The organism is Nocardia sp. NPDC050697, assembly GCF_040654395.1.
In the GTDB taxonomy this organism is placed as follows: Bacteria; Actinomycetota; Actinomycetes; order Mycobacteriales; family Mycobacteriaceae; genus Nocardia.
This window is the reverse complement of record NZ_JBFAHY010000001.1, coordinates 112,431-169,699: the sequence shown is the minus strand read 5'-3', so window position 1 is coordinate 169,699 and position 57,269 is coordinate 112,431. Positions and strand designations below refer to the sequence as shown.

54 protein-coding genes and 1 tRNA gene (1 of these 55 only partly in view) are annotated in these 57,269 nt (G+C 70.9%); 26 read left to right on the top strand and 29 right to left on the bottom strand.

Going from position 1 to position 57,269, the window contains the following annotated elements; translation table 11 throughout:
- Positions 1-594 precede the first annotated feature (594 nt).
- From AB0H71_RS00825 to AB0H71_RS00805, 5 genes are all read left to right on the top strand, one after another.
- Positions 595-1,221, top strand: coding sequence for a TetR/AcrR family transcriptional regulator (locus tag AB0H71_RS00825; RefSeq protein WP_357013387.1), 627 nt, complete (start codon positions 595-597; stop codon positions 1,219-1,221).
- Positions 1,222-1,312: 91 nt separating this feature from the next.
- Positions 1,313-1,708 carry a cold shock domain-containing protein gene (locus tag AB0H71_RS00820; RefSeq protein ID WP_357013384.1) on the top strand — a complete coding sequence of 132 codons (396 nt, stop codon included), beginning with the start codon at positions 1,313-1,315 and terminating at the stop codon, positions 1,706-1,708.
- A 108-nt stretch (positions 1,709-1,816) separates the two neighbouring features.
- Complete coding sequence (locus AB0H71_RS00815; protein ID WP_357013381.1) at positions 1,817-2,899, top strand: ATP-dependent DNA ligase; 1,083 nt, start codon at positions 1,817-1,819, stop codon at positions 2,897-2,899.
- The gene (gene ligD / locus AB0H71_RS00810; RefSeq protein WP_357013379.1) at positions 2,896-3,900 is read left to right on the top strand and encodes a non-homologous end-joining DNA ligase; all 1,005 of its coding nucleotides are present in this window, start codon (positions 2,896-2,898) and stop codon (positions 3,898-3,900) included. Before AB0H71_RS00815 ends, ligD begins: the two co-directional genes overlap by 4 nt.
- 74 nt (positions 3,901-3,974) lie before the next feature.
- Positions 3,975-4,496 (top strand): hypothetical protein, encoded by a 522-nt coding sequence (locus AB0H71_RS00805; RefSeq protein WP_357013377.1) that lies wholly within the window; start codon positions 3,975-3,977, stop codon positions 4,494-4,496.
- On the opposite strand, the gene AB0H71_RS00800 is transcribed toward AB0H71_RS00805, so the two are convergent.
- From AB0H71_RS00800 to AB0H71_RS00790, 3 genes are all read right to left on the bottom strand, one after another.
- Positions 4,497-5,246 (bottom strand): hypothetical protein, encoded by a 750-nt coding sequence (locus AB0H71_RS00800; RefSeq protein WP_357013375.1) that lies wholly within the window; start codon positions 5,244-5,246, stop codon positions 4,497-4,499. It abuts the gene before it with no gap.
- A 120-nt stretch (positions 5,247-5,366) separates the two neighbouring features.
- Positions 5,367-6,008, bottom strand: a complete 642-nt coding sequence (locus AB0H71_RS00795) for a helix-turn-helix domain-containing protein (protein ID WP_357013373.1) — start codon at positions 6,006-6,008, stop codon at positions 5,367-5,369.
- Positions 5,992-7,137 (bottom strand): acyl-CoA dehydrogenase family protein, encoded by a 1,146-nt coding sequence (locus tag AB0H71_RS00790; RefSeq protein WP_357013371.1) that lies wholly within the window; start codon positions 7,135-7,137, stop codon positions 5,992-5,994. The genes AB0H71_RS00795 and AB0H71_RS00790 overlap by 17 nt, the downstream gene beginning before the upstream one ends.
- Before the next feature lie 144 nt (positions 7,138-7,281).
- Between AB0H71_RS00790 and AB0H71_RS00785 the strand changes: the two genes are divergently transcribed.
- Entirely contained in the window at positions 7,282-8,712 is a 1,431-nt protein-coding gene (locus tag AB0H71_RS00785; protein WP_357013369.1) for an SDR family NAD(P)-dependent oxidoreductase, read from the top strand.
- 135 nt (positions 8,713-8,847) lie between these two features.
- Here AB0H71_RS00785 and AB0H71_RS00780 read toward each other — a convergent pair whose 3' ends face one another.
- Positions 8,848-10,218, bottom strand: a complete 1,371-nt coding sequence (locus AB0H71_RS00780) for a hypothetical protein (protein WP_357013367.1) — start codon at positions 10,216-10,218, stop codon at positions 8,848-8,850.
- A gap of 980 nt (positions 10,219-11,198) precedes the next feature.
- On the opposite strand from AB0H71_RS00780, the gene AB0H71_RS00775 reads away from it, so the two are divergent.
- Positions 11,199-11,642 (top strand): NUDIX domain-containing protein, encoded by a 444-nt coding sequence (locus tag AB0H71_RS00775; RefSeq protein WP_357013365.1) that lies wholly within the window; start codon positions 11,199-11,201, stop codon positions 11,640-11,642.
- Positions 11,643-11,692: 50 nt separating this feature from the next.
- Here the strand turns inward: AB0H71_RS00775 and AB0H71_RS00770 are convergent, their stop codons facing one another.
- From AB0H71_RS00770 to AB0H71_RS00760, 3 genes are all read right to left on the bottom strand, one after another.
- A complete protein-coding gene (locus AB0H71_RS00770) occupies positions 11,693-12,346 on the bottom strand; it encodes a hypothetical protein (RefSeq protein WP_357013362.1) in 654 nt (217 codons plus the stop codon).
- Positions 12,347-12,355: 9 nt separating this feature from the next.
- On the bottom strand, positions 12,356-13,318 hold the full coding sequence (locus tag AB0H71_RS00765) for a radical SAM protein (protein ID WP_357013360.1): 963 nt from the start codon (positions 13,316-13,318) through the stop codon (positions 12,356-12,358).
- A gap of 177 nt (positions 13,319-13,495) precedes the next feature.
- Entirely contained in the window at positions 13,496-14,179 is a 684-nt protein-coding gene (locus AB0H71_RS00760; protein ID WP_357013358.1) for a hypothetical protein, read from the bottom strand.
- A 179-nt stretch (positions 14,180-14,358) separates the two neighbouring features.
- Here AB0H71_RS00760 and AB0H71_RS00755 point away from each other — a divergent pair, with 179 nt between their 5' ends.
- The 5 genes from AB0H71_RS00755 to AB0H71_RS00735 all read left to right on the top strand — a co-directional run bounded on the left by AB0H71_RS00755 (position 14,359) and on the right by AB0H71_RS00735 (position 19,370).
- Positions 14,359-15,744 carry a helix-turn-helix transcriptional regulator gene (locus AB0H71_RS00755; RefSeq protein ID WP_357013355.1) on the top strand — a complete coding sequence of 462 codons (1,386 nt, stop codon included), beginning with the start codon at positions 14,359-14,361 and terminating at the stop codon, positions 15,742-15,744.
- On the top strand, positions 15,741-16,625 hold the full coding sequence (locus AB0H71_RS00750) for an aminoglycoside phosphotransferase family protein (RefSeq protein WP_357013354.1): 885 nt from the start codon (positions 15,741-15,743) through the stop codon (positions 16,623-16,625). The genes AB0H71_RS00755 and AB0H71_RS00750 overlap by 4 nt, the downstream gene beginning before the upstream one ends.
- Before the next feature lie 65 nt (positions 16,626-16,690).
- The gene (locus AB0H71_RS00745; RefSeq protein ID WP_357013352.1) at positions 16,691-17,062 is read left to right on the top strand and encodes a DUF2784 domain-containing protein; all 372 of its coding nucleotides are present in this window, start codon (positions 16,691-16,693) and stop codon (positions 17,060-17,062) included.
- Between the two features lie 88 nt (positions 17,063-17,150).
- Entirely contained in the window at positions 17,151-17,888 is a 738-nt protein-coding gene (locus tag AB0H71_RS00740) for a sulfite exporter TauE/SafE family protein (RefSeq protein ID WP_357013350.1), read from the top strand.
- Between the two features lie 57 nt (positions 17,889-17,945).
- On the top strand, positions 17,946-19,370 hold the full coding sequence (locus AB0H71_RS00735; protein WP_357013348.1) for an MFS transporter: 1,425 nt from the start codon (positions 17,946-17,948) through the stop codon (positions 19,368-19,370).
- On the opposite strand, the gene AB0H71_RS00730 is transcribed toward AB0H71_RS00735, so the two are convergent.
- Positions 19,313-20,062, bottom strand: coding sequence for an alpha/beta fold hydrolase (locus AB0H71_RS00730; protein ID WP_357013346.1), 750 nt, complete (start codon positions 20,060-20,062; stop codon positions 19,313-19,315). The two genes, AB0H71_RS00735 and AB0H71_RS00730, sit on opposite strands and share 58 nt — an antisense overlap.
- A 97-nt stretch (positions 20,063-20,159) precedes the next feature.
- Between AB0H71_RS00730 and AB0H71_RS00725 the strand changes: the two genes are divergently transcribed.
- The 7 genes from AB0H71_RS00725 to AB0H71_RS00695 all read left to right on the top strand — a co-directional run bounded on the left by AB0H71_RS00725 (position 20,160) and on the right by AB0H71_RS00695 (position 27,445).
- Positions 20,160-20,927, top strand: coding sequence for an SDR family oxidoreductase (locus AB0H71_RS00725; RefSeq protein ID WP_357013344.1), 768 nt, complete (start codon positions 20,160-20,162; stop codon positions 20,925-20,927).
- Between the two features lie 141 nt (positions 20,928-21,068).
- Entirely contained in the window at positions 21,069-22,415 is a 1,347-nt protein-coding gene (locus AB0H71_RS00720) for a CoA transferase (RefSeq protein WP_357016072.1), read from the top strand.
- Positions 22,416-22,465: 50 nt separating this feature from the next.
- Positions 22,466-23,494 (top strand): nucleoside hydrolase, encoded by a 1,029-nt coding sequence (locus AB0H71_RS00715; RefSeq protein WP_357013341.1) that lies wholly within the window; start codon positions 22,466-22,468, stop codon positions 23,492-23,494.
- Positions 23,491-24,375 (top strand): amidohydrolase family protein, encoded by an 885-nt coding sequence (locus AB0H71_RS00710; protein ID WP_357013338.1) that lies wholly within the window; start codon positions 23,491-23,493, stop codon positions 24,373-24,375. The genes AB0H71_RS00715 and AB0H71_RS00710 overlap by 4 nt, the downstream gene beginning before the upstream one ends.
- Positions 24,376-24,559: 184 nt before the next feature.
- A complete protein-coding gene (locus AB0H71_RS00705) occupies positions 24,560-24,970 on the top strand; it encodes a helix-turn-helix domain-containing protein (protein ID WP_357013336.1) in 411 nt (136 codons plus the stop codon).
- Positions 24,971-26,096: 1,126 nt separating this feature from the next.
- The gene (locus AB0H71_RS00700; RefSeq protein ID WP_357013334.1) at positions 26,097-26,330 is read left to right on the top strand and encodes a hypothetical protein; all 234 of its coding nucleotides are present in this window, start codon (positions 26,097-26,099) and stop codon (positions 26,328-26,330) included.
- A 149-nt stretch (positions 26,331-26,479) separates the two neighbouring features.
- Positions 26,480-27,445: a DUF1152 domain-containing protein gene (locus AB0H71_RS00695; protein WP_357013332.1), complete on the top strand. Its 966-nt coding sequence runs from the start codon at positions 26,480-26,482 to the stop codon at positions 27,443-27,445.
- On the opposite strand, the gene meaB is transcribed toward AB0H71_RS00695, so the two are convergent.
- Genes meaB through AB0H71_RS00680 form a run of 3 tightly spaced genes read right to left on the bottom strand, consistent with a single transcriptional unit; the run spans position 27,442 to position 32,548 of the window.
- Positions 27,442-28,437, bottom strand: a complete 996-nt coding sequence (meaB, locus tag AB0H71_RS00690) for a methylmalonyl Co-A mutase-associated GTPase MeaB (protein WP_357013330.1) — start codon at positions 28,435-28,437, stop codon at positions 27,442-27,444. The two genes, AB0H71_RS00695 and meaB, sit on opposite strands and share 4 nt — an antisense overlap.
- Complete coding sequence (scpA, locus tag AB0H71_RS00685; protein ID WP_357013327.1) at positions 28,434-30,698, bottom strand: methylmalonyl-CoA mutase; 2,265 nt, start codon at positions 30,696-30,698, stop codon at positions 28,434-28,436. Before scpA ends, meaB begins: the two co-directional genes overlap by 4 nt.
- Complete coding sequence (locus AB0H71_RS00680) at positions 30,695-32,548, bottom strand: methylmalonyl-CoA mutase family protein (protein WP_357013324.1); 1,854 nt, start codon at positions 32,546-32,548, stop codon at positions 30,695-30,697. Before AB0H71_RS00680 ends, scpA begins: the two co-directional genes overlap by 4 nt.
- A gap of 182 nt (positions 32,549-32,730) precedes the next feature.
- On the opposite strand from AB0H71_RS00680, the gene AB0H71_RS00675 reads away from it, so the two are divergent.
- Entirely contained in the window at positions 32,731-33,447 is a 717-nt protein-coding gene (locus AB0H71_RS00675) for a TVP38/TMEM64 family protein (protein ID WP_357013322.1), read from the top strand.
- Here the strand turns inward: AB0H71_RS00675 and AB0H71_RS00670 are convergent.
- A complete protein-coding gene (locus tag AB0H71_RS00670; RefSeq protein ID WP_357013320.1) occupies positions 33,392-34,201 on the bottom strand; it encodes an ABC transporter permease in 810 nt (269 codons plus the stop codon). The genes AB0H71_RS00675 and AB0H71_RS00670 overlap by 56 nt on opposite strands.
- Positions 34,198-35,118 carry an ATP-binding cassette domain-containing protein gene (locus tag AB0H71_RS00665; protein WP_357013318.1) on the bottom strand — a complete coding sequence of 307 codons (921 nt, stop codon included), beginning with the start codon at positions 35,116-35,118 and terminating at the stop codon, positions 34,198-34,200. Before AB0H71_RS00665 ends, AB0H71_RS00670 begins: the two co-directional genes overlap by 4 nt.
- A 91-nt stretch (positions 35,119-35,209) precedes the next feature.
- On the opposite strand from AB0H71_RS00665, the gene AB0H71_RS00660 reads away from it, so the two are divergent.
- A complete protein-coding gene (locus AB0H71_RS00660; protein WP_357013316.1) occupies positions 35,210-35,878 on the top strand; it encodes a TetR/AcrR family transcriptional regulator in 669 nt (222 codons plus the stop codon).
- 65 nt (positions 35,879-35,943) lie between these two features.
- Here AB0H71_RS00660 and AB0H71_RS00655 read toward each other — a convergent pair whose 3' ends face one another.
- The 5 genes from AB0H71_RS00655 to AB0H71_RS00635 form a co-directional block, all read right to left on the bottom strand.
- Positions 35,944-37,329 carry a pyridoxal-phosphate dependent enzyme gene (locus tag AB0H71_RS00655; protein WP_357013314.1) on the bottom strand — a complete coding sequence of 462 codons (1,386 nt, stop codon included), beginning with the start codon at positions 37,327-37,329 and terminating at the stop codon, positions 35,944-35,946.
- Positions 37,330-37,451: 122 nt separating this feature from the next.
- Complete coding sequence (locus AB0H71_RS00650; protein ID WP_357013311.1) at positions 37,452-38,411, bottom strand: S1C family serine protease; 960 nt, start codon at positions 38,409-38,411, stop codon at positions 37,452-37,454.
- Positions 38,412-38,591: 180 nt separating this feature from the next.
- Positions 38,592-39,518, bottom strand: coding sequence for a CorA family divalent cation transporter (locus tag AB0H71_RS00645; RefSeq protein ID WP_357013309.1), 927 nt, complete (start codon positions 39,516-39,518; stop codon positions 38,592-38,594).
- 298 nt (positions 39,519-39,816) lie between these two features.
- Complete coding sequence (locus AB0H71_RS00640) at positions 39,817-41,100, bottom strand: SPFH domain-containing protein (protein WP_357013307.1); 1,284 nt, start codon at positions 41,098-41,100, stop codon at positions 39,817-39,819.
- A complete protein-coding gene (locus AB0H71_RS00635) occupies positions 41,100-41,531 on the bottom strand; it encodes an NfeD family protein (protein WP_357013304.1) in 432 nt (143 codons plus the stop codon). The genes AB0H71_RS00640 and AB0H71_RS00635 overlap by 1 nt, the downstream gene beginning before the upstream one ends.
- An 89-nt stretch (positions 41,532-41,620) precedes the next feature.
- On the opposite strand from AB0H71_RS00635, the gene AB0H71_RS00630 reads away from it, so the two are divergent.
- Positions 41,621-42,445 (top strand): DUF3097 domain-containing protein, encoded by an 825-nt coding sequence (locus AB0H71_RS00630; RefSeq protein WP_357013301.1) that lies wholly within the window; start codon positions 41,621-41,623, stop codon positions 42,443-42,445.
- 79 nt (positions 42,446-42,524) lie between these two features.
- Positions 42,525-43,334, top strand: coding sequence for a hypothetical protein (locus AB0H71_RS00625; RefSeq protein ID WP_357013298.1), 810 nt, complete (start codon positions 42,525-42,527; stop codon positions 43,332-43,334).
- Between the two features lie 4 nt (positions 43,335-43,338).
- Here the strand turns inward: AB0H71_RS00625 and AB0H71_RS00620 are convergent, their stop codons facing one another.
- On the bottom strand, positions 43,339-43,962 hold the full coding sequence (locus AB0H71_RS00620; protein WP_357013295.1) for a TRIC cation channel family protein: 624 nt from the start codon (positions 43,960-43,962) through the stop codon (positions 43,339-43,341).
- 36 nt (positions 43,963-43,998) lie between these two features.
- Entirely contained in the window at positions 43,999-44,694 is a 696-nt protein-coding gene (locus tag AB0H71_RS00615; protein ID WP_357013291.1) for a hypothetical protein, read from the bottom strand.
- 64 nt (positions 44,695-44,758) lie between these two features.
- Between AB0H71_RS00615 and AB0H71_RS00610 the strand changes: the two genes are divergently transcribed.
- Positions 44,759-44,835: transfer RNA gene (locus AB0H71_RS00610), tRNA-Met, on the top strand.
- A gap of 80 nt (positions 44,836-44,915) precedes the next feature.
- Here AB0H71_RS00610 and AB0H71_RS00605 read toward each other — a convergent pair.
- The 8 genes from AB0H71_RS00605 to AB0H71_RS00570 all read right to left on the bottom strand — a co-directional run bounded on the left by AB0H71_RS00605 (position 44,916) and on the right by AB0H71_RS00570 (position 53,223).
- Complete coding sequence (locus AB0H71_RS00605; RefSeq protein WP_357013289.1) at positions 44,916-45,968, bottom strand: ferrochelatase; 1,053 nt, start codon at positions 45,966-45,968, stop codon at positions 44,916-44,918.
- A gap of 20 nt (positions 45,969-45,988) precedes the next feature.
- Complete coding sequence (gene inhA, locus AB0H71_RS00600) at positions 45,989-46,819, bottom strand: NADH-dependent enoyl-ACP reductase InhA (protein ID WP_357013286.1); 831 nt, start codon at positions 46,817-46,819, stop codon at positions 45,989-45,991.
- Positions 46,820-46,867: 48 nt separating this feature from the next.
- A complete protein-coding gene (gene fabG1 / locus AB0H71_RS00595; protein WP_357013283.1) occupies positions 46,868-47,584 on the bottom strand; it encodes a 3-oxoacyl-ACP reductase FabG1 in 717 nt (238 codons plus the stop codon).
- A 113-nt stretch (positions 47,585-47,697) separates the two neighbouring features.
- Positions 47,698-48,699, bottom strand: coding sequence for a VWA domain-containing protein (locus AB0H71_RS00590; RefSeq protein WP_357013281.1), 1,002 nt, complete (start codon positions 48,697-48,699; stop codon positions 47,698-47,700).
- Positions 48,696-49,652 (bottom strand): DUF58 domain-containing protein, encoded by a 957-nt coding sequence (locus tag AB0H71_RS00585; protein ID WP_357013278.1) that lies wholly within the window; start codon positions 49,650-49,652, stop codon positions 48,696-48,698. The genes AB0H71_RS00590 and AB0H71_RS00585 overlap by 4 nt, the downstream gene beginning before the upstream one ends.
- Before the next feature lie 26 nt (positions 49,653-49,678).
- A complete protein-coding gene (locus AB0H71_RS00580) occupies positions 49,679-50,872 on the bottom strand; it encodes a MoxR family ATPase (RefSeq protein WP_357013275.1) in 1,194 nt (397 codons plus the stop codon).
- Positions 50,873-50,970: 98 nt separating this feature from the next.
- Positions 50,971-52,344: an NlpC/P60 family protein gene (locus tag AB0H71_RS00575; RefSeq protein ID WP_357013273.1), complete on the bottom strand. Its 1,374-nt coding sequence runs from the start codon at positions 52,342-52,344 to the stop codon at positions 50,971-50,973.
- 366 nt (positions 52,345-52,710) lie between these two features.
- A complete protein-coding gene (locus tag AB0H71_RS00570) occupies positions 52,711-53,223 on the bottom strand; it encodes a DUF6676 family protein (RefSeq protein WP_357013271.1) in 513 nt (170 codons plus the stop codon).
- 306 nt (positions 53,224-53,529) lie between these two features.
- On the opposite strand from AB0H71_RS00570, the gene AB0H71_RS00565 reads away from it, so the two are divergent.
- On the top strand, positions 53,530-56,352 hold the full coding sequence (locus AB0H71_RS00565) for an aconitate hydratase (protein WP_357013268.1): 2,823 nt from the start codon (positions 53,530-53,532) through the stop codon (positions 56,350-56,352).
- 80 nt (positions 56,353-56,432) lie between these two features.
- Positions 56,433-56,999: a TetR/AcrR family transcriptional regulator gene (locus AB0H71_RS00560; protein WP_067649715.1), complete on the top strand. Its 567-nt coding sequence runs from the start codon at positions 56,433-56,435 to the stop codon at positions 56,997-56,999.
- A gap of 7 nt (positions 57,000-57,006) precedes the next feature.
- Here the strand turns inward: AB0H71_RS00560 and AB0H71_RS00555 are convergent, their stop codons facing one another.
- On the bottom strand, positions 57,007-57,269 hold the 3' portion of the coding sequence (locus AB0H71_RS00555) for a MarR family transcriptional regulator (protein WP_357013265.1). 238 nt of this gene lie beyond the right edge of the window; the window shows 263 of its 501 coding nt (coding positions 239-501); its start codon lies beyond the right edge, outside the window; the stop codon is at positions 57,007-57,009.

Sequence of the window (57,269 nt, the reverse complement as noted above, 5' to 3'; positions counted from 1 at the left end):
GATGTACTTGCATTTGTAAGCGATGGATGCAAAACTCGACCTCGAAAGTCGGGGAGGCACGCGGTATCTCCATCTCGGCCCGGCGGGCCGTTTCCGCTGGTGTCGACGCCTCCCGCAGCCAGACGTGAGGGGCGGTCCAGATGAGCCAGCCATTCCGAACCTCCCACCGGACAGCGATCGCCGGAGCGACCGCGTTCAGCGCGCAGGGACCGCGCCCGGTGCCGGATTCGACTGTGCCGGATTGCAATTCGGAGCCGCGCGGGCTCACCTACCGACAGGCGAGGGAGATGCTGCGGACGCACGACGCGCACGGCCCCAGCTGCCGTCAGTGGCTCGCGGCGGCGGCCTATCTCTCGGCCGGTCTGGACGACGAGTAACCGTTCCGAGATTCGGCACGCGCGCCGGTTTTCTCGAATTCCGATGTTCACCCGGCTAGAAGAATTCCAGTCGGTCGGTTCTATTTCTCAGCCGAGTCGCGCGGCAATTCTCGGGAAATAATAGAAAACCTTCCGTTCGGTATGTCGACTACCGTTTGCCAGGTGCCTGCGGAGCCGCAGGGCCGGGGCCGCGACCACCACCGACTAGGGTGAGGCCGTGCAGACCGACAGACCAGCCGACGACACGGGAGCCCGGATCTGGGGTGGGACCACGCTCACCGAGCGCCGCGAGGCGCGCCGCGCCGGTCTGCTGGACGCGGCGCTCGACCTGATCGGCGAGTCCGGCGCGGCCGGGGTCACGATGCGGGCCGTCTGTCGCAGGGCCGGGCTCACCGATCGCTACTTCTACGAGAGCTTCGCCGGCCGCGACGAGCTGCTCGACGTGCTGTACCGCCAGGTCGCCGAGGAGTTCCTGGGGCCGATGACGGCCTTCGCCGTCGCCGACGACCCGTCCAGGGACCGGGCGCTCTCCGAGCTGCTGGTGGACAAGGTGCTCGACGACCCGCGCAAGTCCCGGCTCTTCCTGGTCGAGCCGTACTCCAGCACCGGGCTCGGGCAGACCACCATCGCGGTCATGCCCGCCTTCACCCGGCTGCTGCAGGACCACCTCTTCGCGCACATCGCGGATCCGGTGCGGCGCAGGCTCGCCGCGGTCGCCATGGCCAGCGGCAATGCCGGGGTCTTCTCGGCCTGGCTGAACGGGTCGCTGCGGGCCACCAGGGACCAGATGACCGATCACCTCGTCGCCACCATCACCGCCTACCGCGCGCTGTATCGCCCCTGAGCCGCGGCGCCCGCCGACAGAAGGAGGCTTTCCCCCGGCCCGCCCCCGCGCTCCGGGCTACAGTGGCCGCACGGCGACGGCGAGGAGCGAGTTGGTGGCCATCGGGAAATTGGTGTCGTTCGACGCCTCACGTGGATTCGGGTTCATCCGCCCCGAGGACGGCGGCCCCGACGTCTTCGTCCATGTGAACGACATCGGCCTGGACGAGGACGAGCTGCGCCAGGGCCGGGTCTTCGAATTCGACATGACCGAGGGTGACCGCGGGCCCAAGGCGATCAACCTCACCACCGCCGGGCCCGCCCCCGCGCCCGCGCCGCGGCAGCACCGCCGCGATCGCGCCACCGGGCCGCTCGGGGCCGAGGAGCACAAACGTCTCGTGACGGAACTACTGCTGGAGGCGAGTCCCGCGCTCACCGCCGGCGAGATCCTCACGATCCGCGACCGGCTGACGGAGTTCGCCGAGCAGCAGGGCTGGATAGAGAACTAGCGCTCGCGGCGCACCTCCCCCGGTCTGTCGGTCCCCCGACCTAGGATCGACCCGCACCGATGATTTTCCCGGCACCGGGCCGTCTTGTCGTAGGACCGAGGAGGTTGCGTGGATCTGCCTGTGATGCCACCGGTACGGCCGATGCTGGCGAAGACGGCTCCCGCCGTGCCGCGGGAGGCGGGGCTCGCGTTCGAGCCCAAGTGGGACGGGTTCCGCTGCGTGGTGTTCCGCGACGGGGACGAGGTCGAACTGGGCTCGCGCAACGACCGCCCGCTCACCCGGTACTTCCCCGAGGTCGCCGAGCTGCTCGCCGAGGCACTGCCGCCGCGCTGCGTGGTGGACGGCGAGATCGTGGTCGTCACCGACGACGGCCTCGACTTCGACACCCTGCAGAACCGGCTGCACCCCGCCGCCTCCCGGGTCGCCAAGCTGGCGAAGGAGACCCCGGCCAGCTTCGTCGCCTTCGACCTGCTCGCCCTCGGCGACGAGGACCTCACCGAGCAGCCCTTCGCCGAGCGCCGCCGCCGGCTGGAGGGCATCCTCGACACCACCCTGGCCCGGGTGCACCTGACCCCGATCACTCGCGATCCCGAGGTCGCCGAGGACTGGTTCACCCGGTTCGAGGGCGCCGGCTTCGACGGCGTCATGGTGAAGCGCGATGCCGAGCCGTACCAGCAGGACAAGCGGGTGATGCTCAAGGTCAAGCACGAGCGCACCGCGGACTGCGCGGTCGCCGGGTTCCGCTGGCACAAGGACGGCCAGGGCGTCGGCTCGCTGCTGCTCGGGCTCTTCGACGACGCAGGGAAGCTGCACCACGTCGGCGTGGCCAGCAGCTTCACCGCGGCCCGGCGCCGCGAACTCGTCGACGAGCTGGCCCCGCTCCGAGAGAACGCGCTGGCCGAGCATCCGTGGAAGGAATGGGCCGACGCCGCCGCGCAGGCCGCCGCCGAGGGCAAGATGCCCGGCGGGGTGAGCCGCTGGACCGGCGGCAAGGACCTCTCCTGGGAGGCGCTGCGCGTCGAGCTGGTCGCCGAGGTGCGCTACGAGCACGTGCAGTCCGGGCGGCTGCGGCACGGGGGCAGGCTGGTGCGCTTCCGCACCGACCGCACCCCGGAATCCTGCACCTACGCCCAGCTCGACGAGGTGGCCCCGGCCGAGCTGCACGCCCTCTTCCGCGAGGAGAAGCGGTGAGCGGCAAGGGAATCGAGATCGAGGCGGGCGACCGCACGGTCACCATCAGCAACCCCGACAAGGTCTACTTCACCAAGCGCGGTGAGACCAAGCTCGACCTGGTGCACTATTACCAGGCCGTCGCCGAGCCGCTGCTGCGCGCCATCGGCGACCGCCCGCTCATGCTGGAGCGCTACCCCGACGGCGCCTCCGGCAAGTCGTGGTTCCAGAAGCGGGTCCCGGCCAACGCCCCCGGGTGGCTGCACACCGTCCAGGTCTCCACCCCCAACGGCACCACCGGCGACGCCCTGGTCGCGCACGACCTCGCGCACGTGCTCTGGGCGGTGAACCTGGGCTGCCTCGGCTTCCACGTCTGGCCGCACCACGTCCCCGAGCTGGAGATCGCCGACGAACTCCGGATCGACCTCGACCCCTCCCCCGGCATCGGCTTCGCCGAGCTGCGCGCCGCCGCGCTCCGCGTCCGCGAGCTCTGCGCCGAACTCGGCATGCGCACCTGGGTCAAGACCTCCGGCTCCCGCGGCCTGCACCTCTACATCGACCTCGAACCCCGCTGGGACGCCTACCAGGTGCGCGCCGCCGCCGTCGCGCTCGCCCGCGAACTCGAGCGCAGGCATCCGGAGACCATCACCGCCGCCTGGTGGAAGGAGGAGCGCGGCAGCCGCGTCTTCGTCGACTTCAACCAGAACGCCCCGCACAAAACGGTTTTCGGCGCGTGGTGCGTGCGGCCGAAGGTCGGCGCCCAGGTCTCCACCCCGGTCACCTGGGAGGCGCTGGAAACCGTGGTCCCCGAGGAGCTCACCATCGCCACCGTCCCCGCCCTCCTCGCCGAGCACGGCGACCCCTGGGCCGACCGCGCCCCGCAGTCCATCGAGACCCTGCTGGAGTGGTCCGAGCGCGACCTGGCCGACGGCCTCATGGACGCGCCCTGGCCACCGAACTATCCGAAGATGCCGAACGAGCCGCCGCGGGTGCAGCCGAGCAAGGCCCGCAAGGAAGGCTGACCGGTCGGCGTCCCGCGGCGATAGGGTGCAGTCGGACCGGAGTGGATCCGGCGAACGACGAAGGGACGCAGACGATGCCGGAGACCACCGAGGTGCTCCTCGACGACTTCGAGAACACCGCGCGCTGGGCGCTGTCCGGCGCGGGCGCGGCCCGCACGCATCTCACCACCTTCGCCGAGGGCGCCCCGGACAAGCGCCCGGTCGACTACGCGGACGGCAGGCGCGGCGCGGACCGGCGGGCCCTGGTGCTGCTGGTGCGGGACGCGGAGAACGAGCTGGAGATCGAGTTGGAGGCGCAGCCGGATCCGGCGTTCGCGCCGAGCGGCGCGGTGTCGGCGGTGGGCGTCTACGTGCGCTCCCCGCACGCGGAGCTCCGGGTCTCGGCCGACCTGGTCACCGCGGACGGCGCGCGCTGCGAGGTGCCGCTGGGCCGGGTACTCGCCTCCGGGGAGTGGCAGCGGATCGGCCACGAACCGGTGCAGCCGCTGGCGGGCGCCGAGATCAGAGCGCTGCGGGTGCGGCTGGTCGAGGTGGTGCCGCGCGCGGGCGAGGTGATGATCCTGCTGGACGACCTGACCGCGCGCACCACGCGCTGACTACTCGCTGGTCCAGAGCCCCCACACCGTTCCGCGCGAACCGCTCTCGCAGATCAGGGCGCGATTGTCGCCGGTGCGGGCGGATTTGCCCTTGCTCGGGTCGCAGCTGCCGCCGGGCTGCTGCACGGTGGTGTTGATGGTGAAGGGGCCGATCCAGGTCTGCGCGCCGCCGGAGCCGGCGAGGCAGAGCATGGTGTCACCGTCGGCGGTGGTGCCGATGGCGCCGACCGGCACCTCGGTGCAGGCGGCGCCCTTGCGCGCGACCGTCGCGACCGGCTCCGGCGCGCCGGGGCCCGCGTCGCCCACGGTGGGGACGGCGGCGGTGGCGGGCAGCGTGGGGGCGGGCGCCTGCGGCAGGCTCACCACGGTGGTCTGGCTGGTGTCGCGGACGGTGTTCTGCGCCCGGTCGAGCACGTCGTCCCAGGCCGAGCCGCCGAGCACGAAGAGCCCGGCCACCACCGCGGCCTCGGCGCTGCCGAGCAGCAGCGCGAAGACCGCCATGGTCTTGCCGCGCGGGTGCGCGAAGGCGATCAGCCCGAAGACCAGCGCGATCGGGAAGAGCAGCAGCAGCGCGCCGACCAGCGCGATGACGGCGTACGGGTTGACCAGCGGGCCGCGGTCCCCATCGTCGTCGTCCTCGACCCGGGGCCACTGGCCGGAGGGGCGTTCGTCGCGGTCCTCCTCGCTCCAGCGGTCGCCGTAGCGGTACTCCGCGCGGCGGTCCTCGGCCCATCGATCGGTCCGTGCCATCTGGTCCCTCTCACCTCGTCTCGCGGCGAAAGTTCCCCGATAACGCCCCGATAACGGAGAAGAATAGGGGTAATGGCCCGGGAGCTGGCGGGGAAACCGGCAAGCGGTCGGGAACGGTCGCTATTTCCGCGGCCGATCGATCTCCGGCATCGTCGTCGTCACCAGCGTGAGCAGCACGTCCGTGAGCAGAATGTGGACTTGGTCACGTTCCAGCGAGCCCCGCGTTATCCACTCCCGGCCGGCCACTTTCACCAGCCCGCCGAAGGCGCGGACCACCGCGCGGAGTTCCTCGCCGCGCGGCGATTCGCCGAGCCCGACCATGGAGAGCAGCCGGTCCGCGGCGGCGTCGTCGGCCTGGTCCAGGATCTGCTGCACCTCGGGGTCCTCGCCGACGCCCTCGTGGCTGGTGACCTTGACCCAGGTGCTGCCGTGCTCGGCGATGGTGTCGAGCAGCCAGGTGACGCTGGCGCCGACCCGGTCCCGCGGCGAACCGGTCGGCACCACCATCTCGTCCTGGTGCGGCAACGTCACCATCCGGCGCACAACCGCGAGGTAGAGGTCGCGCTTGTTGCCGAAGTAGTGGTTGATCAGGCCGCGCGCGACCCCGGCGCGCTGCGCCAGCTCGGCGGTGGAGACGGCCGCGTACGGCCGCTCCCCGAACATGTCGATCGCGCACGCCAGGATCTGCGCGCGCCGCTCGTCCGGCTCCAGCCGGCGGCGGCGCGGCGCCTCCCCGGTGCCGGTCTCAGAGCGAGCGGGCAACGAGATCCTTCATCACCTCGTTGCTGCCCGCGAGAATGCGCAGCACGCGGGCGCCGGTGTAGAGCTGAGAAATCGGATACTCCGTCATGTAGCCGTAGCCGCCGAACAATTGCAGGCAGCGATCGACCACGATACCGAGCTGATCGGTGAGCCAGTACTTCGACATGGCAGCGGTCGGGATATCCAGCTCGCCGTCCAGGTGCTTGGCGATGCAGTCGTCCAGGAAGATCCGGCTCACGTTGGCCAGCGTCGCGCACTCGGCGAGCTCGAATTTGGTGTTCTGCAGCGCGAAGAGCGGCTTGCCGAAGGCCTCGCGGCCCTTGGTGTATTCGACGGTGAGCTTCACCGCCTGCTCCATCATGGCGACCGCGATGATGGCGGTGACCAGCCGCTCCTGCGCCAGCAGCTGCATCATCTGGTAGAAGCCCTGGCCCTCGGCCTCGCCGAGCAGGTTGGCGGCGGGCACCCGCAGGCCGTCGAAGAAGAGCTCCGCGGTGTCCTGCGACTTGCCGCCCATCTTGTCCAGGATGCGGCCGCGCTTGAAGCCGGGGGTGTCGTCGCTCACCTCGGCGAAGATCAGCGAGACACCGGCCGCGCCCTTGGTCGGGTCGGTCTTGGCGGCGATGATGATGCCGTCGCAGAGCCAGCCGTTGGTGATGAAGATCTTCGAGCCACTGATCACGTACTCGTCGCCCTCGCGGACCGCGCGGGTCTTGATGTTCTGCAGGTCGGAGCCGGTGCCCGGCTCGGTCATGCCGATCGAGAGCACCATCTCGCCGCTGGCCGCCTTCGGCAGCACCCGCCGCTTCAGCTCCTCGGAGCCGAAGTGGTGCAGATAGGGCGCGATGATCGAGGTGTGCACCGGCATGCCGAGCGAGCCGTCGCCCGCCAGCGTCTGCTCCTCGATGATGGCGGCCTCGTGCGCGAAGGTGCCACCGCCGCCGCCGTACTCCGTGGGGATGCCGGTGCAGAGCAGCCCCAGCTCACCGGCGCGGTTGTACAGCGCGCGGTCCGGGTGGCCCTGCTGCACGAACTTCTCCGCGTGCGGCACGACCTCCTTCTCGAAGAACGTCCGGGACAGCTCCCGGACCGCCTCGACCTCGTCGTCACTCCACACGGCGCGTGCCATCTCTTCTCCTCGCTCGGGTTGCTCCAGATTCAAGCACTATTGGCGTTCTGTCAACAAGGGGGGCGGGGTGGGGTGGGCCACTGCGCGGCGTTTGGGAGAATGGGCAGGTCGTTGTCCCGCTCTCGAAAGATGCCGCACGCCGCGATGGCCGAAACCACGATCGATCCCACCGACCTCGCGACCTGTCTTCGCGTTCTGGAGCAGGCCGGGCGGCTGGACAAGAACCACCCCGATTCGCTCGCTGTGCAGCGGGCCGTGGGGCATATGTTCAAGAAGCTCAAGCAGGCGCGGCGGGATGCTGTTCGCGAGGCCGTTGCCTCTGCGGACAAGGCCGTTGTGGCCGCTACCGCTACCGGGTCGCCCAATCGGATCGACGACGAGACGGCGGGTATTCGGCTGAGTTCCACCGCTGCCGGGGCGAGTGCGGGGACTCTGCTGCGGGCGCGGCCGTGCTACATCTGCAAGCAGCGGTATACGCGGGTGGATGCTTTCTACCACCAGCTTTGTCCGGAGTGCGCGGCTCGGAGTCATGCCAAGCGGGATGCCGGTACCGATCTGAGTGGGCGGCGGGCGCTGCTCACCGGTGGGCGGGCCAAAATCGGGATGTATATCGCGCTGCGGTTGCTCCGGGACGGTGCGCATACGACCATCACCACTCGATTCCCCAATGATGCTGTGCGCCGATTCAGCGCAATGGAGGACAGTGCCGACTGGCTGCACCGGCTGCGGATCGTCGGGATCGACCTGCGCGATCCCGGGCAGGTGATTGCTCTGGCCGACGACGTCGCCGCGCAGGGGCCGCTGGATATTCTGATCAACAATGCGGCGCAGACCGTGCGGCGGACCGCCGGGGCGTACAGCGCGCTGGTCGAGGCCGAATCGGCACCACTGCCCTCCGGCCCGCGCCCCGACGTGATGACGCTGAGTTCCGGAGTGCAGAGGCACCCGACGGCGCTCACCACCGCGCTCGTACCCGAGTTGACTGCCGATGATGTCGCCGAGCTGGCGTTGGTGGCGGGGTCGGCTACTCCCGATCGGATCGCGCGGGGGGTCGCCATCGACGCGGGTGGGCTGGTTCCCGATATCACGCACACCAATAGCTGGGTGCAGACGGTTGCCGAGGTGGAGACGACCGAGCTGCTCGAGGTTCAGCTCTGCAATTCGGTTGCGCCGTTCATTCTGGTTTCCCGGTTACGTCCGGCCATGGCGGCTGCGGCTGCTCGGCGTAAGTACGTGGTGAATGTGTCGGCTATGGAGGGGCAGTTCGGGCGGGGGTACAAGGGGCCCGGGCATCCGCATACGAATATGGCCAAGGCGGCGTTGAATATGTTGACGCGCACCAGCGCCAAGGAGATGTTCGAGACGGATCGGATTCTGATGACCGCCGTCGATACCGGGTGGATTACCGATGAGCGGCCGCATCACACGAAGATTCGGCTTGCGGAGGAGGGGTTTCATGCGCCGCTCGATCTCGTGGATGGGGCGGCTCGGGTTTACGATCCGATCGTTCGGGGCGAGTCAGGAGACGACCTCTACGGCTGCTTCCTCAAGGACTACGAGCCGTCTCCCTGGTAGGGGCCGCAAGGTGTTGGATCTGGTGGCCGCGCGCAATCCAGAGCAAGGACACCAGCCGTCAGCTGACCCATAGTCTCCACGGGGCCGGATGCTCATCTAAGAATCTCCCCGCGGGAGTCTCGGCCTATGGCGTACTCAGTACAGGGCTGAGGTCGGATTCGGATCGTCTCGGTACCGGTCGAAGCGATCGTGCCACGAACTGGGAGTGTAGTCTCCGATTCCCAACAACAAGTTCGCGTTTACGCTCGGATTCTCGATCCCATTCAGATCGGAGCGCCAGAGAAGCGCAATGTCCTCATCTCCGGCGAGCGCCGCTGGCACCTCATCCCACTCGAAGTCAGGTCCATCGTCGGATTCTTCAGCATCGTCATTCCAATCGGCACCTTCAGCGAGATTCCGGAACTGTCGCCGCAGAACCCCACGTTCTTTTATCAGGTCATGTCCGGCATCAATCCAGCCACCGGTGCAGCACAGATAGATGAGCGCCTCTTCGGCGGGAGTGCGAGGATTCCACGACTCGCCGGTGCGCAGCGCTTCGATGAGCCGCTGACCAGCCTGAAGCACGTCCACCCACCAAGCGCGCGGTTGAGATTGCACCGATCGCGGAAAGTCTCCGATCAGCTCCGGAACATCGGGCGCTGCTTCGTCCTCGTCCCATCCGGACAGTTCCAGCTCAAGCAGTGAAGTCAGGCAGATCATCGACTGCCACAGCACGAACCGCGTCCTCGAAGTCAGCGGCCACGGGTTCCACTCACCGACAACAAAGCTGTCGTACTCATCAGGGATGTCTGGCTCCGGATCGTCCGGTACAGGCTCATCGAAGAACTCTACGACCCAGATCGCCTCGCCCGTATCCACTTCCCCGTCGTCGTCACATTCGACACTCCAAAACCAATGTGCGCGAGCACGATGGGTCTGCCACCGTTCATCGGTCAGAACCTCGTTGAGTTCGTTCAGACCGATCATCCGGCGTTCAGCGGGCTCCTGGCCCCCTGCCGGCCAGACCGAGCTGCCTGCTCCCGCCGGGAGCTCGATTTCGCCACTCAAACGGCGCAAGCGATAACCGACATCGAGCCCATCGTCCGCGCGATAATTGTCGATGAGAGTCATGACGCTCAGGTCGTACGAAGCAGCAGCTTGTCGCTGCAGATCCTCACTCATCGCGGAAAAGTACGACGTCGCTACGACCGATAGGGGCCATCCGTCACTTCCAATGGCGAGTAAGGCATGTTGGGGCAGCGTCGACAGCACCTGATTGCACGCCAAGACCACGGCGCTGGGGAGCGCCGCTGCGAGAGTGTCCCAGGCAGCCCGATCCCCGTGCCAGGCTGCATATTCCAATGCGGCGACCAACCGATCGGCTTCTTCGTCACTGCCGATACTTACAGTTGTGATCGGCGTGAGACGTCTGGATCGAAGGCCGAAATTACCGATGAGCAGCCTGGCCTTGCCAGGGGTGGTATGAACGTAAAACGCCGGCGCCGTGGCCGGGAAATCGAATGTCACGAGGACTCCTGAAGCTCGCAGGCTCGAATGAAGGAAAGACCTCACGCACGTCGCTACCAACGACCCACCACGGTCATGAAGAGAATCGCGGCTGCTGGCCTCGTTACCGACGAGGCTGCTCGACCAAGTGAGAGCTTAACTTCTAAACTTCCGGAAGTCACGCCCGAACTGTCCACAAGTTCGCAACTGAGTTCGCGTGCCATGCGACTCAAACCCGGCCGAACGGTGCGCCAGCTGTCGCCACCCCGCCCGAGACCTGCGGGTTCATCTCGGCAGCGTGGGGTCCGGGTGCACATGCGCCGCGCGGTCCGCCGGCCATCGGCTCACCGCGCGGTCCGGGTGGCGGGCTTGCCACTCCGGACCAGTGGCAGCCCGGGTCCAGAACTTGGTGGGGAAGGCGCGTAGCACGTGGGTCGATGCGCAGTCGCCGGTCGAACGACTCAATGTAGCCGCCTGACCGCCCCCCGAACCGATCAAGGTTCAAGGAAGAGGCTCTCGTTGGGCAGACGGTCCACAGGGTGAGTGCCGTGCTCACTCACTCGAACTGTGTCGGCGAGGCGGTGATGTTGCAGGTCGCAGATGAACACCAGTGCCGCGGTGAGACAGGCGACGAATCGGAATTCGAGGCCGCCGATGGTGACTGTTAGCCATACATCCGGCTCGTCAGGGCGAGGGGTGGATCTGCTGACGTGCATTTACCAGGCGACCGGGGTGGTGGTGTCGACCAACTCCGGCCATGCTTCGCGCATCGCCACCGCCGTGCGCAGCAGCAATTCTCTGGGAGCCTTCTGGATGGGAGGCACTGGCGGCGGGTAGCAGGGTTTGGACGCGATGGAGCGACAGGGCAGATCCTTCACGGTTTCTCCGAAATAGGGATGGTCCGGGCGGTATGCGCCGGACGTATGAGAGTGCGAGGGCGAACGGCTTAGGGTGTGCTCGCTCGCCCAGAGTGGGCGGGAATACGGCGAACAGGGGCTGATATGACGGTGGCCGGTATGGAGCGGCACAGGGTGATCGGGGATGTGCATCTCCTGCTCACCGACGACGAGGGGCGCGTGCTGTTCGGTCGGCGTGCGAACACCGGGTACGAGGACGGCGCGTACCACGTGCCGTCCGGTCACCTCGAGGCCGGGGAATCGGTGGACGCGCTGGTGCGGGAGGCGAAGGAGGAGATCGGGGTGACCTTCGATGTGTCAGCCGCCGAGTTCGCTCATGTCATGCACAACTCGTCGTCGGGTGGTCGGGTGGCGTTTTTCTTCCGTGTGGTGCTGGGTGAGCAGCAGCCGTCGAATCGAGAGCCGGACAAGTGCGATGAGCTGGCGTGGTTCGCGCTCGACGCGCTGCCGGAGCGAATGATCCCGTACTGCCGGGAAGCGTTGCAGCACATCGCTGCCGAGCGCCGCTTCTCGGTCTACGGCTGGTAGCAGACCCGACGGGCGCCACCGCTGTTGACGGCGCCCGCGGATCGTCTCGCTCAGATGACTTTCCACTCGGTGAGGGAGTCGACCAGCTCGCGGAACCGCTCACCGGACATGCGCTTGGAGCGAGCGATCTCGGGCGTCTCCTTGGCCGAGCCATACTGCCACCAGGCCTGCCCGGTCTTGTTGTCCATGACCAGGAATCGTTCCGTCATGGCCGGCCCGCGCACGACGAGCGAGACGGTGCCCGGTTCGGCGACGACAGCGTGAATGGCGCTGTGGTGCAGGGTGTAGCTTACTCCGGGCTGTTCCTGGCGGACCATCACGGCGTCGAGGCCGGCCGGGTCGAGGGCGTCGTGCAGGTCGATGGGCTGGTAGATGCGGTGGCGGTATTCCCCGCGCAGGATGTGGCTGGAGTAGGTCCAGCGGTGATTGTGCGGGCGGTCGTGGTAGCCGGGGCCGAAGATGTGGAGCCGGACGCGGATGCCGGTGTCGGGGTCGTCGAAGAGGACGAGCTTGTCGAGGATGTCGTAGTGCTCGCAGAGCGCCATCAGGCGCGGGGTCTCGCGGATCGCGGTCAGTCCGCGTCGTACGAGGTAGGTGCCGGTGGTGAAGTGGGCGAAGATCTTGCGGGTGGCGGCGTCGATGGCTTCGACATCGTTCCAGTCGAGGTGGCGCAGCGGGTCGAGCAGGTTGTCGTAGGTGATCACGAAGGTCTCCTATTCGGGTTTGGCGCTGGATTTCCAGAGGCGGCAGACAGGGACGATGTCGGGGTACTGCGAGCAGGAGCTGGCGCCCATGACGATTTCCTCGGCGGGGCAGCCGCCGAAGCAGGCCGCGGACTTGCAGCCACCGCACGCGCTGTCGACCAGCGGCAGGGTGAACAGGTCGAACTCGTTGGTTCCGGTTTCGCGATTGAGGACGACCTGGTTGCCGTTCATGCGGGCGAAGTAGCTGTCGGTGTCGAACAGGTAGGAACAGACGTAGGCGCGGCCGTCGGGGAAGATGCTGATCCGGTCGAGGGTGCGGCCGATGCAGCCCTGGTAGCCCGCGGCGGCGTAGCGGTTCATGTCGTCGCGGTGGGCGTAGGTCGGCTGGAACCACACCCGGGTGCGGTGTTCGAGGGCGACGGCTTCGAGGCGGTTGCAGAAGCTGACCCACTCCGGCGGGGTCATGGCCATGGCGGGGTTGCCGTGGCCCGTGCCGATCGTGCTGAAGACATGAAACTTGACCAGCGAGGCGCCGATGTCGTCGGCGATGGTGAGCAGGTTCAGGACATCGGGTTCGTTGGCCTTGTTGACCGTGCAGATGATGCGGGTGTCGAAGCCTCGGGCGCAGAGCTCGGCGGTGGTGTCCATCGCGATGTCGAAGGTGCCGGGCCCGCGCACGGCGTCGTGGGTGGCCGGGCCTCCGCCGTCGAGGCTGACCTGGATGTAGGCGAAGTCCGAGGGTGCGAGTTTCGCGAACTTCTTGCGGGCGGGCTGCTGGGCGTTGGTCGTGGTGATGACGTGGCCGTAACCGATCGCTGCCGCGGCCTTGATGGAGTCGACGTAGAAGGGGTGCAGGGTGGGTTCGCCGCCCAGGATGGTCAGCTTGTCCCCGCCCCTCCTGCGCCACACGGTGAGGGTGTCGATGATCTGCTGGGGCGTCATCTTCAGCGCCCGGTCGAGGCGTTCGCCCATGTAGCAGTGCTCGCAGCGCAGCTGACACGCCTCGGTGATGTAGAGGTAGACGTTGCGGAACCGGCCGTAGGCGACGCGGTCGACGCGCCCGGGTTCGGGTTAGAGCGGCGCCGCGCGGCATGCGTGCGTGACCGTAGCTGTCGGGTTTCGTGGTCGGGGCGGGCAGCGGCACGGTGGTCATACGGCTTCGCTCCTGCTGATCAGCATCGGCTCGACGCGCGCAGCCAGAAGGGCTGGCTCTTGGTCGGCGTCGAGGGTGGTGACGGGGTGTCCGAGGCAGCGGAATGCCGCCCGGATCTCGGCGGTGGCATCGCGGTGTCGACGGGTGCGGGCGGCGAACAGTGACGGTGCGTCGCCGCGTCGGGGGTGCAGCAGTCCACCGCAGCGCGCGCAGCTCCACGTCCGGGAGGCGACTCGAGCCGCCGGCATGCGCGGATCTGCGATCGGGTCCTGCTCGCAGTGGTGGCAGACGCGGCGCTGTCCGGCCCGGCGGGCCCGCGCGCGTTCGCCCAGTTCCAGCTCTACCGGCTCGAGCGCACACTGCGGTGCGATATCGGCGAGGACGGTGACCAGCATCCGCACCTGCTCCGACGTGCCCGGGAAATTGTCCAGCAGGACGGTGTCGAGCAGGGCGAGGTCCGCGGTGCGTTCCAGGAAACCGCGCAGCGCCGCTTCGACGATGCTGTCGTGGAGCCAGCCGAGCCGGTCAGCGGCGGAGGCCGTGGCTGCGAGGTCTTCGACCGGCACGTGCTCGCGCAGGCGAAAGACTCGGCGCCGAGGATCAGCTCCGAGGTGGAGGGTGAGAGTGGTCTTGCCGACGGCCGGCGGCCCGAGTATTGGCACCACGATTGCTAAAGCCATTTCGCCCCTTACGGATTCGCTTCTACAACACCGAAGACCATCGGCGCTCGAGCGAGCTGTCGACGAACAGCGCGACGTATTCGGGGTATGCGCGAGACACATAACGGGGTGTCCTCTGCGGTGCTAGCGTCGAACGAATCGGAGGGGCTCACGTCGTTGGAGCGGGGAAGATGACGCGGATGAGCGGGGAGCGGTGTTGCGTCGAATGTGGTGCCAGGCTGAGCCGCTACAACGCGGCACAGTGGTGCGCGACCTGTGCGCCGGCCGCGGTCGATGAGCCGATGGAGATGTCCGCACAGTTCTGGTGGAGCGAACACATGCTCGCCGCGCTGTCGACGTGGCATCTGGGCCGCGTCATCTACGCCTACCGCACCCACCCGTTCCACGGCCCGCAGCCACTGTCGCAGAAGCGGGTCGCGGCCTGGCTCGACGTCACCCAGGCCCAGCTGAGCCGGATCGAGACCGGCCCCGCCCCCGAGGTCATCACCAAGCTGATGCGCTGGGCCCGGATCCTGCGCATCCCGGCCGAACTCCTGTGGTTCAAGCTGCCGAGCACGTCTACCCTCGGCGAAGTGAACCGCAACGACTTTCTGCGGACCGCAGCCGCTGTTACCGCCACAGCAGCCGCATCGCCCCACGGCCTGCTGCAACTCCTCAACGAGACCACCCCGGCCGATCTGCCCGCCCGCGTCGGAAGCGCCGAAATCGAGCAGCTCCGCGCCGCCTCCTCGCTGTTCGCGAGCTGGGATGCCCGCTACGGCGGCGGGCTGGTGCGCGAAGTGGTCGCGACCCAACTCCGCGTTGCGGTGTCCTACCTCCGCGCTGGGTGCGCGCCGAGGTACCGCAATGACCTGTATGCAGCCGTCGGGTCCCTCGCGCATACAGCGGGATTCATGGCCTTCGATGCCTGCGTGCACCGTGACGCCACCGACATGTTCGCGCTGGCGTTGAAATGCGCGGAGGAGGCCGACGCCTGGCAGCTCCGCGCGAAGGTCCTTTCCTCCTCCGCGCGTCAGGCGATCTGGACCGGAAAGCCGAAAGAGGGTCTCCGCTTCGTCCAGCAGGCGTTTCTCCACTCCGATCGACTCACCGCCACCGAACGGGCAATGCTTTACACCACCGAGGCACGAGCCCAGGCCAAGATCAGTGCGGTCGAGGAGGTCGTCAAGGCTGTGGGGCATGCCGACGACCAGTTCAGCCGAGCCGACCCTGCCGAGAATCCCAGCTGGATGAACTACTACGACGCTGCCCAGCACGCCGGTGACACCGGACATGCTCTGTTCGACCTCGCGATCCACGGCCGATTCGGCGGCGAGGCACGTCGGCGTTTGCAGACCGCCGTCGCGGGGCACGCCGGTGACGCCGAGCGATCCCGGACGATCTCGATGATCAAGCTGGCGTCGTTGACGATGGCCACCGGCGACCCCGACGAAGCTGTCGGCATCGGGTCGACTGCCGTGCAGCGGGCGGCGTCGCTACGGTCCATGCGTGCCGCCGAGGATGTCCACGAGTTGCGGACTTTCGCCCGCCGCGCGGGCGCACACCTCGTGCAGGCTGCCGAATGAACCACGAAGACCTCGAAGCCGTCGCGCGAAACGCGTGCTCGGCCGTGGGGCTGAATTCCTCCGACCTTAAGCCGATCAAAGTCGCGGAGAACGCGATCTATCGGTTGCCGTCGTCCGCGATCGTCGTCCGCGTCGCGAAGCCCGGTCAGGAGGCCGCTGCGGAACGGGAACTCCTGATCGCCGGGTGGCTGCGTAGATCCGGAGTTCCGGCTGTCGAACCGGCTGATCTCGCAACCACTTTCGTCCAACAGGGTGATCATCCGGTGAGCTTCTGGAAAGAGCTACCCGGACACCGCGGCGCGACCGCCCCCGAGATCGCTCGCGCACTGCGCGTGCTGCACCGGCTCGAACCAGCGGAGTTCCTGCCCGACGTGGACCCCTTCGTCCGGCTCGATCAGCGAGTCGACGCGGCGTCCGCTACGAGTCCCGCGGACCGCGACTGGCTTCGGCGGCACCTCGCGGAGCTGCGAGACCGCTGGGCCGATCGGACGAACGGCCTGCCGTGGGGACCGATACACGGCGACGCATGGGAGGGCAATGTCGTCACGACCACCGACGGCACCACGCTGTTCCTCGACCTGGAACGAACGTCCGTCGGCCCGCCGGAATGGGACCTGACCTCCACCGCCATCAAGCACAGCTCCTTCGGCTGGATCACCCGTGAGCAGTACGCCGGCTTCGCCCAGGCATACGGCCACGACGTCGAGACCTGGCCCGGCTTCCCACTGCTCCGAGACATCCGGGAGATGCGCATGACCTGCATGGCGGTGCAGGCCGCGGCCCGGGACAGCACGCGAGCCCCACAGGCTCAGCTACGCGTGGACTCCCTGCGCGGCCGTCGCGGCCCGCGCCCGTGGAGCGGCTGGGAAGCTATGCCCTGACGGACCCGATCGAACACGGTAGAAATGCTCATGGCGGACGCGAAAACCGCGCGTAACCTGGGTTCATGCTGTACCGCCTGCTAGCCGACGGCACGATGGTCGTGCACTACGCCTTCGTGGCGTACGTCGTTGCCGGCGGCTTCCTGGCCTGGCGCCGGCCTCGGACGATCTGGGTGCACATAGCGGCGGTCGCGTGGGGGTTCGGCGGGATTCTGATCGGCTACGACTGCCCGCTGACCGCGCTGGAGAGCTGGGCCAGGGAGCGCGGCGGGGGTCGGCCACTGCCGGACAGCGGGTTCATCGCGCACTACCTGACCGGGGTCATCTACCCGGAGAGCGCGCTCACGCTGGTGCAGGCCGGGGTTGCGGCGCTGGTGCTGACGTCGTGGGCCGGAGTGGTCCTGCGCCGCCGGGTGCGGCCGATCGCGGCCGCGTGATGTAGTCCACAACACCGGACCGGCCGGTCCGGGACGGGAACCGCCGTCGATAGGCTCCCGGCATGATCGTGTGCCCGGGGCGAGCCCGTTGAGTCTGCTCACCATCGGGCTGGTCGCGGTCGCCGGGTTCTTCGCGGGGCTGATCGGCTACGTCACCGGCATCGCCTCGCTCGTCTCCTACCCCGCCCTGCTCGCGGCGGGGCTCCCGCCGGTCGCCGCGAATGTCACCAATACCGTCGCCATGGTCGCGGTGGGGCTCGGCTCGACGGCCAACTCCGGCTCGGCGCTGCAGGAGGACAGGCGCACGCTGATCCGGTACGCGATCTGCTCGGCGTTGGGCGGTGCGATCGGCGCGGGGCTGCTGCTCTGCACCCCGGCCGCCGCCTTCGAGATCGCCGTGCCGTTCCTGATCGCGGCGGCCGCGCTGAGCCTGCTGCTGCAACCGAAACTGCGCGAACTGGCCGGCGACCGGACGTTCCCGCGCGCCTACCCGATCGGCATCGTGCTGATCGCGATCTACGGCGGCTACTTCGGCGCGGGAGCCGGGGTGATGATCCTGGCGCTGGTGCTCGTCGCCACCGCCTCCGACATCTGGCGTGCGAGCATCATGAAGAGCTACCTGCTCGGGATCGCGAACCTGCTGGCCGCGCTGGGTTTCGCGCTGTTCGGGCCGGTGCACTGGGTGGCGGCGCCCGCGATGGCGGTGGGCGCGTTCGCGGGCGGCTGGTGCGGCCCTGCGGTGGTGAAGGTGCTGCCCGCGAAGCCACTGCGCTGGGTGATCGCGCTGTGCGGGTTCGGGCTGGCGATCTGGCTCATTCCCCGGTGACGATCACCGCGAGCGCAACCCTGGTGGGCGCCCGCGGTGCCCGCCGAGAATCATCGGATGACCCGCTCCGCGCAGGCCGCGCTCTGGTGTTGCCTCGGAGCCGGTTTCTCGACCCTGCTGGACTCGGCCGTCGTCGCCTTCACGGCGCCCGCGGTCCAGGCCGACCTGCACCTGGCCGATGCGCACGTGCAGTGGTTCTTGGCCTCGTACTCGCTGACCTTCGGGCTGGGGCTGGCCCCGGCGGGGCGGATCGGTGACGCCTTCGGCAGGCGCACCCCGTTCGTGGCGGGGCTGCTGCTCTTCCTGGCGGGCGCGGTGCTCTCCGCGGTCGCGCCGGGGGCGCTGCCGCTGATCGGCGGCAGGCTGGTGCAGGGGCTGGGCGCGGGGATCATCAGCGCGCAGGTGCTCGGCGTCATCCAGGACGTCTTCACCGGCCCGGAGCGGCTGCGCGCGCTGGCCCGCTACACCGGCGCGGGCGCGCTGGCCGCCATTGCCGGGCCGCTGCTCGCCGGTGCCGCGCTGTGGGTGCTGCCCGAGGGGATCGCGTGGCGGGTGGTGCTGCTGCTGCCGGTTCCGTTCGTCGTGGGCACCATCGTGCTCGGATTGCGCGGGCTGCCGCGGTCCCCAAGCACCGGAAGAGTGACCGCGCTGGACCTGCCCGGTATCGCCGTGCTGGGCGCGCTGGTCGTGCTCGTGACGCTCCCGGTCATCGAACCGGGGCTGCGCGGGCCGGGACTGGCCGGGGTACTTGTGGTCTGCGCCCTCCTGACCGCCGGCTTGTTCTGGTGGGAGCGCATTTACGCCCGGCGCGGCAAACTGCCGCTCTTCGCACCGGCGCTGGTGCGCTCCCCCGGCTACGTCACCGGGAACCTGGTGGCCCTGCTGTGGTTCGGCGCCGGCCTGGCCTTCACCACGGTGAAAACCGTCTACTTCCTGCAAGCCTGCGATATCGCCGCGCTCGTGATCGCGGCCGCGCTCATTCCGTCGGCGGTGGCACGACTGGTGTCGGCGGGCCGGGGGCAGCAGCTGTTCGCGCGCTACGGCCCGGCACTGGTGACGTACGGACTGGTGCTGCAGACGGCGTGCCTCGCCCTCAGCGCCGCCGCGACCCTGATCACCGACGGCTGGGCGCTGTTCGCGGCGCTCTCCGCGATCCAGGTGCTCGCCGGGGTCTCCGGCGGGGTGGTCGAGCCGCCGCTGCGCGCGGTCACGCTGGGCTTCGCGCCGTCCTCGCTGCACGGGGTGGCGGCCTCGTTCCTGCAGCTCACGCAGCGACTCTCGGCCACCTTCTGCATCGCGCTCGGCACCGGGGTGCTGCTGGCCACCGGCGCCACGACGGGATCACTGGGCCGCGCGGTGCTGCTGTGCGCGCTGGCCTCGCTCGTGGCGACGGCGGTGTCCTTCGCGCCCGCCTTCCGCGCCGATCAGCGCAGCCGGGCGGAGATCGCGGCCGCCACCTCGGCCACGGCGGCGTCCAGGTAGAAGTGCCCGCCGGGGAAGACGATCCGCTCGAACGGCCCGGAGGTGTGCTCGCGCCAGGCGTCGGCCTGCTCGGGGGTGGTGGTGGGGTCGGCGTCGGAGACCAGGGCGATCACCGGGCAGCGCAGTGGCTCGCCCGGCTCGTACCGATAGGTCTCGACGGCCCGGTAGTCGGCGCGCACGGCGGGCAGTACCAGCTCGGCCAGGCCGGGGTCCTCGCGCAGCACCGCGACCGAGGCCGGGTCGTCGGCCAGCCGCTCCAGGTCGGCGATCAGCGCCGAGTCCGGGGCCTCGTGCAGGGCACCGGGTTCCACGTAGCGCGGGTCGGGCCTGCCGGAGACGATGAGCACCGTCGGGCCGCGCCCGGCCGTGCTCAGCCTGCGCGCCGTCTCGAAGGCGACGGTGGCGCCCATGCTGTGCCCGAACAGCGCGACGCCCGGCTCGATCGGCAGCCGGATCAGGTCCTCGGCGACCGCGTCGGCCAGGGCGGCGATGCTCTCCACCTGCGGCTCACCGAAGCGGTCCTGCCTGCCGGGGTACTGCACCGCGGCCACCGTCGTCCCGGGCGCGAGCTTGTTCGCCAGCTCGCGATAGGCGGAGGCCGAACCGCCGCCGGGCGGGAAGCACACCAGGCTGCGGGCCGCCGCCGGCTCGGCACGCAGGATTCGCAGCCAAGCGGTCGCTTCGAGGGTCACCGGGCCGAAGATACCGGACCGCCCGATATTCGGCCCGTCCGCCGAGCCCATGCTGTACACCTGTGCGGAACACTGTCCACACAGAACGGGGAACGAGATGACCCAGCGGGTGAGCATCGTGGTCGGCGGCGCGTCCGGCATCGGGCTGGCCACCGTGCGCAGGCTGCACGCCGACGGCGAGACCGTGGTGATCGCCGACCGCAACGAGGCGGACGCGCGGAAGTACGCGGCCGAGCTCGGCACCGAGGCGCTGCCGGTCGAGGTGACCGACGAGGCTAGCGTGCGCGAACTGATCACGACGGTCGCCGAGCGGCACGGCGGCATCGACACCGTGGTGGACTGCGCGGGCATCTCCCGGCCCGGCGCGCTCACCGATCTGGCCGCCGAGGACTGGCGCGCCACCGTCGACGTCTGCCTCACCGGCGCCTTCCTGGTGGTCAAGCACGCGGCGCCGGCGCTGCGGCCGGGCGGCTCGATCGTGCTCATCGCCTCGCTCAACGCCACCCAGCCCGGAGTCGCCATGGGCGCGTACTGCGCGGCCAAGGCGGGCGTCGCCATGCTCACCGAGGTGGCGGCGCTGGAGCTCGGGCCGCGCGGCATCCGGGTGAACGCCATCTCCCCCGGTTTCGTGCCGACCCCGCTCACCGAGGGCGCGGCGCTGGTGCCCGGCCTGGTCGAGGATTTCGTCGACAACACCCCACTCGGCCGGGCCGGGACCACCGAGGACATCGCGGCCGCGGTGGCCTTCGTGGCGTCGCCCGCGGCGGGCTGGATGACCGGCTCGAACATCGCGCTCGACGGCGGCGCGCACACCCAGCGCTACCCCGACGTGCTCAAGCACATCGCGGCGCTCGCGGCGGGCTGAACCGGGCCGGGATGAACCTTTCCCGCCCACCGCGGTTTCCGGCCGAGACACGGCCCACTCCACCGCGACACGGCGTCGCTCACTGTGGAACGATGACCCCTCGTGAGTCACGAGCACGTCGCAGAGGGGGGTTCCGTGCCGGTGAACACGCACGACCCGCTGGTCCACGCCTACGAGACCGGGATCGGGATCGCTCCCTCCGGCGCCGCCGCCGCCGTCGAGGCGGGTAACCACCTCGCCGCCACGCTGCCGGTCTGGACGCTCGCGGCCGGCTCGCTGACCGCCGTGACCGCCGCCGCCAACCGCCTGCGCGCGGTGCGCGGGCTCCCCACCGCGCCGATCACGCTCGACCCGGCGCGAGTGAGCACCGCCTTCGCCTCCGACCACGTGCTGCGGCTCGGCGGCGAGCCGGTGAGCGCCTTCGGCGACCTCTCCGGCTTCTTCCCGACCTTCGACGGCTGGATCCGCACGCACGCGAACTACCCGCACCACCGGGCCGCGCTGCTCTCCGCGCTCGGGCTGCCCGCCGACGCGAGCACCGACCTCGCCGTCACCCACCTGGCCATGAACCGGGCGAGCGACCTGGAGGACCGGGCCGCCGAGCACGGCGCCATCGTGGTCCGGGTGCGCACCGAGGAGGAGTGGGCGCAGAGCGAGCAGGGGCGCGCCGCCGCCGCCGGGCCGCTGGTCGCCATGGATCGGCGCACCGATATCGGCGGCGACCGGGTCGGGCTCGGCACCGACCCGGCGCGCCCGCTGCACGGACTCCGGGTGCTGGATCTGACCCGGGTGATCGCCGGCCCCGTCGCGACGCGGGCGCTGGCGCTGCTCGGCGCCGACGTGCTCCGCCTCGACCCGCCGAAGCTGCCGGAGATCCCGCTCCAGTTCGCCGACACCTGCCAGGGCAAACGCTCCGCGCTGCTCGATCTCGGCACCGACCTCGAGCGCTTCCACGAGCTGCTCGCCGAGGCCGATGTGCTGGTCACCGGGTACCGGCCGGGCGCACTGGAATTCGCCGGGATCGATCCGTCGGTGCGGCCGGGGCTGATCCACGCCAGGGTGAGCGCGTGGGGCGAGCACGGCCCGTGGGGGCTGCGCCGCGGCTTCGACTCCATCGTGCAGGCGGCCGCCGGGATCGCGGTGCTGGAGGGCGCCGAGGTGGCGCCGGGCACGCTGCCCGCCCAGGCGCTCGACCACGCCACCGGCTACCTGCTGGCCGCGGGTGTGCTGGACGCGCTCGCGCTGCGCACCGTCGACGGCTCCGGCCGGGACGTGCGCGCCGCGCTGGCCCGCACCGCCTCCTGGCTGCTCGCCGCGCCGGACCGCACGCCGCGGCACCCGGCCGCCACCCCGGCCGCGCCGGAGCTGACCATCACCGGTGGCGGGGCGACCACCGCGCGGCCCGCCTTCGCCGAGTACCCCGAGTACCCGTGGCCGGCGCCGAAGTACGGGTCGTCGCCGCTGGAGTGGGCGGTCGCGCTGCGCTGAGCGCCGACCGCCCGGCCGGTCCGCTCCGCGGCCGGGCTAAGCTCGCCGACGTGCGGATTCTGCTCGATGTCGATACCGGGATCGACGATTCGCTGGCACTGCTCTACCTGCTCGCCTCGCCGGAGGCGGAGATCGTCGGGATCGCGTCGACGGCGGGGAATGTGCCCGCCGCCCGGGTCGCCGCCAATAATCTGGCCTGGCTGGACGTGTGCCGGGCACCGGAGATCGAGGTAGCGCTGGGCGCCGCCGACCCGCTGGCGATTCCGCTGCGCACCACCGAGGACACGCACGGCCCGCACGGCGTCGGCTATGCCGAACTGCCCGCCACCACCCGCGCGCTCTCCCAGCGCACCGCCGCCGAACTCTGGGTGGACACCGTGCGCGCGAACCCCGGCGAGATCACCGGCCTCTGCACCGGCCCGCTCACCAACCTGGCGCTCGCCCTGCGCGCCGAACCCGCGCTCCCCCGCCTGCTGCGCCGCCTGGTCATCATGGGCGGCGCCTTCAACCACCCCGGCAACACGACGCCGACCGCCGAGTGGAACATCCACGTCGATCCGGAGGCCGCCGCCGAGGTCTTCGACGCCTTCTCGGGAGCGCCCCAGCGCCCGCTGGTGTGCGGGCTGGACATCACCGAGACCATCGAGATGCTGCCGAAGCACCTGACCCGGCTCGCCGAGCGGGCGGGCAGCACGCCGGTCGAGACCGTCGGCCCGGAAGATCCGATCGCCTTCCGCTCCGCGACCTCGAACCCGATCGTCCGGCATCTCACCGACGCCGTCCGGTTCTACTTCGACTTCCACCGCTCCTACGACCTCGGCTACCTGGCGCACATGCACGACCCGTTCGCCGCCGCGGTGACGCTCGACCCGGCGCTCGCCGTCACCCGCCCGGCGACCGTCGCCGTGGAGCTCACCGGCGCGCTGACCCGCGGCACCACCGTCGCCGACTGGGCGGGGATGTGGGGCCGGGAGCCCAATGCCGACATCGTGGTCGGCACCGACCCGGAACTGTTCTTCACCCGGCTCATCGAGCGCGTCGGCGACTTCGCCGCGGCTGTCTACCGGGAGGCACCGTGACCGAGGCCGAGCGGCTCGCCGCGCTCCGCGCGCGGCTGGGCATTCCCGGGATCGTGGACGTGCACACGCACTTCATGCCGCACAACGTCATGCGCAAGGTGTGGGCCTACTTCGACCAGGTCGGGCCGCTGACCGGGCGGGAGTGGCCGATCACCTACCGGGCGGGCGAGGAGGAGCGGCTCGCCACCCTGCGCTCGTTCGGCGTGCGCGCCTTCACCTCGCTGGTGTACCCGCACAAGCCGGAGATGGCGGCCTGGCTCAATGCCTGGACCGCCTCGTTCGCCGCGGCGACCCCCGACTGCCTGCACACCGCCACCTGCTACCCCGAGCCCGAGGCGAAGACCTACGTGGCCGAGGCCGTCGAAGCCGGTGCGCGGGTCTTCAAGGTGCACATCCAGGTCGGCGCCTTCGCCCCCGACGATCCGCTGCTCGACCCGGTCTGGGGCATCCTCTCCGACGCCCGCGTGCCCGTGGTCATCCACTGCGGCTCCGGCCCCGCCCCCGGGGAGTTCACCGGCCCCGGCCGGATCGCCGGCGTGCTGCGCCGGTTTCCGCATTTGCCGCTGATCATCGCGCACATGGGGACGCCGGAGTACACCGAGTTCCTCGATCTCGCCGAGCGGTACGAGGACGTCCGGCTGGACACCACCATGGTCTGGACCGATTTCAGCGAGGAGAACGCGCCCTACCCGCGCGCCGAGTACGGGCGGGTCCGCGATCTCGGCGAGCGGATCCTGTTCGGCAGCGACTTCCCGAATATCCCGTACCGGTACGCGCACGCCGTCGAGGCGCTGGAGCGGCTGGAACTCGGGGACGAGTGGGTGCGGAAGGTGTTGTACGACAACGCCGCCCAGCTCTTCGGAATCGAAGGATCTGTGTAAGACTGAAAGGTCGGCGACCCCGTCTCCGGCACGCCCCGGTCCGGTGGAACCGCCCCCTTGCGGCCCCACCGTCCCGGCGTACCGCGACCGTGGCGGGCCCGGCTCCCCCGCCCCCGCCGAGCCCTTCCCACGGCCGCAGAACGATCATCTCCGGGGAACCCGGCGACCGACAGGAGGCACTTTCGTGACGGCAACGCACATCGAGGTAACCGACGAGGCCGGTGGCACCGAGGCGCAGGGGCCCTGTGGCGGTGATCACTGCGGCATCAAGGAGGTATTGGAGCGGCTCGGCGACAAATGGAGCCTGCTCGTCCTCGTCGAGCTGCACTCCGGCCCGCGCCGCTTCAACGAGCTGCAGCGCGCGATTCCCGGTATCTCGCAGCGCATGCTCACCGTGAGCACCCGGAATCTGCTGCGCGACGGGATGATCAGCCGCAAGGTGTATCCCACGACGCCGCCGCAGGTGGAGTACGCGCTGGCGCCGCTCGGGGACAGTCTCGCGGTGCACATCGAGGGCATCGCCAACTGGGCGCGCACCAACAGTGCCTACATCGAGCAGTGTCGCGCGGAGTTCGACGCGGAGAACGGGCAGTAACGGTTCCCTCGACGGGGCCGCCGCCTACAAGTGAACATCGTTCGGACAGCACACTTGTGCCCGCTCCGGGGATCGGTGCAGCCTTGGTGATGATGCCGATCTTTCCGGGGCTGCAGGTGACGTGCCGCAGGGCGCGCCAGCGGCCGGCGAGGATAGCGAAGCCGCGTTCGCCGAGGCAGCGCAGGCCGCGGAGCAGGGCGTTGCGGGTGCGGCTGTCAGGATCGAGAGCTCGGTCGTCGGGGGGCTGTTCGATCGGCATGTGCACGCCGATGCCGGCGCCTTCGTAACCGACTCGACTCATTCATGCTCTGGTCAGCTTCGAACCCGTCTCTGCATGCACCGCAGTGGCCTTTGGCATCCCTGTTTCGGGCGTCGCGATCTCCATCCCTACCCCTGGATCAGGCAATCCCGAGCGCTCCAACGAGGTGGCGTTTTCCAGTTCTCGTTAAGGTGTGGGTGGAATGCCTGGGGGACGCTGGCGATTCGGTCGCTCACGGCCACAAGGTAGTCGGGACGTCGACGGCGGCGAACTTCTCATCGAGAACGCCAACGGTCTGCAACGGTCCACCGACCCCGGCGCGAAGCTACCCTCGAAGACACCGGCAACACATCATCGACGCCGTCGCCGAAACCAGCATCTGGACCGCCATCGGCGAGGGAGCCGGCTACACCGCCGTCAAAATCGGCGCGAAGGTATTTTCCGACGCCGCCGGAGCGGCCATCTGCGTGGGCGGCAGCAGCACCGAAACAGCGACTCGAATCCGACCCCTCACCAGAGACGATTCCCCCAGAACGCCAACCCGCGCCATCCGAACTCGCCGAACTGGAAACTCGATTGCCTACGACCTTTGAGGATGTCACCACTTCTACCAGTCCCAGAGCGATCTCGGATAGTCTCTCCGCAGCAGCACCACTCGAGCCGATGGACGTCGACAACGCTGCCGGCAACGTCAGCCGCGCAGTATCGACAGCCACGTCTACCTGAAAACTACCTGCTCCTCGAACACGAGTTGGCAGAACCATATACATGAGAGAGAATCCTGGCGCAGCCTACCAGGACGCATACAGAGTTATACAACAACAATTCGACTGGCCACGCAGCGAAGACTTCGAAAGTGATGGATAAATGGCCATTCTGCTATATGTCAGAAAGAACTCAGAGTCCGAAAGCGCTGTAGTATACGATTTCGGAGACGACTACGAGAATTTCGTCAGGACGTTGACCATCGAGACATCATCTCAACAGCCTCGCCCTGACGATGGTTTTTATGACCACCAGTTCTACGATGCCGCGAGAAGGATACTCGGCCTCAAGCGCGAGAGGGGGCAGTGGCCAGAACGCGGAATGATCGCCAGCTGATATTCCTCGCCCTCAGTACATCCCGGCTGCGCTGGCCGTGCGGTTGTCAGGGATTAGGTGATGATCTACTGACTGACATGCGCAGGCTCTACCCGTCGCAGCAGGAGATCAGGTCGACCCCGGAAAGCTTGTGCTGAATACTTCGACAGATGGTTGCACCCACCCTGCTGGACACGCCGCTGCTGTATCGCCTCCGACACTGTGAGCGGGTCCTGATAGTCGGCGCCGGTGGCGGGTTCGACCTGCTCAGTGGCCTGCCGATAGCCTTCGCGCTGCACGGGCAGCACAAGGCGGTCTTCCTGGCCAACCTCACCTTCTCACCCGTCACCCGCACCGACGCACAACCGGTGGCGAAGGGACTGTTCGAGATCGACGCCGATACCACCGGTCCCATCTCCTACTTCCCGGAGAAGCACCTCGCGGTCTGGTTACGCGACCACGGCTACCCGGACCAGGTGTTCCTGATCCGCAAGGGCGGCCCCGGCGATATCAGGGCCGCCTACGCGTGGCTGGCGCGCGAGCTGGACCTGGACGCGGTCGTTCTGGTCGACGGCGGCACCGATCTCCTCATGACCGGTGACGAGGCCGGGCTCGGGACTCCGGTCGAGGACATCACCAGCCTGCTGGCCGCGCACGCACTCGACCTGCCGGTCAAGCTCGCGGTCTGCGTCGGATTCGGCGTCGACGCCTACCACGGCCTCTGCCACGCGCACTTCCTGGAGAACGTCGCCGCCCTCAGCAAACTCGGCGCGTACCACGGCGTGTTCGCGCTGCTGCCCGGCAACGCCGCCACCGATGCCTGGCTCGACGCCGTCGACTGGGTCCAGCAGCACACCCCCGGGCGGGAGAGCATCGTCTGCGCGTCGATCATCGACGCCGCCCGCGGCGAATACGGCGACCACCACTCCCTGGCACGCACCCGCGCCGAAGGCGCCGAACTGTTCATCAACCCGCTGATGTCGATGGTCTGGGGATTCGACCTCGACCCCGTCGCGGACAGAGTCCGCTACCGCAACGAGATCGCCGACGCGAAAACACCATTCGAAGTCGCCGCCGCCATCGAAGCCTTCCGCGACCAGATCTCACTGCGGCCCCGGCGAACCATCCCGGTCTAGGCCCCGTCGAACGCCCGGACCAGCTGCTCGGCGGCGAGGGCGGCGGTCAACGTCCCCTCCCGCACCTGCTTCTCGACATCCCCGCGCACCGCCTTCACCGACGGGTTCTCGGCGAGGCGACGCAAGAGCTGGTCGTGCACCATGGTCCAGGTCCAGTCGACCTGCTGCCGCCGCCGCTTCTCGGCGAACTCCCCCGCGTCGGTGAGCACCCGCCGGTGCTCGAGCACGGTGTCCCAGAACGTGTCCAGGCCGAGCCCCTCGAGCCCGCTCATGGTGAGCACGGGCGGCTTCCAGAGCGCGTCGTGGGGATGGATGAGCCGCAAGGCGCCGGCGAGCTCGCGGGCGGCGGCCTTGGCCTCGATCTCGTGCTTGCCGTCGGCCTTGTTCACCGCCACCAGGTCGGCGAGCTCGAGCACGCCCTTCTTGATGCCCTGGAGCTGGTCGCCGGTGCGGGCGAGGGTGAGGAAGCAGAAGACGTCGACCATATTGGCGACGGTGACCTCGGACTGGCCGACGCCGACGGTCTCGACCAGGATCACGTCGTACCCGGCGGCCTCGAGCAGGACGATGGTCTCGCGGGTGGCCTTGGCGACGCCGCCGAGCGTGCCCGCGGTGGGTGAGGGGCGGATGAAGGCGTCGGCCTCCAGGGAGAGCCGCGCCATGCGGGTCTTGTCGCCGAGGATGGAGCCGCCGGTGCGGGTCGAGGACGGGTCGACGGCCAGTACCGCGACCTTGTGCCCCTTGCGGATGAGGTCCATGCCGAGCGCGTCGATGAAGGTCGACTTGCCGACGCCGGGCACGCCGGTGATGCCGACCCGGTTGGAGGCGGCGACCTCGCCCTCGGGGGTCAGCCGGAGCAGCAGCTCCTGGGCCTTGTCCCGGTGATCGGAGCGGGTGGATTCGACCAGGGTGATGGCGCGCGCCAGCGCGGCCCGCTCCCCCGAGCGGACCGCGCCTGCCAGTGCGTCGACATCGATGACGCGCGTGCTCATTCCGCAGCGCCACCGCCGAGGTCGTGGCCGAGCGCGGCGGCGAGCTTGCGCAGCAGGTCGATCGCGGCGTCGGCGATGACGGTGCCGGGCGGGAAGATCGCGGCGGCGCCCGCCGCGTAGAGCTCGTCGAAGTCACCGGGCGGGATGACGCCGCCGACGATGACCATGATGTCGGGGCGCCCGACATCGGCCAGTGCCTGCCGCAGCGCGGGCACCAGCGTGAGGTGGCCTGCCGCCAGCGAGGAGACCCCGACCACGTGCACGTCGTTGTCGGCCGCCTGGCGCGCCACCTCCTCCGGGGTCTGGAAGAGCGGGCCCACGTCGACGTCGAAGCCGAGGTCGGCGAAGGCGGTGGCGATCACCTTCTGGCCGCGGTCGTGGCCGTCCTGGCCCATCTTGGCGACGAGGATGCGCGGGCGGCGCCCCTCGGCCTCCGCGAACTCCTCGACCAGTTCGATCGCGCTGCTGATGTTGGTGACCTTTCCGGCTTCGTCGCGGTACACCCCGGAGAGCGTGCGGATCTCGGCCTGGTGCCTGCCGTACACCTTCTCCAGCGCATCGGAGATCTCGCCGACGGTGGCCTTGGCGCGCGCGGCGTCGATGGCCAGCGCGAGCAGGTTGTTCGCCATGCCGCCCTCGGACGCGGCGGCGGCCCGGGTGAGCTCGGCCAGTGCCCGCTCGACGGCGGCGGAATCCCGCTCGGCGCGCAGCGCGCGCAGCTTCTCCAGCTGCTCGGCGCGCACCCGGGAGTTCTCCACCTTGAGGACCTCGACCTGCTGGTCCTCTTCGACCTGGTACTTGTTCACGCCGATCACCGGCTGCTGGCCGGTGTCGATGCGGGCCTGGGTGCGGGCCGCGGCCTCCTCGATGCGCAGCTTCGGGATGCCCTCGCCGATGGCCTGGGCCATGCCGCCGTGCGCCTCCACCTCGGCGATGTGCGCGCGGGCGCGGTTCGCGAGCTGGTGGGTGAGCCACTCGACGTAGTACGAGCCGCCCCACGGGTCGATCGGACGCGTGGTGTTGGACTCCTGCTGGATCAGCAGCTGGGTATTGCGGGCGATCCGGGCGGAGAAGTCGGTGGGCAGCGCCAGCGCCTCGTCGAGCGCGTTGGTGTGCAGCGACTGGGTGTGGCCCTGGGTGGCGGCCATGGCCTCGATGCAGGTGCGCGCCACATTGTTGTAGGCGTCCTGCGCGGTGAGCGACCAGCCGGAGGTCTGCGAGTGGGTGCGCAGCGAGAGCGATTTCGCGCTCTTCGGCTCGAACTTCGCGACCAGCTCGCTCCAGAGCAGCCGCCCGGCGCGCAGCTTCGCGACCTCCATGAAGAAGTTCATGCCGATGGCCCAGAAGAAGGAGAGCCGGGGCGCGAACTCGTCGACCTCCATGCCCGCCGCGATGCCGGCCCGGATGTACTCCACGCCGTCGGCGAGGGTGTAGGCGAGCTCCAGGTCGGCGGTGGCACCGGCCTCCTGGATGTGGTAGCCGGAGATGGAGATCGAGTTGAACTTCGGCATCTTCGCGCTGGTGTAGGCGAAGATGTCGGAGATGATCCGCATCGAGGGCTTGGGCGGGTAGATGTAGGTGTTGCGGACCATGAACTCCTTCAGAATGTCGTTCTGAATGGTTCCGGCCAGCTGCTCGGGAGCGACGCCCTGCTCCTCGGCGGCGACCACGTAGAGCGCCAGGATCGGCAGCACCGCGCCGTTCATGGTCATCGAGACCGAGACCTGGTCCAGCGGAATGTGGTCGAAGAGCTGGCGCATGTCCAGGATGGAGTCGATCGCCACGCCCGCCATGCCGACGTCGCCCTGCACCCGCGGGTGGTCGGAGTCGTAGCCGCGGTGCGTGGCCAGGTCGAAGGCGACCGAGAGCCCCTTCTGCCCGGCCTGCAGGTTGCGCCGGTAGAAGGCATTGGAGTCGGCGGCGGTGGAGAAGCCGGCGTACTGCCGGATGGTCCACGGCTGGTTCACGTACATGGTCGGGTACGGGCCGCGCAGGAAGGGCTGAACGCCGGGCACGCTGTCCAGCGGGTAGCCCTCGGCGGCGACGGCGTCGCGGTCGGCCTTGGTGAAGACCGGCGGGACGTCGATGCCCTCGGGGGTGGCCCAGGTCAGCTGCTCGGGCGCGTAGTTCGTGGCGGCCGCGGCCTCCGCGACGAACTCCGAGACCGCGTCCGGGCCGACGGCGGCCGGCTCCGGGGCGTGCTCGTTCAGCGGCACGTCGGCGAAGCTGCCGATCACGTGCTCGATCTCACCGGTCGTCATGCTCCCACCTTCTCCAGCAGGCCGGACAGCGCCGCCACCGCATCGATCTTCGCGGCCAGGTAGCCGACGGGCTGATCCGCGACCCCGGCCACGGCCTTCGCCGAACCGGCCAGCAGCACCGTCTCGACACCGGCCGACTTCAGGGCCCGCACCGCCGCGCCCGCCTGCTCGGCGTAGCGCGCGTCCGAGCCGCAGAGCACCGCGATGCGCGCGCCGGACTCCTTCGCGGCGGCGGCGATGCCGTCGAGCTCGAGCGGGCCGGGGTTCACCGACTCGATCCCGCCGGAGGCCAGCAGGTTCGCGATGAAGGTGACCCGGACATTGTGCTCGGCGACCTTGCCCAGCGGCACCAGCAGCGCCTGCGGCCGGGCGCCGTTGGCGGCCAGATACACGTCCGAGCGGTCGCGCAGGGCTTCGAAGGCGGCGCCGTAGCGGGCCACCCGGCCGGGCTCGCGGGCCTGCTCGGAGAGCGCGGCCTCGGCGAGGTTCGGGAACTCGTTCACACCGGTCACGGCGAAGCGGCGATGCGCGACATCGGCGTCGCGCGCGGCCCTGGTGGCGCCGATCCGCTCGGCCAGCAGCCCGGCGGCCAGCGCCGCGCGGTACCCGCCCGCGGCCTCGATCTCGCGCATGAACTCCCAGGCGGCCTCGGCCAGCCGGGCGGTGTGGTCCTCGATGTACCAGGAGCCGGCGCCGGGATCGTGCACGTGGCCCAGGTGCGACTCCTCCAGCAGCAGCAGCTGGGTATTGCGCGCCATCCGGTCGGCGAAGTTCTGCGAGACGCCGAGTTCGCCCGCGGGGAGCGCGGAGTCGAAGGGCAGCACGGTCACGGTGTCGGCGCCGCCGACGCCGGCGCCGAAGGCGGCGAGCGTGGTGCGCAGCAGGTTCACCCAGGGGTCGCGCTTGGCCATCATGGCCGCGGAGGTGACCGCGTGCTGCGGGGCGCCGCCGAAATCGGGGGCGCCGCAGACGTGCGCGACCCGGGCCCAGAGCGTGCGCCCGGCGCGGAACTTGGCGATGGTGGCGAACTGGTCGTCGGTGGCGGCGAGCCGGAACTCCAGCTGCCCCAGCGCGTCCGCGATATCGGTGCCCGCGGCGGTGAGCGCGCGCAGGTACTCCAGCCCGGCGGCGACCGCGGCGCCGAGCTCCTGTGCCTCGGAGGCGCCCGCGTCGTGGAAGGCGGTGCCGTCCACGGTGATCGCGCGCACGGTCTCGGTGCGGGCGGCGGCGGTGCGGGCGAGGGCGACGGCGTCGTCCAGGGTGACCCCGGCGATCCCGGCGAACTCGTCGGTGAGCGGGGAGGCGGCCAGCGCGACGCGGATGGCGGTGCGGTCGGCGGCCCGGTAGCCGTCCAGCGCGGCGAAGAGCGCCGCGGCGGCGGCACCGGCCTCGGCGCCCGCGTCCAGCGTGATCGGGGCGAGGTCGAAGAGCAGGCCGCTCAGGGCTTCGCCGAGCCCGCCCACCGGCACGCCGCGCTCGCCGACGCCGAGCCAGAGCGCGGAGAGGCCGTTCTCCAGCCCGGCCAGGATTCGGCGGTTGGCGGCGGCGGGGTCGGTGTCGGTGACCCGGCCCGAGACGAACCAGCCGCGGTGCACGTCGCGGTGGGCGTCGGCGCCGCGGACGAACGGAAACGTCCCCGGCAGTGGCGGTTCCGGACGCTCGTCACGCCGGGTGTAGAGCGGGGCGACCGCGAGACCGTCGTAGGTGGTCTCGGTCAGCAGCGTCTCCGGCTCGTCCGGCAGCTCGGCGGCGTCGACCTTGCGCGCCTTCGCCAGCACCCCCGCCACACCCCTGCGCCACGCGGCGTACTCCGGCACCGGCTCGGTGGCCGGATCTGAAGCAATCGGCATCGCTGCTCTTCTCTCTCCCCTCGCCGGAACGGCACCGCGCGTGCACCGCCCCGAACCGGGTATTCGCCCAGCTCAGCGGGGCTTCCGGTTAACGAGGATTCGTCTGTCGTCACTTCGATGCTAGCGGCCCGCTCCCGGCCGCCGATCGAGGCCCGCCACTACCAACCGGTAACCTCGCCCGGGTGATCCAGCTCATCCGCTCCCCCCGTGCCCTCGCGCTGCTCGCCGCGGTGCTGGTGGTGTGCGCGGCGGCGGTGCTCGCGCCGCTGCCGGGCCCGGCCCGGGTGCAGGAGTGGGCGGACTCGGTGGGCCCGGCCTTCCCGCTGATCTTCTTCGCGATCTACGCGCTGGTCACCATCGCGCCGGTGCCGCGAACGGTGCTCACGGTGAGCTGCGGGGTGCTCTTCGGGGTCGGGCTCGGGCTCACCGTCGCGCTGGCCGCGACCACGGTGAGCGCCGCGCTGGCGCTGCTGCTGGTGCGCAGGCTGGACGGGCGCCGGGTGGCGGCGCGGCTCACGCACCCCGCGGTGCGCGCGGTGGACGAGCGGCTGCGCCGCCGCGGCTGGCTGGCGGTGTGGTCGCTGCGGATGATCTCGTTCGCGCCGTTCTCGGTGGTGAACTACTGCTGCGCGCTCTCCTCGATCCGCTTCGGGCCGTACCTGGTCGCGACGGTGCTCGGCTCGCTGCCGGGCACCGCCGCGACCGTGATCCTGGCGGACGCGCTGGTCAGCGGCACGTCGCCGGAGATGATCGCGGTCTCGGTGGCGTGCCTGCTGATGGGGGTGGCGGGGCTGGTGCTGGACAGCCGCTGGCAACCGGCGGTCGGAGCCGACGATGCCGCGGTCAGCGCGGACTCGCTCCCGAGTAGCGCCGCACCGCTACCGGGACCGCGAGGCTGAGCAGCGCGGCGATCCAGAGCGCGCTCGCCGCGATCGGGTACCGCAGTGGCCAGCTCGCGTCGGCGGCGGGATGCGCGTCGGCGAGCAACAGCCGCAGCGCCGCCACCACCGCGCTCACCGGATTCCACTCGGCGACGGCCGCGAGGACGGCGGGCATGGTGGACGTCGGCACGAAGATATTGGAGAACATGATGGTGCCGAAGATGAGCGGTGCCGTCTGCTGGAGCACCTGCTCGTCGCGGATCGTCGCGCCCAGTGCCACGCCGAGCCAGGCCAGCGCGAAGCGGAAGCCGACGAGCAGCGCGAGGGCGAGGGCGATCTCGCCGGGCCCCGCGGTGATCCGCCAGCCGGAGAGGAAGCCGACCCCGGCCATGACGCCGAGCGCGAGGATGCCGATGAGCGTCTCCGCGACGGCGATTCCGGCCGGGGCGGCGATCGGGGCGAGCGGTAGCGCGCGGATCCGGTCGGTGAGCCCGCTGCGCAGGTCGGCGGCGGCGGTGACCGCGGTGGCCACGACGCCGGTGGCGGCGACCAGCACCAGGATGCCGGGGGTCAGGTAGGAGCGGTAGGCGACGACGTCCTGCCCGGCGGCGAGCGCGCCGCCGAAGACGAAACCGAAGAGCAGCATCATGCCCGCGGGCGCGGCCAGCGTGATGGCGGGCAGCGCCGGGTTGTTGCGGTGGTCGGTGAGCACCCGGCGGACGAGGACGCGAATCGCGGTGCCGGCCGGGGTGGTGCGGCCGGGGGCGGTCATGCGGACCGCCGGGCGGTGAGCGCGAGGAAGGCGTCGTCCAAGGTACCGGTGCGCCTGCCGATGTCGCGGGCCTCGACCCCGGCGGCGTCCAGCGCGCGGACCACGGTGAGCAGCGCGGGCGCGGCGGCGGCGAAGGCGTAGGCGGTATCGCTGTGCGGCACCGGTGTTCCGCCGAGCCGGGCCATGACCGCCGCGGTGGCGGCGCGCTGCTCGTCCGGCACGGCCACCTCCAGCCGGACGCCGACGGTCCGCACGATCTCGGCCGGGGTTCCGGTGGCGACGATGCGCCCGGCGTCGAGGATGGTGACGGCGTCGGCGAGCCGCTCGGCCTCGTCCAGATACTGGGTGGTGAGCAGCACGGTGGTGCCCGCGGCGACCGCCTCGGTGAGGTAGCGGTGGATGTCGTCGCGGCTGTGCGGGTCGAGGCCGGTGGTCGGCTCGTCCAGGAAGAGCACCTCGGGACGGACCACGGTGCCCGCCAGGATGTCGAGCCGGCGGCGCATGCCGCCGGAGTAGGTGCGCACCAGGCGGTCACCGGCGTCGGCGAGATCGAAGCGGGCGAGCAGCTCGTCCGCGCGGCGGCGGGCGGCGGGGGCCGCGAGGCCGTTGAGCCGGGCGAACATCACCAGGTTCTGCCGCCCGGTCGCCATCGGGTCGACGGCGTGGAACTGGCCGACCAGCCCGATCCGCCGTCGCACCGCGCGCGCCGCCGTCACGGTGTCGTGGCCGAGCACCGTCGCGCGGCCGCCCGAGGGGCGCAACAGGGTGGCGAGCATGCGCACGGTGGTGGTCTTGCCGGAGCCGTTCGGCCCGAGCAGCGCGTGCACGGTGCCCGCGGGCACCCGGAGATCGATGCCGTCGACGACGGCGCGCCCGCCGTAGTGCCGCCGGAGCGCTTCGGTTCGGATAGCGGACACCACAACCCCTCGATTGGGAACAACGTTCGCAGTTCACGCTACCCGACCGCGTACAGCGTTCGCAATCAGCGGCTCGAGGCATTCTGGTCCGATGTCATCCGCGAACTCACCGTGGCTCCGGGCCGAGCAGGTGCGGCCGGGGCCGAGGCCCGCGCACACCCTGGACGACATCGCCGCGGCCTGCGTGCTGATCGCCGACGAGGCCGGGCTGGCGGCGGTTTCCATGCGGCGGGTGGCGGAGCGGCTCGGCACCGCGGCCGCCTCGCTGTACCGCTACGTCGACGGCAAGGACGACCTCTTCGCGCTCATGGTCGATCACGTGGCGGCGGAGTACGAGTTCGCGCCGCTCACCGGCGATGTGCGCGCGGACGTGCTCGCGGTGGCGGAGCAGGTCAGGGCGCTGCACCGCAGACATCCGTGGGTGCAGCGGGTGACGCCCGCGGCGCTCGGGCCGAATTCGCTGCGCTACCTCGACCACCTGGCGGGCGCGCTGGGCCCGGCGGGGCTGGACGGCGCCACCGTCATGGTCGGGATCGCGCAGCTCACCGGGTGGATCAGCACCTTCGCGGCGCAGGAGGGCGCGGGGGCGGTCGGGCAGGATCCGGGGGCGATGCTGGCCTTGCTGGCGCGGGGTGACTATCCGCATCTGACCGCGCTTCTCGCCGGCGCGCCCGCCGCGGGTGGCGGGTTCGATGCCGATGCGGCCTTTCGGGCCGGGATCGACGCGCTGCTCTTCGGGATCGCCGGGAGGAATCGGTAGCCGCGGAAGCCGTCGGCTGCGGTGAACCGTGTGCCCGGCCGCGGAAGCGCTGCCTCGCGAGCCCTTTACCCCGCCCGCAACCGCGCCAGTTCGTCCCCGCCGAGCACCGCCGCCACCCGGCCCTCGTGCGCGAGCAGCACCGGCCCGTCGCCCGCGCGCTCCAGCGCCGCGGCGGCGGGTTCGGTGCTGCCGAGCAGCGGAAGCGGCGGTTCCAGGTACGCGGCAACGGGTTCCGCGTCGCCGGCGCCGGCGAGCGCGGCGGCCCGCACACTGCCCTGCACCTCGGCGGCGACCGGGGCACCCGGGGTGACCCGGTGCAGCACCACCGGCAGCACCGGGGCCGTGCCGAGCAGGGCCCGCGCCTCGCCGACGGTCGCCTTGGAGCCGATCACCGTCGCCACCCGGGACACCTCGGCCCGATCGCCGACCGACGGCTCGTCCAGCGCCCGCACCAGCGGAAAGCCGAACCGCCCCAGCCATTCGTCGTCGAAGTACTTGGACAGGTAGGCCCGCCCGGAGTCCGGCGCGATCACCACCACCACGCCCTCGGGGCCGAGGTCACGCGCGACCCGCAGCGCGGCCGCGATCGACGTCCCGGAGGAGCCGCCGAGCAGCAGCCCCTCCTCCCTGGCCAGCCGGTGCAGCAGCGAGATCGCCTCCACGTCGCCGACGCGCTCGATGCGCGCCGCCACCTCCGGGTGGTACGACTCCGGCCAGAGATCCTCCTCGGTGTCGGGGTGCAGGAAGTGCCCCACCGACTCCACGTACCAGGCGCGGCCGTCGCCGCCGCCGTAGACCGAGGTGGCCGGGTCGGCGCCGATCACCGTGACCCGCCCCGCGGAGACCTCGCGCAGGTACTCCCCCGCCCCGGTGATGGTGCCGCCGGTGCCGACCCCGGCCACGTAGTGCGTGACCCGGCCCTCGGTCTGCGCCCAGATCTCCGGGCCGGTCGTATTGCGGTGCGCCTCCGGGTTCGCCGGGTTGTCGTACTGCCCGGCGAACCAGGCATCCGGCGTCTCCTCGGCCAGCTTCAGCGCGATGCTGCGGATGTGCTCGGGGTGGCCGACCGGCCTGCCGCCGGGGGTCACGTGCACCTCGGCGCCGTAGGCGCGGAGCAGCGCCACCTTCTCCCGGCTCGACTTGTCCGGGACGACCACGATGGTCCGGTAGCCGCGCGCCGCCGCGATGGCGACCAGCCCGATGCCGGTATTGCCGGAGGTCGCCTCGACCACGGTGCCGCCGGGGCGGAGCACGCCGGATGCCTCGGCGGCGTCGATCATGCCGAGCGCGGCCCGGTCCTTCACGCTGCCACCCGGGTTCAGGTACTCCAGCTTGACGTAGACCGTGGCGGCGATGCCGTCGGTGACCCGGTTCAGCCGGACCAGGGGGGTGCCGCCGATGGCGGCGTCCACCGATTCGTAGACCCCGGCGCGCGGGCGCACGGCGGTCACGCGCCCGACCTCGGGTGTTCGTTCCGCGCCATCGGCTCACCTTTCCCACGCACGACCGGGACCACCGTCAGCTTCGCACCGGCCGCGGGCGGCCGGAAACCCTTCGGGTCAGCGCGATCCGATCAGGAGGGCAGCCACTCCGGCGGGGTCACCTCGACGGTCACCGGCTCGCTCCCGCGCAGCACGGTGCAGGCCAGCGCGACCTCGATCGCCTCGGCGAAGAGCAGCCGCTGCAGCTCCCGCGCCCCGGTGAGCACCGCCTCGCCCGCGCGCAGCAGCAGATCGCCGCGCTGGATCCCGGCCCGGTCGGCGGGGCCGCCGCGCACCACCGCGGTGACCCTGGCCCCGGCCGCCTGCCCGGCCACCGCGCGCAGCCCGGGCGGCACCGGCGCGGCCGCGACCACGACGCCCAGGTAGGCCCGCCGCACCCGCCCCTCGGCCAGCAGCGCGTCGAGCACCCGGTGCGCGACCGCGCCGATCGGCACCGCGAGCCCGCCGATCCCCGCGACCCCGGTGAGCACCCCGACGACCCGCCCCGCGGAATCGGCCAGCGGCCCGCCGGCGGCGTGCGGCTCGCAGCGCACATCGGTGTGCAGCACCTGCTCCACCAGCCGCCCGGCCCGCCGGGAGAGCACCGGCACGGCGCGGTCGACGGCGCCGACCACGCCCGCGCTCACCGCGCCGCCGGGGCCCGCCGGGTCGGCCAGCGCCACCACCAGCCTGCCCAGCGTGAGGGTGTCGGCATCGCCGAGCCGCGCCGGGGCCGGGCCGCCGCCGCGGGCGCGCAGCACCGCCAGGTCGCTGAGCGGGTCGCTGCCGGTCACGTCGGCGACGGCGACGGTGCCGTCGGCGAACCGCACGTCGGCGCTCTCGGCGGGGCCGATCAGGTGCGCGCTGGTGAGCAGGTGCCCGTCGTCGGTGCAGACCACCGCCGACCCCGCCGAGCGCCGGGTGGCGACCCCGGCGACGGCGGGCAGCACGGTGTCGGCGACCGCGCCGACCGCGCGCGAGTAGGCGTCCGGCACCGGCTCCCCCGCCCGCACCGGTTCCGGCAGCTCGCCGGGTTCGAATCCTCGCGACACCGCGCACCACCCCTGCTCACCGGCCGGATACATCCCCGTCCAGCGTGCACCGATCCGGCCCGCGCCACGCCGAAAACACCGCGTGCACGGCGTGTTTCCGGGTCATCCGGCACCGCGAGGTCACGAACTGCTCCGGCTGCGGCGCGCAATCCCACCGCCCCGGCCCCCGGTCCGCTGCGGTCAGCGGTTGCGCCGCGCCACGACGGCGAGCGCGACGGCCACCGCGAGCATGGTCAGCGGCACGGTGGCGAGCACCACGTGCTGCCAGGAGAGCTCCGGCATCCAGCTCGCATCGATGCCGTAGAGCGCGGCGATCAGGATGGGCGGCAGCAGCACCGCGGAGAGCACCGCCGACGCCTTGACGATCCGGGTGTGCTCGGCATCCAGCCGGGTGCGCAGCGACTGCTGCAGGTAGCCGACCCGGTCGTGCTCGAACCCCGCCTGCTGCGCGACCCCGTCGACATCGTCGAGCAGGTCGTCGAGCAGCGGCCGCAGCCCGGCGCCGCGGCCGGTGGCCTCGGCGCGCAGGTGCCTGGCGGCGCGCGCCAGCCGCACCTGGGAGCGGCGGGCCCGGGAGAGGATGTCCTCGGCGGCGCCGATCCGGGCCATGAGCTCGCGCACCGCGGTGGGGGCGATCTCCCGGCCGTAGTGCACCCCGCCGGGGCCGTCGATATCGTCGCGCAGCGCGTCGAGCAGCGCGCCGCCGTGCGCGACCACCTGCTCGGCGGCGTCGTTCAGCGCCCAGAGCAGCGTGTACATGACGCCGTGCGGGGAGGCGGTGAGCTCCGCGCGCCTGCGCATCTCGACGATGGCGGCGTCGAAGGGCGGGAAGTGCTCGCGCGGCTGCAGCGTCACCAGGAACTCGCGGCCGAGCGCGAAGACCACGCTGTTGTGCTCCACCCGGCCCGCGCGCAGGTAATCCAGCGCGACCGGGACGTAGAGGAAGTCCTCGGTGGCCCAGATCCGCTCGCCGGCCTCGGCGAAATCGACCCCGAGCCGGTCGCGGAGCACCGCGGCGGTGTCGTGGTCGCCCGCGGGCAGCGGAATCCAGTGCTTCTGCAGGACCTCGGTGTCGAAGCGGACGGGAGAGACGGCGGAAACGGCCACGGCGCCCTACCCTCCGTGCGAGACTGCTGCTGCCGCGCGGAGAACGATTGCGCGCGGGCACTTCTCGGCAGTCGGGTGGATCGTGGTCATGGCAGGTCCTTCCGGGTCGTGAGCGAGGGTTCCCGGAGCGCACCCGACTTCCGCGCACGAGCTCCAGGGGGTGGACGCGCGACGTGCGCCGCCGACCATTAGAAAACCCGCTGTGCCCGTTCGTCAATCGCGCAGACGGATGTTCCCCTCCACGTCACCGGGGCGAAAGCCGGGACGGGGCGAGACCGATCGGTCTCGCCCCGCTCCGCTACTGGAAGGTGCCCGGCGGCTGCCACGGCTTCCCGAGCGGGTCGTCCGCCCGGTGCGCCGGTGGGCGCTGCTGCTGCTCGGGCTGCGGCTCCGGCTGCGGCTGCGCCGGGGGGACGGCCCGCTGCGGCGGAATCACCGGTTGGTGCGGCGCGGGCTCGTGCCTGCTGCTCCCGGTGGGCGGGGAGGTGTCCACCGGGGTGCGGGCGGTCTCCTCGGCGGCGCGCACCGCCTGCGCGATGGCCGGGTCGGGGGCGGTGTCGAACCAGTCGGCCACCTCGTCGTCGCCGTCCTCGGGACGGCTCTGCGCGGCGTCGCCCGCGGGCGGCTCGTAGCGGAACACGCCGTCCGCGCCCTGGCTGCCGAAGCTCTTCGCGAAGCCCTCCAGCGCCTTGCCGAAATCGCTCGGCACCAGCCACACCTTGTTGGCGTCGCCCTTGGCGACCAGCGGCAGCGTCTGCATGTACTGGTAGGCGAGCAGCTCCGGCGTCGGCTTGCCGGACTTGATCGCGGCGAACACCTTCTCGATCGCCTTCGCCTGGCCCTGCGCCTGCAGGTAGGCGGCGGCGCGCTCGCCCTGGGCGCGCAGGATGCGGCTCTGCCGCTCGCCCTCGGCGGAGAGGATCGAGGACTGCTTGCCGCCCTCCGCGGCCAGGATCTGCGCCTGCTTCTGGCCCTCGGCGGTCTTGATTTGGGATTCCCGCGTGCCCTCCGCGGTAAGGATCATGGCCCGCTTCTCGCGGTCCGCCTTCATCTGCTTCTCCATCGACTCCTGGATCGACGGCGGCGGGTCGATGGCCTTGAGCTCCACCCTGGCCACCCGCAGGCCCCAGCGGCCGGTGGCCTCGTCCAGTACCCCGCGCAGCTGGCTGTTGATCTCGTCGCGGGAGGTCAGCGTCTCCTCCAGGGTCATGCCGCCGACCACGTTGCGCAGCGTGGTGACGGTGAGCTGCTCGACCGCCGCGATGTAGTTGCTGATCTCGTACACCGCCGCCTGCGGGCTGGTGACCTGGAAGTACACCACCGAGTCGATCTGCAGCGTCAGGTTGTCCTGGGTGATCACCGGCTGCGGCGGGAAGGAGACGACGCGCTCGCGCAGGTCGACCTTGGCGCGCACCCGATCCGCGAACGGGACCAGGAAGGTCAGCTGCCCGGAGACGGTGCGCGAGTAGCGGCCGAGCCGCTCGATCACCGCAGCCTCGGCCTGCGGCACCAGCGCGATCGACTTGAACACCACCACCACGACCAGCAGGACGAGGACGGCGGCGACGATCAGTACAGCCATTACGGCCCCTTCCAGACGACGGCGGTCGCGCCGTCGATCTTCATCACGTACACGCTCGTGCCCTCTTCGTAGGTTTCGTCCGGATTCAGCGGGCGCGCGGTCCACACCTCGCCGTCGATCTTGACCTGCCCGGCGTGCTCGGCCACCGGCTGCAGCACCAGCGCCGTCTTGCCCGGCAGCGCGTCCACGTTGGTGGCGATCGGCGGGGGCGTGCCGAACTTCCGGCGCAGCACCGGGCGCACCCCGGCGAAGAGCACCAGCGTGATGGCGGCGAAGACCAGCGCGTCGACGACCAGCGAGGTGTCGAAGGCGGCGCTCACCCCCGCGGTGCCGAGCGCGGCCAGCCCCAGCGTGAGCAGGGTCAGCTCCCCCGTGAAGATCTCCGCCGCCGCGAGCAGGATTCCCGCGACCAGCCAGACGATTGCGGCCACGCCCCAACTCTAGCCGCCGGGGCCCACGTTCCGGGCGGTTGCGCGCGGCGCGGCCGGAACGACCGCACCGGCGGGTAGTTTCGGGAGCCGTGAGCGGGCACGACAGGTACGGCGACATCTACTCGGGGCATTCCAGGGCGCGGCGGCGGGCGGTGCCCGAGGTCGCCGCCGAGCGCGACCTGGTGGTGGAGGACGCGGCGAGCGGATTCTGCGGGGCCGTCGTCGGATTCGACCGCAGCTACGACGGCGAGTTCGTGAAGCTGGAGGATCGGCGCGGCGCGGTCCGGCTCTTCGCGCTGCGCGAGGCGGCGTTCCTGCTCGACGGCGAGCCGGTCACCCTGGTGCGCCCGGCCGCCGCGGCGCCGGCGGCGGCGACCCGCTCCGCCTCCGGCTCCACCCGGGTCGAGGGGCTGCGCGCCCGGGTCGCGCGAGGCAGCCGGATCTGGGTCGAGGGCGTGCACGATGCCGCGCTGGTGGAGCGGGTGTGGGGGCACGACCTGCGGGTCGAGGGCGTGGTGGTGGAGCACCTGGAGGGGCTGGACAATCTGGCCGCCCGGCTCGCCGAGTTCGAGCCGGGGCCGGGCCGCCGGGTCGGGGTGCTGGTCGACCATTTGGTCACCGGCACCAAGGAGGACCGGCTGACCCAGGGGCTCGGGCCGTATGTGCTGGTCACCGGGCATCCCTACGTCGATGTGTGGCAGGCGGTGAAGCCGTCGGCGCTCGGCATCCCGGAGTGGCCGCGGGTGCCGCGCGGCGAGGACTGGAAGACCGGCATCTGCACCCGGTTGCGGTGGGGTTCGCCACAGGACGGCTGGCGCCGCGTGCAGGCCGGGGTGCACAGCTTCCGCGACCTGGAATCGCCGCTGATCGGCGCGGTGGAGCGGCTCATCGACTTCGTCACCGAACCGGAGTGATCGCCGGGTCGATCCGGTTGCGCCGGTGCCGCCGTCGACGTCGCCCGCCGCTCGCTGACAGCCTCTATGCTCGAATGTCATGTGCTCCCCCAGTGCCACGCTGACGGTCTGGGCCGGCTCCTGGCTGGCCGGCTGCAGCGCGCCCGACGACGTCCTGGAGGCGCTGCAGGCCTGGTCGCCCACGCACACCATCGCGGCGGGCGACCCGGTGACCGGCGGCCGCACCGACCTGCCCTGGTCCGCGCACGGCAATGCGGGCGCCGGAATCATGGCGCTGCTCAAGGTGATCCGCGAGGCGATGGCCGAACCGGGCGCCCGCATGCGGCTGGTCCTCCCGGTCCCCGGTGACCTGCGCGGCCTGCCGCCCGGCACCGCCTTCGCCGCCGACGCGCTGGAGGCCGAGGAGGGGCTGCTGATCGGGGTCCCGGGCGGCGAGGGCACCGGGCTCATCCCGCACTGGACCGACGAGGGCACCCTGCAGTGGACCGTCTACAGCGCCCCGGTGCGGCCCGAGCACGGCCAGGACATGTCGCTCGGCGAGGCCGAGTACGCCATGCGCGAGGCCGTCCGGGACGCCGCCGACGCGCTGCAGCAGCTGCACACCACCGCCATGGGCGGCGGCTCCGGCGACCCGCGCGAGCTGATCGAGGCCGAGCTCGCCGACTACTCCCGGCACGACTACCCGGACTCGGTTCCGCTGCGCGCCAGGCGAATCCTGGACACCGCCGACCACGTCGCCGCCATCCTCACGGTGGCGCAGCGGGAGCCGGCCGCCCGCCCCACCTCGGCCAGCTCGCACGGTGCGCAGGAGACGCTGCTGCGCCCGCTCTGGGACGCCATCCGCGCCGCCCGGCTGGTCGCCGTGCACGCCGCCGCCCGCCCCGCCTGACCACTCACCCCGGGAGCCGGGGCCGGGGCGCCGTCGGCAGCCGCCAGCCGAAGAGCAGGCCGAGCAGCCGCAGCCCGGTCGCCGCCACCGCCCCGGTGACCAGCCACACCGACTGCGGCACCGCCGTGTAGGTGCCACCGAGCGCCACGATCGCCGCGCCGAGCACCGCCGGGACCGCGTACAGATCCGACGGCTGCAGCAGCAGCGGGATCTCGCGGACCAGCACGTCCCGCAGGATCCCGCCGCCCACCGCCGTCAGCAGCCCGACCAGCGCGGCCGCCGACGGGCTGCTGTGCAGGTCGAGCGCGAGCGCGGCGCCGGTGGCGGCGAAGAGCCCCATCCCGATGGCGTCGAGCACCAGGATCGTGCGGCGCAGCGCGGCGAAGGCCGGGTGGAAGAAGAACACCACCAGCGCCGCGAGCGAGCCGATGCCGATCGGCACCCAGTCCTGCACCGCGACCGGCGGCGTCCGGCCCAGCAGCACGTCGCGCAGGATGCCGCCGCCGACCCCGGTGAGCACGCCCACCGTGAGGATGCCCCAAAGGTCGAGGTCCTTGCGCACGCCGACCAGGGCGCCCGAGGCGGCGAAGACGGCGATGCCCGCGCCGTTCAGGATTTCCGGCAGCATCACAGCATCGTGCCGCACGCGGACCGCAGGGCGTCGTCAGCGGGTCCGCTCCGGCCCGATCGGCAGGCCGGCCCGGACCCGGCGCTTCAGCGCGCGGAAGTCGCCGATGCCGTCGACCAGGACGAGCGGGTTGCCGTCCTCGGCCTCGTCGTCCAGCAGGCGCAACACGGAGCGGTCCAGGTGCTCGAGCAGGCGGGGATCGTCCAGCTCGAGGTACGCGGGTGCGCTGCCGATCGCGAGCCGCGGTCTGCCGATCACGACATCGGCGGCCAGCTCGCCACCCATGGTGAAGTGGTGCTGCTCGCCGTAGAAGAGCGCGCAGTGCACCGAGCCCCCGATATCCGCGGCGCAGTCGTTGTAGTCGCCGACGACGCGGTTCGCGCGCAGGTCGCCGCCGACCTCCAGCCAGCCCGCGGTCACCACGTCGCGGGCCCGCAGGTCGCCGCCGACCAGCAGGAAGGTCTCCGGGTCGTCGCTGTCGGTGTAGACCCCGTCGACGGTCAGGTCGCCGGTGACGACGAGCAGGAACGCACCCGCCGCGGCCGGGTCCAGATCGCCGCGCACGTGCAGGTCACCCTCGACCACGACGAAATCGCCCTCGTAGTCGTCGATCTCGTCCACGGCCTCGACCAAGCGGGCCCGCTTGCGCTCGTCCCGCACCGGGGCGAGCAGCTCCAGCAGCCGTTCCCGTGGCAGGTCACCGTGCTTCCACCGCCTGGCATTCGCGATCACCCGGCCGAAGCTACCGGAGCCGATTTCGCTTCTCGGCGTGCGGTGTGTAACGTAGGGGATGCGACGCGGGGTGGAGCAGCTCGGTAGCTCGCTGGGCTCATAACCCAGAGGCCGCAGGTTCAAATCCTGTCCCCGCTACCACGGTGGCCCCGGAGGAATTCCTCCGGGGCCACAACTCTTTTCAGGCCTGGGGTCTCCCGGCGCCCGCCCTCCTTTCTCGGTCAGGAAGGGCGGCGCGGAGGTGCGCAGCAGCCGACGGCGCAGGGGGTGCCGTCGGGGGTGCAGCCGAAGCCGGGGACGGTGCCGAGCTTGCGGGCGGGGGCGGCGTCCAGGTGCTCGCCGATCAGCTCCAGGACGAGCTGGGCGAAGCGCGGGTCGGCGCCGGGGGTGCCCGCGCGGGCGAAGGCCATGCCGAGTGCGCGGGCGCGCTCCTCGGCCTCGTTGTCCAGGTCCCAGATCACCTCGAGGTGGTCGGAGACGAAGCCGACCGGGCAGACCACGACGGCGTCGATTCCCTTGCCGCTCAACGCATCCAGGTGGTCGACGATGTCCGGCTCCAGCCACGGGATGTGCGGGGGGCCGGAGCGGGACTGCCACACCACGTCGAAATCGGCGAACCCGGCCGCCGCGGCGCAGAGCCGCGCCGCCTCGGCGACCTGGCGCGAGTACAGCTGCCCGCCGAGCGCGGGCGGCCCGGCGGCGCCGTCGGCGGAGACCGGAACGGAGTGCGCGGTGAAGACCAGCCGGGCCCGGTTGCGCCGGTCGGCGGGCAGCTCGGCCAGCGCGGCGCGGATGGCGTCGGCGAACGCCTCGATCAGCAGCGGGTGGTCGAAGTACTGCCGCAGCTTCACCAGCCGCGGCGCCGCCGCACCCACCGCACCCCGGGCGCGGGCGATGTCCTCGTGGTACTGGAGGCAGCCGGAGTACCCGCCCCACGCGGAGGTCGGGAAGACCAGCGCCGAGCGCACCCCGTCAGCCGCCATCCGGCCCACGGTGTCCTCCACCATGGGGTGCCAGTTCCGGTTGCCGAAGTACACCGGCAGCTCCAGCCCGGCGGCCGCGATCTCCGCCTCCACCGCGGCGATGATCGCCAGGTTGAGCTCGTTGATCGGCGACCGGCCGCCGAAGTGGTGGTAGTGCTCGGCCACCGCGAGCAGCCGCTCGTGCGGGACATTGCGGCCCCTGGTCACGTTCTCCAGGAACGGCATCACGTCCTCGGGACGCTCCGGGCCGCCGAACGACAACAGCAAGAGTGCGTCGGCCTGTGCGGCCACGGGAGCCTCCTCGGGGTCGGTCAGTTGAAGCTCTCCGGGAACCAGGTGTTGTGGCTGGCGCCGCCGTCCACATACACGATGGAGCCGGTGGTGGCGGGCAGCCAGTCGGAGAGCAGCGCCACGATGGACTTCCCCACCGCGGTCGGGTCGTCCACGTTCCAGCCGATCGGCGAGGCGCCGTCCCAGTACTCGTTGAGCTGGTTCAGCTTCGCCGCGTCGTCGGTGGCGGTGCCCGCGATGGCCTTGGCGGCCAGCGTCTTGATCGGGCCCGCGGCGACCAGGTTCGAGCGGGCCCGCTTGGCCTCGCCGACCTCGCGCGCCACATACCGGTTCACCGACTCCAGCGCGGCCTTGGCCACGCCCATCCAGTTGTAGTACGGCATGGCGGTACGCGGATCGAAGTCCATGCCGACCAGCGAGGCGCCCTCGTTCAGCACCGGGAGCACCGCGCGGGCCAGCGAGGCGTAGCTCCAGGCCGAGATCTCGAAGGCCTTGGCGGCGTCCGGGCCCGGCCCCTCCAGGAACGGCTTGGCCTCCGGGCCCATGAGGGTGCGCGGGGCGAACGCGATGGAGTGCAGCACGCCGTCCAGCCCCTGCGGGGCCAGCTCGCGGACCTTGCCCGCCAGCGCGTTCAGGTCGTCCTCGTTGGTGATGTCGAGGCCGATCGCCGGCGGGACCTCCTTGGGCAGCCGCCTGGCGATCCGGTCGATCAGCCGCAGCCGCTCCGGGATCCCGGTGATGAGCACCGTCGCGTCCTGCTCCTGCGCGATCGCCGCCGCGCGGAACGCGATCGACGCGTCGGTGATGATCCCGGTGATCAGGATGGTCTTGCCTTCGAGCAGTCCGCCCATGGGTTCTCGGTTCTCCTGAGGTTCGTTGAAAGGTGTGCGACGAGCGGGTCAGTGGCCCATGCCGAGGCCGCCGTCGACGGGAATCACGGCGCCGGACACGTAGCCCGAGTCCTCGGAGGCCAGGAAGCTGATGACAGCGGCGACGTCCTCCGGCTTGCCCTTGCGCCCCAGCGGGATCGCCTGCACCGCCATCTCCTGGTACTTGTCGTCCAGGCTGTTGGTCATATCGGTCTCGATGAAGCCGGGTGCGACCACGTTGGCGGTGATCGAGCGCGAGCCGAGCTCACGGGTGAGCGAGCGGGCCATGCCGATGACACCGGCCTTGGTCGCGGCGTAGTTCACCTGGCCGGCCATGCCGGCCATGCCGACGACCGAACCGAGGAAGATCAGCCGCCCCCAGCGCGCGCGCAGCATCGCGCGGTTGGCCCGCTTGGCGACCCGGAAGGCACCGGTCAGGTTGGCGTCGAGGACCTTGGTGAACTGCTCTTCGCTCATGCGCATGAGCAGGGTGTCCTCGGTGATCCCGGCATTCGCCACCAGCACCTCGACCGGCCCCTGGTGCTGCTCGACCTCGGTGAACGCGGCATCCACCGACGCGCCGTCGGTGACATCGCACTTCACCCCGAACAGCCCGTCGGGCACCCCCGAACCACGGTGCGTCACCGCGACCTTGTGACCGTCGGCGAGCAGACGCTGGGCGACCGCGAGCCCGATGCCGCGGTTTCCTCCGGTCACCAGGACCGAACGGGATGTGGTGTTCGACATGCGATCAACCTACCCGTTCGAATACCGCGATCACGACGAGGCCACCAGGTTTGTCGGACCGTCATCCGCGCACGGCCGCCGTCGTGTGAGACAGCACAACGGCGCCGCGCGGATCACGGCAGCCGCTGGCGGCGGAGCAGCCCGGTGACCACGCCCGCGGCGACGAGCAGCATGCCGAGCAGCAGCCAGGGGCGGCTGGCGTCGCCCCGGGTGAGCTCGTAGCCGATCTGCTCCTCCAGGGTGTCGTAGACCGAGGTCAGCTCCTGCAGCGAGGACGCCGTGTAGAACTCGCCGCCGGAGAGGCGGGCGATCTCGCGCATGGCGTCGTCGTCCACCTCGACCCGGACGTCGTCGGTGCCGCCCTCCGGCCGCGGGATGTGCACCACGCCCCACTTGGTGCCGAAGGAGATGGTCGAGATGGGCACGTTCTTGGTCTTGGCCAGCCGGGCCGCGACGAACTCGTGCCGGGGATCGTCCTGGTCGTTGAAGTCGGGGACGGTCTGCTTGCCGTCCGACATCAGCACGATCCGGGCGGGCGGCGGCTCCTGCGCCCCGCCGAGCACCGAGGCGAGCGTGTCGATGGCCTGCAGCGCGGTCAGGATGCCCTCACCGGTGGCGGTGCGCTCGGCGAGCTTGACATTGTCGATCGAGGCCTTGACCGCCTCGTGGTTCGTGGTCGGCGAGACCATCACCGACGCGGTGCCGGCGAAGCTCACGAAGCCGATGTTCAGCCCCTCGGGCAGCCCGTCGACGAAGTCCTTGCCCGCCTTCTGCGCCACCTGCAGCCGGTTCGGCGCGACGTCGGTGGCCTCCATGGAGAGCGAGACGTCCATGACGATCATGACGGTGGCGCGGTTCCGCGGCACCTTCTGCACGCTGGTCGGCCCGGCCGCGGCGATGGTCAGGAAGATCAGCCCGACCAGCATGAGCGCGATCGGCGCGTGCCGGAACGGGCTCGGCCTGGCCGGCGCGACCTTCTCCAGCAGCTCCATATTGCCGAAGCGCAGCATCTGCCTGTGCCTGCCGCGCTGCACCAGCACGTAGCCGAGCACGATGATCGCGACGACGGCGAGGAATCCGAGCCAGATCGGCGCGTTGAAGTGGGAAATGCTCACTGACGAGGCACCCGCCCGGTCGGGGCGCCGAAGCTGTGGCGCCGGGTGGACACGAACCGGACCACGTCGGCGATCCAGTCCCGGTCGGTACGCAGCGGGAGCACCGGCGCGCCGCAGCTGCGCAGCGCCTGCTCCACCTGGGTACGGTGCTGCTCCGCGGCGGCCGCGTAATCGGCCCGCAGGGTATTCGTGACGCTGAACTCGCGGGTGCGCCCGGTCTCCGGGTCGTGCAGCACCACGTCGCCGACGTCGGGCAGGGTCAGGTCGCGGGGGTCGAGCACCTCGACGGCGAGCAGGTCGTGCCGCGCCGAGATGGCGCGCAGCGAGCGCTGCCAGTCGATCTCGCCGAGGAAGTCGCTGATGATCACCGCGAGGCCGCGTTTGCGCTGCGGCCTGCGCAGCGATTCGATCCCGGCCTTCAGGTCGCCGCGGACGCCGTCGGCGGCGTGCGGGGTGGTGGCGATATCGCGCAGCAGCGACTGCGCGTGCACCCGCCCGCTGCGCGCCGGGATCCGCACCAGCCGGTCGCCGGTCGCGACCACGGCGCCGATCCGGTTGCCGCCGCCGCTGGTCAGGTGGGTGACGGCGGCCGCGGCGGCGATCGCGAGATCGCGCTTCTGGCACAGCGCGGTGCCGAAATCCAGGCTGGCCGAGAGGTCGACCACGATCCAGGTCTCCAGCTCGCGGTCGGCGATCATCTGCCGGACGTGCGGGTTGGTGGTGCGGGCGGTGACCGACCAGTCCATCTGGCGCACGTCGTCGCCGGGCTGGTAGATCCGCGCCTCGCCCGGTTCCGAGCCGGGGCCGGGGATGAGCCCGAGGTGGTCGCCGTGCAGCACGCCGTCGAGCCGGCGGCGCACCGTGAGCTCGAGCGTCTTGAGCGCCGCCGTCAGCTTCGGGTCGGTGAGCTCACCGGCACGGAACGACGGCGGGGCATGGGTCGGATTCGGCACGCGGGCAACCGGTTCGGAGGCCGCCGTCACTGCGACTGGTTGTTGCCGGCGGCCTGCGGGACCGGCGCGCCCTGCGGATGCTGCTGCGGCGCTGGCTGCGGCGGCACGCCCTGCTGCTGCGGGTACGGCTGCTGCTGCGCGGGGGCGGGCGGGGCGCCCGCGCCGTTGCTGCCCGCGACCGCCTGCGGCGCCACCTGCGGCAGCCCGACGGTCTGCAGCACCCGGCGGATCACGTCCTCCGGCGAGATCTCGTCGGCCAGCGCGTCGTAGGAGAGCACCAGCCGGTGCCGCAGCACGTCCGGGATCACCTCGACCACGTCCTGCGGGACCACGTAGTCGCGGCCGCGGATCAGCGCCACCGAGCGGGCGGCGGCGATGATGCCGAGGCTGGCGCGCGGCGAGGCGCCGTAGGCGATCCAGCTCGCGACATCCGGCATGCCGAACTCCAGCGGCTTGCGGGTCGCGGCGATCACCCGGACCACGTAGTCGACGAGCGCGTGGTGCACGAAGGTGTTGGCGGCGAGCTTCTGCAGCCGGATCAGCCCCTCGGGGTCGAGGATCCGGTTCGCGGTGGGCGGGGTGACGCCCATCCGGTAGATGATCTCGCGCTCCTCCTCGACCGTGGGGTAATCCACCACGACCTTGAAGAGGAAGCGGTCGCGCTGCGCTTCGGGGAGCGGGTAGACGCCCTCGCTCTCGATCGGGTTCTGGGTCGCCATGACCAGGAACGGATCGGGCATCGGGTAGGTCTTGCCGCCGATCGAGACGTGCCGCTCGGCCATCACCTCGAGCAGCGCCGACTGCACCTTGGCGGGCGCGCGGTTGATCTCGTCGGCGAGCACGAAGTTCGCGACCACCGGGCCGAGCTCGGTGTCGAACTCCTCCTTGCCCTGGCGGTAGATCCTGGTGCCGACGAGGTCGGTGGGGACCAGGTCCGGGGTGAACTGCACCCGGGAGAAGGAGCCGCCGACCACGGTGGCGAAGGTCTCGACGGCGAGCGTCTTGGCGATGCCGGGCACGCCCTCCAGCAGCACGTGGCCGCGCGCGAGCACACCGACGAGCAGCCGCTCCACGAGCCGGTCCTGGCCCACGATGACCCGCTTGACCTCGTAGATCGCCTTCTCGAGGAGCTGCACGTCACGCTCCAGGGTGCTGCCGGGTGCGGGCGGGTCCTTCGCCAGACCTACCCCGCTCACACCATCCGTCGAAGTCACCAACATCCCCGCTTTCGCCTCGGTCCTGTGCGTGCTGCCACAACTATTCCAGGTAATGGGCCGCTCCGCCGCAACCGGTGCGACTTCGGCTGCCGCGCACCCGGTCAGCCGGTGACGATCCGCACCGCGTACGGCATGATCCCGCCCGTGCGGACCGGCGACACCTTCACGACGTCGCCGGACTGCGGTGCTTCGATCATGGTGCCGTCGCCGAGGTAGAGCGCGACGTGCTGGCTCCCGCCCGCGCCCCAGAAGAGCATGTCGCCGCGGCGCCGCTGGTCGACCGGGACGCGGGTACCCGCGTTGTACTGGTAGCCACTGTAGTGCGGCAGCGCCACCCCGATCCCGGCGAAGGCGTAGAGCATCAGCCCGGAGCAGTCGAAGCCGACCTTCTTGTAGTCGCCGTGCTCGTCGGCGACGCCGCCGTCCTTGATACCGAGGGTCGGGCCGTCCTCGTCGCCGCCGCCCCAGGCGTAGGTGACGCCGAGCTGCGACATGGCGCGGTCCACCACGGTCTCCACCGCACCCGAGCCGTGCACCGAGGGCGAGGAGGGCTTCGGCTTCTTCGGCTTGCCCGGCGTGGCGGGCGTCGCCTCCAGCTGGGTGTGCGGCCTGCTGCCCTGGTTCAGGGTGGCGGCCCGGTCGCGCGCGGCCTGGTCGACGGCGGCGCGGGCGGCGGCCGCGGTGGCCGCGGCCCTGATCGCCGCCTCCTCGGCCTTGCGCTGCCGATCCCAGTCGATCCAGACGGCGCGCTGGTCCTGGAGCCCGGAGACGGTGGAGCGGGCCGCGTCCAATCTGCCCTGGGCGGCGTCGCGGGCCTGCTGTAGCACGTTGCGCTGCACGGTCTGCCGGTCCAGCTCGGCGGTCGCCGCGGTCACCGCGTCCTGCGCCGCGTCCTTCTTGACCTCGGCGTCGGCGGCGGCCGCGTCCGCGACCGACTTGGCCTGCCGCGCCTCGGAATTCCGGTTGCCCTGATCGAGCTGCGCGCGGCGCAGCCCGTCCAGCACCGACTGCTGCCGCCGGGAGACCAGGTCGAGCACCTGGGCCCGGTCCAGCGCGGCATCCGGGGTGGCGGCGGAGAGGTAGCTCACCATGGTCGTGGCGCCGGGGCGGGTGTACGCCTCGGTGGCGAAGTCGTCGAAGTCGTTGCGGGCCCGCGTCACCTGGTCGCCGGCGGCGGAGAGCGACTGCAGGGTGTCGGTCACGTGCGCGGCGGCGTCATCCGCGGCGTCCCTGGCGTTCTGCAGGTCGACCAGCGCCTTGTTGACCTCCTCGCGGGTGCGGGCGACGGCATCGTCGAGCACCTGCAGCTGCTGGTCGGCGGCGGCGACCTCGTTGACGAGGCCGCTCACTGCGGCGACGCCGGAGTCGACCTCCGCCCCGGCCCGCGCGATCTCCTGGTCGCTGGGGTTCGGCGGCGGGGGCGGCACCGCGAGCGCCTGCCCGGTGCCGATCAGCAACACCGCAGCGATCAGCAATCCCGCAGCGACACGTAGCGGACGGCGTTTCTTCGGTTTGCCACTCTCACGCATCGGTACCTCCAGCGGGACACCACTACTCAGAAGCAACAGCAGACCCGCCGGGAACGTGGGTCACATTCAAGCCCTTCTCCCACTATTTCCCCAGGCGCATCACGTTGAACCGTACGTCACAGGAGTTACCGAAGGAACTTTTCCAGGCGAACTACACCCGCGTAATTCGGTCGTTGCTACTCATTTGCCGGATGGGCGTCAGGAAGTTCCGCCTAAAACGAACCGAGCGTTCTGAAAGTTAGCTGCGTGCCCGACCGGAGGCCGCGAAAAAGCCGCCACCGGAGGCGGTGGCGGCTCGGTGAACCGGCGGGCTCAGGAGTGCTCGGCGGCCCGCCTGCGCGCCTTGATCCAGGCCAGCCCGCCGACCAGCAGCACGGTGATGGCGATGAGCACGCCGGTCAGCAGCGACCAGGAGATGCCCTCCGGCTGCTCCAGCCGGTGCGTGAAGGTCCCGACCGCCGCCTCGGTGTCGCCGCCCTTGTACTTGGCCTTGTCCTCGGCCCACTCCAGCCGCACCCGGCTGACGCTGTCGCTGTCGGTGCCGATCCAGTCGTCGCTGAAGACCGCGACGGTGCCGTGCTCGAACTTGCCGACCTCGGTCGCCAGATCGCGCAGCTGCGAGTCGTGCCACGGATTGCCAGGCACCACGACCACGCTCAGCTCGATGCCGTCGGCGCGCGCCGCGGCGACCAGGTCGGCCAGCTCCCGCTGATCCCGGCCGCTCGGCGCGGCGACGTGGTCGCCGGCCAGGTCCGCGCGGATCTCGTCGAGGTCGGCGCCCTCGGGCAGGCCGGTGGCCATGGGGCCGAAAACCGAGTTGGTCACGGTGGTCGTATCCATCCGATCTCGCGTCGCCTCGACAGCGGAGGCTCCTGGTTCCTACAGTGGCAGCGGTTCTCCGGCATCCGACCGGCACACGCTCGAGAGCACAGTACGCGACCCGGCCCCGCGGGCCCTGCCTGCGGCACGCCGGGCGGCCCCCCGGCGCTCACAGGACAAGCGTACTGTTAAGGTCGTAGCCGCGAGGAAAGCAGCGTACCGAGCCCTTCGGGACGCCACACGACCCTCGAAAGACTCGGTCACCGGCACAGCCCCGCCGATGACCAACCCTCATAGACGAGTGGAGCTGACGTGACGACGAGTAACGACACCTTCGGCGCCAAGGGCACCCTCGAGGTCGGAAGCAACTCCTACGAGATCTTCCGCCTCTCGGCCGTGCCGGGCACCGAGAAACTCCCCTACGCCCTCAAGGTGCTCGCGGAGAACCTGCTGCGCACCGAGGACGGCGCCAATATCACCGCCGACCACATCCGCGCGATCGCGGAGTGGGACCCCTCGGCCGAGCCGAGCATCGAGATCCAGTTCACCCCGGCCCGGGTGATCATGCAGGACTTCACCGGCGTCCCCTGCGTGGTCGACCTGGCCACCATGCGCGAGGCCGTCACCACCCTCGGCGGTGACCCGAACAAGGTCAACCCGCTCTCCCCCGCCGACATGGTCATCGACCACTCGGTGATCCTCGACGTCTTCGGCCGCGCCGACGCGCTGGAGCGCAATGTCGACCTGGAGTACCAGCGCAACGGCGAGCGCTACCAGTTCCTGCGCTGGGGCCAGGGCGCCTTCGACGACTTCAAGGTCGTCCCGCCCGGCATGGGCATCGTGCACCAGGTGAACATCGAGTACCTGGCCCCGACCGTGATGGTCCGCAACGGCCAGGCCTACCCGGACACCTGCGTCGGCACCGACTCGCACACCACCATGGTCAACGGCCTCGGCGTGCTCGGCTGGGGCGTCGGCGGCATCGAGGCCGAGGCCGCCATGCTCGGCCAGCCGGTCTCCATGCTGATCCCGCGCGTCGTCGGCTTCAAGCTGACCGGTGAGATCCAGCCCGGCGTGACCGCCACCGACGTCGTGCTCACCGTCACCGACATGCTGCGCAAGCACGGCGTGGTCGGCAAGTTCGTGGAGTTCTACGGCGCGGGCGTGGCCGAGGTGCCGCTGGCCAACCGCGCCACCCTCGGCAATATGAGCCCGGAGTTCGGCTCCACCGCCGCGATCTTCCCGATCGACGGCGAGACCATCAACTACCTGCGCCTCACCGGCCGCAGCGACGAGCAGCTCGCGCTCGTCGAGGCGTACGCCAAGGAGCAGGGGATGTGGCACGACGCCGAGCGCGAGCCGTCCTACTCCGAGTACCTCGAGCTGGACCTGAACACCGTGGTGCCGTCGATCGCCGGGCCGAAGCGCCCGCAGGACCGCATCCTGCTCAGCGAGTCCAAGGTGGCGTTCCGCAAGGACATCCACAACTACACCAGCGACGCGCAGGGCGAGGTCGCCGCGGACACCCCGCACACCCAGCTGGACGAGGCGATCGACGAGTCCTTCCCGGCCAGCGACCCGGCGGTGCTCTCCTTCGCCGACGACGGCGCGGTGGACGTCACCCCGTCCGCGGCGAACGGCGCCGAGGGCCGCCCGACCAAGCCGGTCACGGTGCGCTCCGCCGAGCGCGGGGACTTCGTGCTCGACCACGGCGCCGTGGTGGTCGCGGGCATCACCTCCTGCACCAACACCTCCAACCCGTCGGTCATGCTCGGCGCCGCCCTGCTCGCCCGCAACGCGGTGGAGAAGGGGCTCGCCAGCAAGCCGTGGGTGAAGACCAACATGGCGCCCGGCTCGCAGGTGGTCTCGGACTACTACGAGAAGGCGGGGCTCTGGCCCTACCTGGAGAAGCTCGGCTTCTACCTGGGCGGCTACGGCTGCACCACCTGCATCGGCAACACCGGCCCGCTGCCGGAGGAGATCTCCAAGGCGGTCAACGACAACGACCTCTCGGTCACCGCGGTGCTCTCCGGCAACCGCAACTTCGAGGGCCGCATCTCCCCCGACGTGAAGATGAACTACCTGGCCTCGCCGCCGCTGGTCATCGCCTACGCGCTCGCGGGCACCATGGACTTCGACTTCGAGGTCGACCCGCTGGGCAAGGACACCGAGGGCAACGACGTCTTCCTGAAGGACATCTGGCCCTCGGCCCAGGAGATCGACGACACCATCAAGTCGACGATCAGCCAGGACATGTTCCGCAAGTCCTACGCCACGATCTTCGACGGTGACGAGCGCTGGCAGAACCTGGACACCCCGGAGGGCGACACCTTCGCCTGGGACCCGAACTCCACCTACGTGCGCAAGGCGCCGTACTTCGACGGCATGGAGATGGAGCCGGCCCCGGTCACCGACATCACCGGCGCCCGCGTGCTCGCGCTGCTCGGCGACTCGGTGACCACCGACCACATCAGCCCGGCCGGTCCGATCAAGCCGGGCACCCCGGCCGCGCAGTACCTGGACGAGCACGGCGTGGAGCGCAAGGACTACAACTCGCTCGGCTCGCGGCGCGGCAACCACGAGGTGATGATCCGCGGCACCTTCGCCAACATCCGGCTGCGCAACCAGCTGCTGGACGACGTCTCGGGCGGTTACACCCGCGACTTCACCCAGGAGGGCGGCCCGCAGGCGTTCATCTACGACGCCGCGCAGAACTACCAGGCGGCGGGGATCCCGCTGGTCGTGCTCGGCGGCAAGGAGTACGGCTCCGGCTCCTCGCGCGACTGGGCGGCCAAGGGCACCAGCCTGCTCGGCGTCAGGGCTGTCATCACCGAGTCGTTCGAGCGCATCCACCGCTCCAACCTGATCGGCATGGGCGTGATCCCGCTGCAGTTCCCGGCGGGCGAGTCGGCCAAGTCGCTCGGGCTGACCGGCACCGAGGTCTTCGACATCGAGGGCATCACCGCGCTGAACGAGGGCAAGACCCCGAAGACGCTGACGGTGACCGCCACCAAGGAGGACGGCGAGAAGGTCACCTTCGACGCCGTGGTCCGGATCGACACCCCCGGTGAGGCGGATTACTACCGCAACGGCGGCATCCTGCAGTACGTGCTGCGCAATATGATCCGCGGCTGATCGCAGGTTCCCCGTCACGGAAGGGTCCGTGCATCGCGCGGCGGTGCACGGACCCCTGGCGTTTTCCCCCGAGGAGACCGATGCCCAAGGTCAGCGATGACCACCTCGCCGCGCGCCGCAGCCAGATCCTGGACGGCGCCAGGCGCTGCTTCGCCGAGTACGGCTACGACGGCGCCACCGTGCGCCGGCTGGAGGACGAGATCGGGCTCTCCAGGGGCGCGATCTTCCACCACTTCCGGGACAAGGACGCGCTCTTCCTCGCGCTCGCCCAGGAGGATGCCGAGCGGATGGCCGATGTCGCCGCCAACCAGGGCATCGTCCAGGTCATGCGGGACATGCTCGCGCACCCGGAGGAGTTCAACTGGCTCGGCACCCGGCTGGAGATCGCGCGCAGGCTGCGCACCGACCCGGAGTTCAGGGCCGGGTGGAGCCAGCGCTCGGCCGAGCTCACCGCGGCCACCCTGGCCCGGCTGGAGCGCCGCAAGGCGGCGGGCGCGCTGCGCGACGACGTCCCCACCGACGTGCTGCTCGGCTACCTCGACCTGGTGCTCGACGGGCTGATCGCCCGGATCGCCTCCGGGCACACCAACGAGAACCTGACCGCGGTGCTCGACCTGGTCGAGGCCTCGGTCCGGCGCCGGGCCTAGACCTGGCCTAGGCCCCGGACTCCAGCCCGGCGAGCAGGGCGCGCGCGATGCGGTCCAGCTCCCGGCGGTCCGCCGCCGGGAGCACCGCGAGCAGCCTGGTCTCGTTCTCGGTGTGCGCGCGCACCGCCCGGTCCACCAGCGCGCGCCCGCGCTCGGTGAGCGCCACCTTGATCGCGCGGCGATCGGCCGCGTCCGCGCCGCGGCGCACCAGCCCGGCCTGCTCCAGCCGGTCCAGCCGCCCGGTCATCCCCGCCCTGGAGAGCATGAGCG

Excerpts from the sequence above, each read along its gene's own strand:
- AB0H71_RS00805 (WP_357013377.1), top strand. The coding sequence starts at position 3,975 with ATGCCGGAGACCACCGAGGTGCTCCTCGACGACTTCGAGAACACCGCG.
- AB0H71_RS00800 (WP_357013375.1), bottom strand. The coding sequence starts at position 5,246 with ATGGCACGGACCGATCGATGGGCCGAGGACCGCCGCGCGGAGTACCGC.
- AB0H71_RS00790 (WP_357013371.1), bottom strand. The coding sequence starts at position 7,137 with ATGGCACGCGCCGTGTGGAGTGACGACGAGGTCGAGGCGGTCCGGGAG.
- AB0H71_RS00785 (WP_357013369.1), top strand. The coding sequence starts at position 7,282 with ATGGCCGAAACCACGATCGATCCCACCGACCTCGCGACCTGTCTTCGC.
- AB0H71_RS00775 (WP_357013365.1), top strand. The coding sequence starts at position 11,199 with ATGACGGTGGCCGGTATGGAGCGGCACAGGGTGATCGGGGATGTGCAT.
- AB0H71_RS00765 (WP_357013360.1), bottom strand. The coding sequence starts at position 13,318 with ATGGGCGAACGCCTCGACCGGGCGCTGAAGATGACGCCCCAGCAGATC.
- AB0H71_RS00760 (WP_357013358.1), bottom strand. The coding sequence starts at position 14,179 with ATGGCTTTAGCAATCGTGGTGCCAATACTCGGGCCGCCGGCCGTCGGC.
- AB0H71_RS00755 (WP_357013355.1), top strand. The coding sequence starts at position 14,359 with ATGAGCGGGGAGCGGTGTTGCGTCGAATGTGGTGCCAGGCTGAGCCGC.
- AB0H71_RS00750 (WP_357013354.1), top strand. The coding sequence starts at position 15,741 with ATGAACCACGAAGACCTCGAAGCCGTCGCGCGAAACGCGTGCTCGGCC.
- AB0H71_RS00745 (WP_357013352.1), top strand. The coding sequence starts at position 16,691 with ATGCTGTACCGCCTGCTAGCCGACGGCACGATGGTCGTGCACTACGCC.
- AB0H71_RS00735 (WP_357013348.1), top strand. The coding sequence starts at position 17,946 with ATGACCCGCTCCGCGCAGGCCGCGCTCTGGTGTTGCCTCGGAGCCGGT.
- AB0H71_RS00725 (WP_357013344.1), top strand. The coding sequence starts at position 20,160 with ATGACCCAGCGGGTGAGCATCGTGGTCGGCGGCGCGTCCGGCATCGGG.
- AB0H71_RS00700 (WP_357013334.1), top strand. The coding sequence starts at position 26,097 with ATGGCCATTCTGCTATATGTCAGAAAGAACTCAGAGTCCGAAAGCGCT.
- AB0H71_RS00695 (WP_357013332.1), top strand. The coding sequence starts at position 26,480 with ATGGTTGCACCCACCCTGCTGGACACGCCGCTGCTGTATCGCCTCCGA.
- meaB (WP_357013330.1), bottom strand. The coding sequence starts at position 28,437 with ATGAGCACGCGCGTCATCGATGTCGACGCACTGGCAGGCGCGGTCCGC.
- scpA (WP_357013327.1), bottom strand. The coding sequence starts at position 30,698 with ATGACGACCGGTGAGATCGAGCACGTGATCGGCAGCTTCGCCGACGTG.
- AB0H71_RS00680 (WP_357013324.1), bottom strand. The coding sequence starts at position 32,548 with ATGCCGATTGCTTCAGATCCGGCCACCGAGCCGGTGCCGGAGTACGCC.
- AB0H71_RS00670 (WP_357013320.1), bottom strand. The coding sequence starts at position 34,201 with ATGACCGCCCCCGGCCGCACCACCCCGGCCGGCACCGCGATTCGCGTC.
- AB0H71_RS00660 (WP_357013316.1), top strand. The coding sequence starts at position 35,210 with ATGTCATCCGCGAACTCACCGTGGCTCCGGGCCGAGCAGGTGCGGCCG.
- AB0H71_RS00640 (WP_357013307.1), bottom strand. The coding sequence starts at position 41,100 with ATGGCTGTACTGATCGTCGCCGCCGTCCTCGTCCTGCTGGTCGTGGTG.
- AB0H71_RS00625 (WP_357013298.1), top strand. The coding sequence starts at position 42,525 with ATGTGCTCCCCCAGTGCCACGCTGACGGTCTGGGCCGGCTCCTGGCTG.
- AB0H71_RS00620 (WP_357013295.1), bottom strand. The coding sequence starts at position 43,962 with ATGCTGCCGGAAATCCTGAACGGCGCGGGCATCGCCGTCTTCGCCGCC.
- inhA (WP_357013286.1), bottom strand. The coding sequence starts at position 46,819 with ATGGGCGGACTGCTCGAAGGCAAGACCATCCTGATCACCGGGATCATC.
- fabG1 (WP_357013283.1), bottom strand. The coding sequence starts at position 47,584 with ATGTCGAACACCACATCCCGTTCGGTCCTGGTGACCGGAGGAAACCGC.
- AB0H71_RS00580 (WP_357013275.1), bottom strand. The coding sequence starts at position 50,872 with ATGTTGGTGACTTCGACGGATGGTGTGAGCGGGGTAGGTCTGGCGAAG.
- AB0H71_RS00560 (WP_067649715.1), top strand. The coding sequence starts at position 56,433 with ATGCCCAAGGTCAGCGATGACCACCTCGCCGCGCGCCGCAGCCAGATC.